A 56,563-nucleotide genomic window follows, 5' to 3' on the forward strand; every position below is an offset into this window, starting at 1 on the left:
GAAGACGCAGCTTCCCGAGATGACGACATCGGTGACGATGCCCTTGGATTTCACGACATCAAGGGCGATGACGCTGCGGCGGCCCATCTCGACGCCCTGTTCGATGGTGATGCGGGCGTTCATATCGGCCTCCGGCGCAAGCGAGACGAGATAGGCACCGAGGGCGGCTGAAGCGCTGCCGGTTGCCGGGTCTTCGGGCACGTTGTCGAGCGGTGCGAACATGCGGGCGCGAAGATGCCACGGATTTTCAGATGTTCTGGCATAGACGAAGAGCGAGAAGTCATGGCCGCTCGTCGTCTGGCGGCCGGCAGCCGCCTGGAAACCGGCAAGGTTCGGGCGGGCGGCGGCCAGCGCTTCAAGCCCGCCCACTTCGGCCACGGCGAAGTTCAGGCCGACCGAGGCAAAGACCGGGGCGTGGGTGGTCTTGACGATGGCGCCGGGCTCGAGCGAGACGCAACGGGCGATGGTTTCTTCGGCAATGGCATCGCCGATCGCCAGCGGCTGCGGCGCGCGGATGGCGGTGGCCGCGATCTTTCCGCCGCTGCGTTTCAGGTCGACTTCGACGATGCCGGCCTTTTCCTCGAAACGCAATTTCTCGCCGACCGGCTTGCCGAAGATCTCCGCCTGCTGGCCGAGCACATAGGCGGTGCCGACATTCGGATGGCCGGCGAAGGGAATTTCCATCGTCGGGGTGAAGATGCGCACGCGGGCGGAATTCTCAGGATTTTCCGGCGGCAGGACGAAGGTGACTTCGGAATAGTTGAACTCGGTGGCGATCCTCTGCATCTCCGCATCGCTCAGGCCCCGCGCATCGGAGATGACGGCAAGCGGATTGCCCTCGAAACGGGTGGAGGTGAAGACATCGACGGTGACGTAGGAGAGGGTGTCCATGGCGGCTCCTGTTGTGGCGGGCTGCTATGGATAATCACGATTTTTCGGCGAGGCGAGCCGGTTTCTTGTCGCCGTGACAATGAGAGCGGTAGGAGCTTTCAGTGCGCGTATTAATTCTCTACTGTTCGTTGGTGACGAGAACATCTCTCCGGACTCCCTCATTCCTGTGCTTGTCACAGGAATCCAGCCACGGCGCGTCTGCGCCGTGAATGAATCATTACTTCAGAGAAAAGAGTCTTTCGCGCCCAAGGACTTGGGCGCACTGGATTCCTGTGACGAGCACAGGAATGAGGGAGGCTAAGGGATTGGACAGGAGCCGCAACCTTACGGTTGCGGCTCCGCCCGAATCCCAAGTTCAAAAATCAGGCCGCCTTTTCCAGGTCCTTCTTCCAGCTGCCCTTGGCGGCGAGGCTGTTCATCTCGGCGCGGTGGGTGAATTCGCGCTGGCCGGCGGCGACGTTCTCAGGCTTGCCGTTCCAGGCCTTGAGCGCGCTGTCCTGCAGGGCGCGGCCGTACGAGAAGGTGACGAGCCAGGGAAGGTTGTGGCCATTGATTGCGGAAAGATGGGCGGTTGCTTCTTCGGTGGTCTGGCCGCCGGAAAGGAAGGCGATGCCGGGAACCGCGGACGGAACGGTCGCCTTCAGCACCTTGACCGTGCGCTCGGCGACTTCGGCGACCGAGGCCTTGCGGGCGTTCTTGCCGTCGATGACCATGTTCGGCTTCAGGATCATGCCTTCGAGGCTGACGCGGGCATCGGCCAGTTCTTCAAAAACGATGCGCAGCGTGGCTTCGGTGACTTCGGCGCAGCGATCGATGTTGTGGTCGCCCGGCTTGCCGTCCATCAGGCATTCCGGCTCGACGATCGGCACGATCTTGGCTTCCTGGCAGAGGGCGGCATAACGGGCAAGCGCCTGAGCGTTGGCGCGGACCGAGCCGCGGGTCGGCAGCGACGACGAGATGGCGATGACGCCGCGCCATTTGGCAAAGCGGGCGCCGGCTTCATAATATTTGGCAAGGCGTTCGCCGAGGCCGTCGAGGCCTTCGGTGATGGTTTCGCCGGGAAATTTGGCCATCGGCTTGGCGCCGGTGTCGACCTTGATGCCGGGAATGGAACCGGCAGCGCGGATGATCTCGACGAAAGGCGTGCCGTCGGCGGCCTTCTGGTAGAGCGTCTCTTCGAACAGGATGACGCCGGAGATATATTTCTTCATCGCCTCGTCGGAGCGGAAGAGCATCTCGCGGTAATCGCGGCGGCTGGTTTCGGTCGATTCGAGATTGATCGTGTCGAAACGCTTCTTGATGGTGGAGGTCGATTCATCGGCAGCAAGCAGTCCTCGGCCGCCCGCAACCATCTGCACAGCAATGTCTTCCAGTCGTTCGCTCATTCGATCTCTCCACAGCGTTAAACATCGGCGTTAAGAATATAGGACGGCGATAACAGAAGTTTATAGAGAGGAAAATGGAAGCCTAAGCCACTGAAACGATTGAAATCAATTCAATCGTTTGAAAAAATGGGATTTTTTCCAGCCCGTGAGCAAAAGACCGCGGAAGGCCCTTCGCCGCCGCGGTCTATCCACATGTAAAACCTGTCAAATCGGGCTGGCGGCGCTGCGCGCCCTGTTCGGCGCGCAAAGGACGCGGCAGCATTTCAAACAGAGGCATCGGCCCAAATATCGGGCCGATGCGCAGGCAGTTACCGGCCGGCGTTGAGGACGGCGACGCCGGGAAGCTCCTTGCCTTCCATCCATTCCAGGAAAGCGCCGCCGGCTGTGGAGACATAGGTGAAATCGTCGGCAACGTCGGCATGGTTCAGCGCCGAGACGGTGTCGCCGCCGCCGGCAACGGAGGTGAGCTTGCCGGCGGCGGTGCGGCCAGCGGCGTATTTCGCGGCAGCGACGGTCGCGGCATCGAAGGGCTCGATCTCGAAGGCGCCAAGCGGGCCGTTCCAGACGAGAGTGGAGGCGCGCTCGATCCAGCCGTTGATGGCCTGGATGGATTTCGGGCCGACGTCGAGCACCATGGCATCGGCCGGAATGGCCTCGATATCGACTGTCTCGTTGGCGGCACCCGCCTTGAATTCGCGGGCAATCACGCCGTCTTCCGGCAGAATGATGGCGCAGCCTGATGTCGCGGCTTCGATCATGATCTGCTTGGCGGTTTCGGCGAGGTCATGCTCGCAGAGCGATTTGCCGACATTGGTGCCGCGGGCGGCAATGAAGGTATTGGCCATGCCACCGCCGATGACCAGTGCATCGACCTTCTTCACGAGGTTCATCAGGAGGTCGATCTTGGTGGAGACCTTGGCGCCGCCGACGATTGCCACAACAGGGCGGGCGGGATCGCCAAGGCCCTTTTCCAGCGCCTCCAACTCGGCCTGCATCGTGCGGCCGGCATAGGCCGGCAGGTGGTGGGCGAGGCCTTCGGTCGAGGCATGGGCGCGGTGGGCGGCGGAGAAGGCGTCGTTGACATAGATGTCGCCGTTGGCGGCGAGCGCCTTGGTGAAGTCGGGATCGTTCTTTTCCTCGCCCTTGTGGAAGCGGGTGTTTTCCAGAAGCAGTATATCGCCGTCATTCATCGCGGCGACGGCGGAGGCTGCAGCCTCGCCGATGCAGTCGGAGGCCGTCGACACGGCATGATCTAGCACTTCCTCGACCGAAGGGGCGATCAGCGACAGCGACAGATCCGGCGAAGGGCCATCTTTCGGCCGGCCGAAATGGGCCAGCAGAATCACCTTGGCGCCCTTCTCGGACAGTTCGAGGATCGTCGGCGCCACACGCTCGATGCGCGTCGTATCGGTGACCTTGCCGTCCTTGACCGGGACGTTGAGATCGACGCGGACGAGAACGCGCTTGCCGCGGATGTCAGTGAGATCGTCGAGGGTTTTGAAGGAAGGCATGGGGAGATCCAGTCTTGGTTGGCGGAAATTGCGCCGACCATAGCAAGGATCATTCGAGACGCAAGGCGTTCAGCGACCGTTTTCGTGTGTGCCGTCGTCGCGTCCGGCGGCTGCTTTCGGAGCGGCTTCGGAGGCTGCGGCTTCTCGCCTCCGGCGTCCCTTCAGCCGGTCGCGGATGCGCTGGATGATGTCCTTGAGGTTAATGAAGATCGGCAGGGTGATTGCCGGTTCGACCGCCTCGAGCGACATGCCGACGGAGGTGACGTGGTCGTGCTCGTCGAGATCGCGGACGATCAGGATGATCGAACCGAGGCGGACGCGGTCGGCATAATCGGCCTTGCCGCCAAGGCGCTGCCGCATCAGTTCGGCGATGGTCAGGCCCTTTTCGGATTCGTTGAGCAGGCCGGGGCCATAGGCGGCGTCGAGATCGGCGGCCGGGCGGGCGGGCGAGAGCGCGAAGGCGCCGAAGAATTCGGCGTCGTCCTCATCCACCGGCGCACGGCTGGCAAAGAGCCGGTCGAGCAGACGGGAGTAGCTCGGCACGATGAAGAGATAGACGAGATCGTGCTCCCGCAGCCGCCCGGCATATTGATAGCGCATCGACTTGCCGTCACGGATGACGAGGGAAGGGGTTGCCCAGCGCGGAATGCGCTCGCCGCGCAGCACCGGGCTATCCTTGATGACGCGGTAGGAAAGCAGTTCGTGGTTGGCTGCACCCGGCAGGTCGACCTCGACCTTGTCGACCGCGCCGATGCGCGGCGGAATGATCAGGCCGAGCTTCTTGGCAACGGGTTTGATCGTCCAGCCCTGCACGAGCAGCGAGACCAGCACGATGATGAAGGCCGTGTTGAAATAGATCTGGCCGTTTTCCAGGCCGCCCAGGATCGGCATGATGGCAAGCAGAATGGAGACGGCGCCGCGCAGGCCGACCCAGGCAACGAAGCCGATCTCCTGCTGCGTGTAGTCGAAGGGGAGCAGCGACAGCCAGATCGCCAAGGGTCGGGCGATGAAGATCAGGAAGAGGGCAAGCAGAATGGCCGGCACGATGATGACGGGAAATTGCGATGGCGTGGCGAGCAGGCCGAGCACCAGGAACATGATGATCTGCGCCAGCCAGGTCATGCCGTCCTGGAAACGCTTGATGGTGCCGATCGCCTGCATCTTGCGGTTTCCGGCGTAAATGCCGGCGACATAGACGGCGAGGAAGCCGCTGCCGCCGACCGCGCCGGTGAAGGAGAAGACCAGCAGGGCGAGCGCCAGCACGAAGATCGGCGTCAGGCCGCGGTCGGTGTCGAGCTTGCTGACGATCAGCACGATCATCATGCCGCCGAGCAGGCCGAGAATGACGCCGAGGCCCATCTGCTGAACGAACATGGCGAGCATGCCGATATTGATGCCGGCGTAACGCTCGCCGCTCGCCAGCACTTCGACAAGGGCGATGCTCAGGAAGATCGCCATCGGATCGTTGGTGCCGGACTCGACCTCCAGCGTCGAGCGCACCTTGTCGCGGATATTGATGCCGCCGATGCGCAGCAGGAAGAAAACTGCTGCGGCATCCGTCGAGGCGACGATCGAGCCGAGCAGCAGGCCTTCCAGCCAGGTGAAATTCAAGAGCCACATGGCGGCGACGGCAAAGAGCGAGGCGGTAATCAGCACGCCGACCGAGGCGAGCGCCAGAGAGGGCACGGCCGCAAGCCGGAAGGCCTGCATCGGCGTGCCGAAGCCGGAATCGAAGAGGATAACGGCCAGCGCAATGGAGCCAAGGATATAGGCGAGGTAATTGTTGCTGAACTCGATGCCGAGGCCGTCGACGCCGGCGGCAAGGCCGATCATCAGGAAAAGCAGCAGGAGGGGCGCGCCGAACCGAAAGGCGAGCAGGCTTGAAAAAGCGGCAAGAAGCACGAGCGCCGTCGAGACCAGCACCACGATATAGAACGCTTCCATGCCCACCCCTTTCCATCGACTGCTTCGCGAGTACGGCCAGGTCAGGCCGCCCCGTCTTCATCCAACCCCTCTTCACGCGCGGCGGCCCATCAGTAAACGGCAAAACGTCAGAGAAGGGTAGGCCTTGCGGCTTAACCTCGTCGCGATGCTGCATCATGCTGCTGAACGGCTGCCGGACGGCCAACCGACACGGAATGCTACGGGAGAAATTCTCTATAAAGAATGTATAAGAAAATCAGGCGAGAGCAGGGCGAAAGGCAGGAAGACCGATTTTTCCTGCGGGTATCTGCAAGCCGCGACAGGATAGGGCGCGCTTCTGCTTTCACGCGGCCCCTTCGTCTTGTCCAATTACGGAAGAAAGGAATTGCAGCCGCGGATCGGCGCTATCCCAACACTGCCTGAAGTATAGTGACGGCGAGAAACGAGAGACCGATGGCCGCGGCAACCCGGATCACCAGCCGATCAGCCTTTGCCAGCACGGCAGGTCGGACGTCCCGCTTGGGATGAAACCGCTGCCGCCGCTTGAGGGTGGTGTGGGACAAGCGTTTTTGCGCCCCTGCCATTGATCGCCTCCGCTTGGATCATTTCAGCCATTGTGCAGCGTTATGCATCTCTCAATCTATCACGTTTGGCCAGCGGATTGCCAACCCGTGATTCTATCCTTGCGGACACATCGCCCCGTCGCTTCGAAGCGGCTTTCAAAGCCGAAAACGATGCAGATTGACTGTCAGTCTTCGGTGTCTTCGCTCTCGTCGGTCAGATCCTCGACCGGAACCAGGAAAACGACGAATTCGTCATCGATGGTTCGTTGCGGATCATCGTCGAATTCATAGGCGTGCTCGACTTCGCTGGCTTCCTCTGCGGTCGCCTTGCGCAGGCTGAGAGCGGCCCTGCGGTCCCACAGCGGCTTGCCCTCGGACTCCAGGATCGTCAGGTCGTCGCGAAAATCTTCCGCCTCGAAGAAATGCGTCGCTTCCTCGTGGTTTTTCGAGCGAAAGCTGGCAATGGCGCGGCCAGCGATCTCAACGGTAAAGTAATCCATCCATCTCTCCCTATCTTCCCCGGCCGGCGATGCGGTTCAGGGCCTAGTGCACCATAGCAGGTTTCGCAGTCGATCTGGCGCGGTGCCTATAACAAAACGGCCCGGTTTCCCGGGCCGCTTGCAATCAGTCGTTCGTCAGGCGCTCAGATGAGCTTGGCGAAAGCCACTGCCGTGTCGGACATGCGGCTGGAGAAGCCCCATTCGTTGTCGTACCAGGACAGGACGCGCACGAAGTTGCCTTCCATGACCTTGGTCTGATCGGTCGCGAAGATCGAGGAGTGGCTGTCGTGGTTGAAGTCACGCGAGACCAGCGGCTCGTCGGTATAGCCGAGGATGCCCTTCAGCTTGCCGTTCGCCGCAGCCTGGATGGCTTCGTTGATTTCGCCGACCGTGGTCGCCTTCTTGGAGACGAACTTGAAGTCGACGACCGAAACGTTCGGGGTCGGAACGCGGATCGAGGTGCCGTCGAGCTTGCCCTTCAGATGCGGCAGAACGAGGCCAACCGCCTTGGCGGCGCCCGTCGAGGTTGGGATCATCGACAGGGCGGCGGCGCGGGCGCGATACAGGTCCTTGTGCATCGTGTCGAGCGTCGGCTGGTCGCCGGTGTAGGAGTGGATGGTCGTCATGAAGCCGTGGTCGATGCCGACGGCGTCGTCGAGGACCTTCACGACCGGCACCAGGCAGTTGGTGGTGCAGGAGGCGTTGGAGATGACCATGTGCTCCTTGGTGAGCTGGTCATGGTTGACGCCGAAGACGACGGTCAGGTCGGCGCCGTCTGCAGGCGCCGAAACGATGACGCGCTTGGCGCCGGCCGTCAGGTGAGCGGCGGCCTTGTCGCGGGCGGTGAAGATGCCGGTGCATTCCATGGCGATGTCGACGCCGAGTTCGCGGTGCGGAAGCGTCGCCGGATCCTTGATCGCGGTGACCTTGATCGGCTTGCCGTTGCCGACGATGATCGTGTCACCCTCGACCTTCACCGTTGCCGGGAAGCGGCCGTGGATCGAGTCGTAGCGCAGCAGGTGGGCGTTGGTTTCGACGGGGCCGAGATCGTTGATGGCGACGACTTCGATGTCGGTGCGGCCGGATTCGACGATAGCGCGCAGGACGTTGCGGCCGATGCGGCCGAAGCCGTTAATGGCAACCTTGACTGTCATGTTCATTCACTCCCGATAGAATAGAGCCCGATAGAAGGGGCCTGGAATTGAGGAGATGGAGAGCGCCTCAAGGCGCCCTCATTAAAGCTTTGCTTCCGCGGCCGCAACGACGGCGTCGGCGGTAATGCCGAAATGCTTGTAAACGTCCTTCACCGGGCCGGAAGCGCCGAAGCCCTTCATGCCGATGAAAGTGCCTTCCGGTCCGATGAAGGCATCCCAGCCTTCGCGGACGGCGGCTTCGACGGCGATCTTGACCGGCGAGTTGCCAAGGATTTCCTTGCGATAGGCGTCCGGCTGCTCGAAGAACAGTTCCGTGCAGGGAACCGACACGACGCGCACCGTGACACCCTTGGCTTCAAGGGCTGCGCGGGCGGCAACGGCGATTTCGACTTCCGAACCGGAGGCGAAGATCGTCACCTTGGCGTCGGCATTGCCGGCCAGCGTATAGGCGCCCTGCTCGCTGAGGTTCTTTTCGCTGTATTCGGTGCGGACCGGGCTGAGGTTCTGACGCGTCAGGGCAAGGCCCGACGGACGGTTGTGCGTCTTGACGGCGATCTGCCAGCATTCCGCCGTTTCCGTGGCGTCGGCCGGACGGAAGACCATCAGGTTCGGGATGGCGCGCAGGCCGGCGAGCTGTTCGACGGGCTGGTGCGTCGGGCCGTCTTCGCCGACGCCGATCGAGTCATGCGTCAGGACGTGAATGACGCGGATGCCCATCAGCGCAGCGAGGCGGATCGGCGGGCGGCAGTAATCCGAGAAGATCAGGAAGCCGCCGCTATAGGGAATGAGGCCGCCATGCAGCGCGATGCCGTTCATGGCCGAGGCCATGCCGTGCTCGCGGATGCCCCAATGCATGTACCGGCCGGCGAAATCCGTCGGCGTGATCGAGTGCATCTGGCTGGTCTTGGTGTTGTTCGACGGCGTCAGGTCGGCGGAGCCGCCGAGCGTTTCCGGCAGGAAGCCGTTGATGACCTCGAGCGCGTCTTCCGAAGCCTTGCGGGTGGCAACGGTCGGCTTGGTCTCGGCAAGCTTCTTCTTGTAGGTGCTGATTGCGGCATCGAAGCCTTCCGGCAGCTCGCCTGCCATGCGGCGGGTGAATTCGGCCCTGGCCGGAGCCTTGGCCACACCCTGTTCCCAGGCGTTGACGAGATCGGCGGAGCGGGCGCCGGCTGCACGCCAGCTGTCCAGGACGTCCGACGGGATGACGAAAGCTTCGGATTCCCAGTTCAGCGCCTTGCGGGTGGCGGCGATTTCCTCGGCGCCGAGCGGATTGCCGTGGACCTTATGGGTGCCCTGCTTGTTCGGGGCGCCGAAGCCGATGATCGTCTTGCAGGCGATGAAGGTCGGCCGGTCGGATTTGTGGGCGGCTTCGATCGCGGCGGCGATGGCAGCCTGATCGTGACCGTCGATCTCGATCGTGTTCCAGTGAACGGCCTTGAAACGGGCGATCTGATCGGTGGAATCCGACAGAGACACGGCGCCGTCGATGGTGATCGAGTTGTTGTCCCAGAACAGAACGAGCTTGTTGAGCTTCAGGTGGCCGGCGAGCGCGATGGCTTCGTGGCTGATGCCCTCCATCAGGCAGCCGTCGCCGCAGATAGCATAGGTATAGTGATCCTGAAGATCGGAACCGAACTCCTCGCGCAGCTTGCGTTCGGCAATCGCCATGCCGACGGAATTGGCAATGCCCTGGCCGAGCGGGCCGGTCGTCGTTTCGATGCCGGTGGCGTGACCATATTCCGGATGGCCGGCGGTCTTCGAGCCGAGCTGGCGGAACTGCTTCAGATCCTCGATCGTCATGTCGGGATAGCCGGTCAGATACAGCAGCGAATAGAGCAGCATCGAGCCGTGGCCGGCCGAGAGCACGAAGCGATCGCGGTTCGGCCAATGCGGCTTCTTCGGATCGAACTTCAGATATTTGGTGAACAGGACCGTCGCCACATCAGCCATGCCCATCGGCATGCCCGGGTGGCCGGAGTTCGCCTTTTCGACGGCGTCCATGGCGAGGAAACGGATCGCATTCGCCATCCGGTCGTGTTGTTCGGGAGAGGTCATGGCTTTTCCGCAAGTTCCGGGTGTCGGGGGGATGGCCTCGAGCCTCCAAGACCATCGAGTGAAAGCGGCAGACACATAGCAGTTGGCGCTGGCAAGTCAATAAATGGGGCGCCAAATCCGGGCAGGTCGCCTCGATTTTTGACATTTGATCGTGCGATTGTACAAAAGACAAATCTTGTGCGGCGAGGATGTCTAAAACGCTCATCCACAGGATAGGCCGGTGGGCAAGTGACAGGATTTATTGACGGGCCGTCGGCGAGCTGCATATCCTTTTTGAAATCGCAGGACCGGCGCGGCGTGCCGATTCGCGGATCCTGCGCGGGAATCGGGAAGGCATGATGCCCACAGGCAAAACCATGGAAGCAGCGCTCAACGAATTGAGACAGGCGATTTCGAGTCTCGAAAACGCCGTCGACATGCGCGTCGAGCGGGAGCGCGAGCAGGGCGAGATCGAGGGCGAGGTGCGGCGCGTGCACGCCGATCGCTCCCGGTTGGCGCAGGAGCTCGATCAGGCCGAATTCCGCGCCAACCGGCTTGAGGAAGTCAACCGCGAGGTATCACGGCGGCTGGTGACGGCCATGGAAACGATCCGCGCGGTTCTGGATCGCTAGAACAGGATGATTTTAGGCCAGGTTGGCTCAAAATCTGAATCCTGTTCTAATTTAAGAGTTGAGCATGATGTCGTCCGAAAACCGCTCACGCTTTTCGGCATCATGCTCTCTTAGAAAGAGTTTGGCATGGCGCAGGTGACGGTAACGATCGACGGCAAGGCCTATCGCATGGCCTGCGAGGAAGGGCAGGAGGATCACCTGACCGATCTCGCCACCCGTTTCGACCGCTATGTCGGCCATCTCAAGGGGCAGTTCGGGGAAATCGGCGATCTCAGGATCACTGTTATGGCCGGTATCATGATCATGGATGAAATTGCCGAGCTGACGCGCCGCGTCGCCGGGCTGGAATCCGAACTCGAGTCCTTGCGCGGCAACCGCGACACGGTGCTTGCGGCCACCGCCCGCACCGAGGAAAATCTGGCGGCGGCGCTCAGCGAGGTTTCAAGCCGCATCCGCGGCATCACCGACAAGCTGAACGGCCGGCCCGCCCCCGAACTCAATTGATCTTCAATTAAATTAGGACGACCCGCCGCCGCCACTGGCGCGTCAGCGCAAACGACCTTATATATCGCGATGCGGTCTGCGCCTCTCGACAGGAACCACAATCCCTGGGGCCATACTCGATCCAAAGGGAGCTGTCCCTGGCCAGGCCCGTGGGCCTGGACACACGGCGCCCACCTACGTTTGTAGGCACCCAGGATCGTAAACATCCATCGGTTGCCGTGGATCGCACCTTCCCTGCCAGCCTCAGCAAGGATACCGGACCGACCGGGGAACGGGCTACCTAATCTACGGGATAGTGGCCTTCGTCAAAGACCTCGTCGTGGTAGCCTTTCGAACCGACGTCCAGCGCCAGCGGGCTGCGCCATTCCCTGTTGTCGCCGAGGCAATCGAGCACGAAGCGGAAATCACATCGCGGCTGCCAGCCGAGTTCCCGCCTTGCGCGGGCGTTGACATAGACACGGTCGAGCGTCGGAAACATCTTCCAGCCGCGTGATGCATAGAGGGCGCCTGCATCGGGGAACAGTCGTTCGACGATTTGAGACGCGTTGCGCCTGATCGCGGTAAGATCGTCCAATGAAAACGGCGTCGTGGCCGAGATGATATAGCGGCCGAAGCCGATTGCCGGCGCCTTCTCGAGTGCCAGCAGATGGGCGCCGACCACATCGGCGATGTCGACGCGGCGGTGAAGAAGCTCGTTGGCCTGTGCATTCTCCGCCGAATAACCGCCGCGAATGTCAGGATCGTCGTCGCTTTCGGGAAAGAAACGCGATGTCCTGAGAATGACGACCGGCAGGCCGGACCTGCGGGCGAAGAGTTCGCAAAGGCCTTCGGCGGCGAGTTTCGTCACGCCGTAAATGTTTCTGGCGACCGGGAGCACGTCCTCGGTCACCCAGGCCGCCGGTTCGCCGGCGGCCGGCGTCAATGCCGCACCGAAGGTGCTGGTGGTGCTGGTGAAGACGAAGCTCGCAACGCCCGCGGCGACCGCCTCTTCGAGCAGGTTCAGCGTGCCGCCGGCATTGGTGTCGAGGAAATCGCGATTGCCGTGGGTCGCCACATGCGGCTTGTGCAGTGTGGCGGCATGCACGACATGGCGGATGCCCGACATCGCCTGCCGGAGGAAAGCGCGGTCAGCGATCGAGCCGACCATGTCGGTGAAGGCCGACGGTTTGATATCGATGCCGTACGCAGGCCGGCCTTGCGTTCGCAGGTTGCGCATCAGCGCCTCGCCGAGATGGCCGGCGCTTCCCGTCACCAGTATCGTCATCGCACCGCCTCCTGGGTGTTTCTGAGGAGGCTATGAAGGCCGGGCTTTCCAGGCAACGCATAAATTATGCATAGGGGTGCAGGAAAACTGTAGGCCCGATCATTGTTCCGGCGAGCCTTCGAGATTGCTTTTCAACCGGTCAAGGATCGATAGAGCGTGCCCGGCATAGGCGCTGATCCAGCGGTCATGGATGTGCTTGATCGGCAGGCTGTTCAGGTGGTTCCAGCGTTCGCGGCCTTCCTTCCTGGCGATGACAAGATCGGCTTCCTCCAGCACCTTCAGATGCTGCATCACCGTGCAGCGGTCCATCTGCGGAAACATCTCGCAAAGCGTCCCCGTGGTGCGGGGGGCGTCCTTGAGCAGGTCGAGGATTTCGCGGCGGCGGTGATGCGCCAGCGCCTTGAAAACGGGGTCGTCGGTCGATTCGCTTGACATGTTATGTTTTTATAACATAATGGCATCGAGTGCAATGGAAGCAGGCACTATGGAGAAAAGGAGAAGCGCCATGTCTCTCGGAATCCGCGTTTCCGGCCGTATCGGCCGCCCCGTCGCAGAGGTGTTCGACGCGGTGGTCAACCCGAAAAAGCTCAGCAGCTATTTCACCACCATCGGCGGGGCGAGCGCGCCGCTCGTCAAGGGTACGACGGTGACCTGGTGGAAGGACGCCCAGGTGGAGGTGGTCGAACTCGTGCCGGAAAGCCGCATCGTGCTCAGCTGGGATGGCGGCACCGGCGACGACAAGACAACCTATAAGACGTCGGTCGAGATGAATTTCAAGCCGCTGGAGGATGGCGGCACCTTGGTGACCATCGCCGAGACCGGCTGGCGCGAGGACGAAGCCGGCCGGCGCGGCACCTACCTCAACTGCGAGGGCTGGACGCAGATGCTCTGCTGCATGAAGGCTTTCGTCGAATACGGCATCAATCTGCGCGAGGGCATGTTCCTCAGCGAAATGAAGGGAGAGCCGGCCAGCGCGCCGGATGCCTGACCGATGATCGGTCCCAAGGCGGTCGGCGGCGCAATCGTCGCATTCGCCATTGGGGCCGAGACTTCGCTTGCCTGTCACACTGCGGGTGCTAATTTCCGGATTCGATACTTCATCTCGATTTCCAGGAGATTTCATTATGCAGCTTGGCATGGTTGGTTTGGGCCGCATGGGCAATTACATGGTTCAGCGGTTGATGCGGGGCGGTCACGAATGCGTCGTCTACGATGCGAGGCCCGAAAGCGTTGCCGAACTCGCAGGCCTCGGTGCGACCGGCAGTGCTTCGCTCGAAGAGTTCGTCTCGAAGCTCACGCATCCGCGGGCGATCTGGCTGATGCTGCCGGCGGCGATCGTCGACAAGGTGTTGGCGAGCCTTTTGCCGCTGCTTGAGAATGGCGACATCGTCATCGACGGCGGCAATTCCTATTATCACGACGATATCCGCCGCGGCGCCGAACTCATCACCAAGGGCATCCACTATGTCGATGTCGGCACCAGCGGCGGCGTCTTCGGCCTGGAGCGCGGTTATTGCCTGATGATCGGCGGCGAGAAGGGCGTCGTCCAGCACCTTTCGCCGATTTTCGCGACGCTGGCGCCCGGTGCCGGCACGACGGAGGTCTCGCCGAACCGCACGGCCGAAGCGGCCGCGGCTAGCACCGCCGAGCAGGGCTATCTGCATTGCGGCCCGCATGGCGCCGGCCATTTCGTCAAGATGGTGCATAACGGCATCGAATACGGCCTGATGGCCGCCTATGCCGAAGGCATCAACATCCTGAAGCACGCCAATATCGGCGCCGCCTCGCATGAGGCCGACGCGGAAACCGCGCCGCTCGCCCACCCCGAACATTTCCAATACGACTTCAATCTGCAGGATGTCGCCGAAGTCTGGCGTCGCGGCAGCGTCATCACCTCCTGGCTGCTCGATCTCACCGCCGATGCGCTGCATGCCGATCCGGCGCTGTCGAAATATGCCGGCCGCGTCTCCGACAGCGGCGAAGGCCGCTGGACGATCATGGCGGCAATCGACGAAAGCGTGCCGACGCCGGTGCTGAGTGCGGCGCTCTACGGCCGCTTCTCCTCGCGCGACAACGACGAATTCGCCAACAAGGTGCTGTCGGCAATGCGTGCGGGCTTCGGCGGCCACGTGGAAAAGCCGGCTCCGAAATCCTGAAGGCCGGAGGCTTTCGACGCCTTCCAGACAAGGAGGCGCCTCAGCCTTTCCTAGCCATCGGTATGGTTTCCCTACGGCTTGCTGGCGGCAGCGGTCGCGAGTATCCATTGCTGAAAAGGGAAATGTCGGGGCTGCTTCGTCCAAGCGGCCGGCACTCCATTGGAGGCGGTCATGGCGCGTGGCAGGGCAGGGGGCTTGAAGGCCGTCATATCGGGTGTGCTGGCTTTCATTGCGCTTTTGGGGGCGGTTTCACCGGGCTTTGCCCAGACATCGCCCATCCAGGCGCCAGTCGCGGCGACCCCGCCGGCCCAGGTGCGTGAGATGATGCAGCTCATGCAGACGCCGGAGGTCAAGCAGTGGATGTCGACGCAGATGGCGGCGACGCCTGCGGGAAATGCGGCGGCTGAAAACCAGATGTCGGTCCTGTCGGGCCTGCTGCAGCACGCCCGCCGGCACGTCTCGATGGTCTCCGATGCGGCGATGACGCTGCCCTTTCAGATCGGCAATGCGTCCTCGCTGTTCCTCGGTGAAATCGCCGCGAACGGCTGGCCGCGCATGGCGGCGCAGTTCCTGGCCATCTTCCTGCTCGGCGCGATTGTCGAGAGCCTTGCCCGTTATGCCTTCCGCCGCCGCCGTCGTCGACTGGCCGAGATGGCCGGCATGCATCTGGCGCCGCGTGTCATCCCGGCGCTGATTTTCGCGGCGGCAACGATGCTTGCGCTTCTCAGCCTCAGCTGGCCGCCTCTCAGCCAGAGCATCGCGATCGTCTGCGTCGTCGCGCTCATCGTCCAACGCTTCACGATCTGCCTCGGCGGTGTGCTGGTCGATCTCATCGGGCTGGCGCGGGCCGAGGAAGAGCGGCAAGGCATTACCGCTCCCATCATGCCGGGGCGCGCCGTTGCGCTGTTCTGGTACCGCCGCTGTGCGACCTTCGTCATCTATTTCATGCTCGGCTGGGCAGTGATCCAGTCGATGGAACCACTCGGCTATTCTCCGAGTGCGCGGCTCCTCGTCGGCTACATCCTCGGTATCGGCCTGCTGCTGATTGCGATCGAAGCGGTCTGGTCGCGGCCGCTCAAGGATGAGAAGCGCGGTCACGGGATCTCCTGGGCGCTCACCGTTTATTTCCTGTTGCTCTGGAGCCTTTGGGTCGCAGGCTTCAACTGGCTGCTCTGGCTCGGCATCTATGTGCTGCTGCTGCCGCGCGTGCTTGCCGTCTCGACGATTGCGGTGAAATCGCTGCAGCAGACCGAGGCGAGCTTCCTGGCGACGCGCCGCATTGCCGCCGTGCTGCTCGACCGCGGGGTGCGGGCGTTGATCATCGCCGTTGCCGCTATCTGGCTCGGGCACATGCTCGGCGTCGGCGCCGATACCATGGCGGCCGGCGACACCATGGTCGACAAGATCGCACGCGGCGTCATCGGCGGCATCGTCATCCTGCTTGCCGCCGATCTGCTCTGGCATGTGATCAAGGCCTATATCGACGGCAAGCTGCTCGATTCATCCGTGGATGGCGGGGCAACGGATGAGGAGAAGGCCAAACGCGCACGGATACAGACGCTGCTGCCGATCTTCCGCAATATCCTTGCCGTCGTCATCGCCGTCATTGCCGTATTGATGGTGCTCTCCGGGCTCGGCATCGAGATCGGGCCGCTGATCGCCGGCGCCGGCGTCGTCGGCGTGGCGGTCGGTTTCGGTGCGCAGACGATCGTCAAGGACGTCATCAGCGGCATGTTCTATCTCTGGGACGATGCCTTCCGCATCGGCGAATATATCGAAAGCGGCAGCCACAAAGGCGTGGTCGAAGCTTTCAGCCTGCGCTCGGTGAAGCTCAGGCATCATCGGGGGCCGCTGACGACGGTGCCGTTCGGCGAACTCGGCGCGGTGAAGAACCTCAACCGCGACTGGACGATCGACAAGATCAGCCTCAACGTCAAATACGACACCGATCTCGTCAAGGCGAAGAAGGTGATCAAGCAGATCGGCCAGACGCTGCTCGAAAATCCGGAATTCGGCCCGCATATCATCGAGACGCTGAAGATGAAGGGTGTCGAGCAGTTCGGCGAATTCGCGATCGAAATCCGGCTGTCGATGATGACCAAGCCCGGCGAGCAATTCGTCATCCGCCGCAATGCGCTGGCGATGATCCGCAATGCCTTCAAGGAAAACGGGATCGAATTCGCGGTGCCGACGGTGCAGGTGGCGGGTGATCGCGACGCGGAGGTGGAGGCTGCCGTGGCGCGCTACGCCGCCCATGCGCGGGCGAATGGCGAGCCGGCGGCATGAAGCCCGCCTGGCAAATCTCCTGCATGGCGGGGCAAGTCCCTTTATAAGCTTACGAAAATGCAATGCGGCGTTATGTCCGCCTGCGCAAATTCGCCCCAATTGCGGGTGATGGAGGCCCAGGCGGCGGGGCAGGGTAGCGGCGGCATGGCTTCATGGAGCTTATATGCCTCTCATGTTACGTCTTTCAAAAATGATTCCCGCCGAGCTGGCAATTGCAGCAGGATAAGAGATGTCGGGTCACGACAATTTGAAAGAGATGGAAGACGCGGACGAATTTTCCTTTCGCGGTTTATTCAGACGTTACAGGACACCGCTGGTGGCAGCGGCGACACTCGTGGTCTTCTGTCTCGTCGGCTATGCGATCATGCAGCTCACCAACGAGGTGCGCTATGACGACGTCGTCGATGCGCTGGCGGCGACCAGGCCGAGCGCCATCCTGCTCGCGCTGTTCTTCACCGCACTCAGCTTCCTCTCGCTGGTCTTCTACGATCTCAACGCCATCGACTATATCGGCAAGAAACTGCCCTTTCCGCATGTGGCGCTGACGGCGTTCAGCGCCTATGCGGTCGGCAATACCGCCGGCTTCGGGGCGCTGTCGGGCGGCGCGATCCGCTATCGCGCCTATACGCGTCTCGGGCTTTCGCCTGAAGATATCGGCCGCATCATCGCCTTCGTCACGCTCTCCTTCGGTCTCGGCCTGGCGGGCGTCGGAGCGATCGCCCTCATCATCATTGCCGATGAGATCGGCCCGTTGATCGGCGTCAGCGCATTGCTGCTGCGGTTGATCGCCGGTTCGATCGTCGCCATTCTGGGCGCAGTGATGATCATCGGCCGTGACGGGCGTGTGCTCGATCTCGGCCCTGTCGCAATCCGCCTGCCGGATTCGCGCACCTGGTCGCGGCAGTTCCTCGTCACCGCCTTCGATATCGCCGCCTCGGCGTCCGTGCTTTACGTGCTCTTGCCGCAGACGGCGATCGGCTGGCCGGTCTTTCTCGCCGTCTATGCGATCGCCGTCGGTCTCGGCGTGCTCAGCCACGTTCCGGCCGGGCTCGGCGTGTTCGAGACCGTGATCATCGCCTCGCTCGGCAGCGCGGTGAACATCGATGCCGTGCTCGGATCGCTGGTGCTCTATCGGCTTATCTATCATGTGCTGCCGCTGCTGATCGCCGTGCTCGCGGTCTCGGCGACGGAGCTGCGCCGTTTCGTCGATCATCCGGCCGCCTCCAGCGTCCGGCGGATCGGCGGAAGGCTGATGCCGCAGCTGCTGTCGGCCTTAGCGCTGCTGCTCGGCGTCATGCTGATCTTTTCGAGCGTCACGCCGACACCGGACCAGAACCTCGAATTCCTCTCCAACTATCTGCCGCTGCCGATGGTGGAAGGGGCGCATTTCCTGTCCAGCCTATTGGGGCTCGCGCTCGTCGTTGCGGCGCGCGGCCTCGGCCAGCGGCTCGACGGCGCCTGGTGGGTGGCGGTATTCTCGGCCCTTGCCGCACTGACCTTGTCGCTTTTGAAAGCGATCGCGCTCGTCGAAGCCGCCTTTCTTGCCTTCCTCATCTTCGGGCTCTTCGTCAGCCGGCGGCTCTTTACCCGCCATGCCTCGCTGCTCAACCAGGCGCTGACGGCGTCCTGGCTGATGGCGATCGCCGTCATCGTCGTCGGCGCCGTCGTCATCCTGCTCTTCGTCTACCGCGATGTCGAATACAGCAACCAGCTCTGGTGGCAGTTCGAATTCACTGCCGAAGCGCCGCGGGGCTTACGCGCCGTGCTCGGCATCACCATCATCTCGTCGGCAATCGCCGTCTTCAGCCTGCTGCGGCCGGCGGCCTTCCGGCCGGAACCGGCGACGGAGGAAGCGCTGGTGCGGGCCGTCGAGATCGTCGGCAGGCAGGGCAATGCCGACGCCAATCTGGTGCGCATGGGCGACAAGAGCATCATGTTCTCGGAAAAGGGCGACGCTTTCATCATGTATGGCCGGCAGGGCCGGTCCTGGATCGCGCTGTTCGACCCGGTCGGCGAACACCGCGCCGTGCAGGAGCTGGTCTGGCGCTTCGTCGAAGCGGCGCGCGCCGCCGGCTGCCGGGCCGTGTTCTATCAGATCTCGCCGTCGCTGCTTTCCCATTGCGCCGATGCCGGCCTTCGCGCCTTCAAGCTCGGCGAACTGGCGGTGACCGATCTTCGAACCTTCGAGATGAAGGGCGGCAAATGGGCGAACCTTCGCCAGACCGCGAGCCGCGCCCAGCGCGACGGGCTGGAATTTGCCGTCGTCGAACCCGAGGCCGTGCCCTCTATTATCGATGACCTCTCCGCCGTTTCCACGGCCTGGCTCGAGCATCACAACGCCAAGGAAAAGGGCTTTTCGCTTGGCGCCTTCGATCCCGGCTACGTCTCTTCCCAGCCGGTCGGGATCTTGAAAAAGGACGGCAGGATCGTCGCCTTCGCCAATATCCTCGTCACCGAATCCAGGCAGGAGGGCACGATCGATCTCATGCGCTTTTCGCCGGACGCGCCGAAGGGCTCGATGGACTTTCTCTTCGTGCAGATCATGGAATATCTGCGCGGCCAGGGTTTCACCCACTTCAATCTCGGCATGGCGCCTCTCTCCGGCATGTCGAAACGCGAGGCGGCGCCCGTCTGGGACCGCATCGGCAGCACCGTCTTCGAACACGGCGAGCGCTTCTATAACTTCAAAGGCCTTCGGGCATTCAAATCAAAGTTTCATCCGCACTGGCAACCGCGCTATCTTGCGGTCTCCGGAGGGGGCAATCCGATGATCGCGTTGATGGACGCGACATTTCTGATCGGGGGCGGATTGAAAGGGGTAGTGAGAAAATGATCAGGACAATCCTTCTTGCCACGGCATGCGCCTGCATGCTCGCGGCCGCGTCGGCTGATGCCGCCGAGGAGACGACGCAGAGCTTCGAAACCGGCCTTATCCCATCGCCGCACATCTTCCTGCCGGAAGGAGAGGTGAAGGGCACGGTGATGCTGATCTCGGATGCCGCCGGCTGGGGCGACTATGAGAAGGGGGAGGCCGACAGGCTGGTCGCCGAAGGCGCCGTCGTCATCGGCGTCGACTTTCCCTCTTATGTGAAGGCGCTCAGCCAATACGACGTCAGCCTCAACGACGGCTGCGTCTACATGGTTTCGGACATCGAATCGCTGAGCCAGCAGGTGCAGCGTGCGACCGGCAACAACGCCTATCACCTGCCGATCGTCGCCGGCATCGGCGAGGGTGGAGCCCTGGCACTGGCGATCGCCGCGCAGACGCCGGATGCGACGATCGGCCAGACCCTTGCCGTCGATCCGAAGGCCGGCATTCCGCTGACCAAGGAACTTTGCACGCCGGCATCGAAGAAGGCGGTTGGCGACCGCATGATCTACGGGCTCAGCGACGGTGCTCTGCCGGACCCCGTCATATCGGTCTTCACTCCCAACGCCGATAAAGATGGCAGGGCGCATGCCGAAGCGCTGAAGAAGATCCATGACGCGATCGAGATCCGCGATTCCACCGACGATGCGCAGACGGTATTTGCCGATACGCTCGACGACCTCGTCACCGCCTCCGGCGCCTTCGGCAATCCGCTCGGCCTGCCGCTGGCGATCCTCGAGGCGACGCCCGCCCTCGATACGATGGCGGTGATCTATTCCGGCGACGGCGGCTGGCGCGACATCGACAAGGAGGTCGGCGGTACGCTGCAGAAGGAAGGCATTCCGGTCGTCGGTGTCGATTCGCTTCATTATTTCTGGTCGGAGCGCAAGCCGGAGGAGACCGCCGCCGATCTTTCGAAGATCATCGATTTCTACCGCAAGCAGTGGAAGGTGAAACATGTGCTGCTCGTCGGTTATTCCTTCGGCGCCGACGTCGTGCCCGCCACCTATCAGCTCCTCAAACCAGCCGAAAAGTCGGCGGTGGCGCAATTGTCGCTGCTGTCGCTCTCGCACCAAGTCGACTACGTCATCTCCGTTCTCGGCTGGCTCGGCCAGAAGACGGAAGGGGCTGGAGGCGATCCCGTCGCCGATCTGAAGGACATCGATCCGAAGCTCGTGCAATGCATCTACGGCAAGGACGACGATGACGATGTCGCCTGTCCGGCGGTGAAGGATAGCGGTGCCGAGGTCGTCGAACTGCCCGGCGACCATCACTTCGACGAGAATTACGATCTTCTCACCAGGACGATCATCGACGGGCTGAAAAAGCGACTGAATTAACGCATCAGGGTTTCTTCGCTCCAGCCGAGCCCGGCAAGTTCGCGCCCGCGAAACCGCGCATCGTCGGCGACGATGAATTCGTCGAGCTGCGGTGGAGCGACGCTGGTGCCGGCGAGCATCGCATGCACCTGGCCGCGATGATGGGTCTGGTGCTGGAAGAGGTGGGCGAGCACGTCGTCCATTCGCTCCTCCTGGATGCGGTCGCCGCGATGGAGGCGGACGGTCGATGCCAGCTTTTCCGGCGTCAGGGCCTCGCAAAGTGCGACCAGGCGCTGATCGACCTTCGCCTGCGCTTGCGCCAGCGATGTGATGTCGTCGAAGGGTTCTTCTATCTCGAAGGCCTGGTAGCCGAGCGTGCCGCCTTCCAGTCCGTCGACGTAGAACCAGTCGACCGTGATGATGTGGTTCAAGGTTTCCTTGATCGAGGGGAAGAAGCTCGTGCGCGGCGCTTCGAATTCGCCCGGCCTCAATGCCGCGCAGGCCTGAAGCAGACGGTGGTTGGCAAGAGCGTTGTTATAGGCGAGCTTGCGGAATGACCTGATGGGATCGAAGGTCGGCATCGGCGCATCTCCTGTTCACACAGCTGGAATGTTTGCGTCAGTCCTCGTCATCGAGATTGCCGTCGCGCCAGACGAGATGACGGGGCGCTGCGGGCAGGTTCTCGATTTCATCAGCGATGAAATAGGGCGGGATGTCGAGCGCGGTCAGGGCCTGGCGCGTCGCAAGCACCCATTTGAATTCGAGATGGTTGTCACCGTCTTCGACGCGATGGATGATTTCGTGCGGCTGAAAGGGGAATTCCGGCGGGATTTCCATCAGATAATAGAAGCCGAGCTCATGCCAGTCGCGCTCTTCGTAGCGGAAAAAGTTCTCGACGATCCAGAGCAGGCGGGAGACGGTGACTTCGACACCGAGTTCTTCCACCATTTCCCGTTTCAGCGTTTCCTCCGACGTCTCGCCGATTTCCGCCCTGCCGCCGGGAAAAGTCCAGAAGGGTTCATGCACGGCGCGATGGACGAGCACATGGCCATCGCGAAAGCCGAGGCCGGCGATGCGATAGTTGAAACGCTCAGCCCCCGCGGTCAGGCGGATGAGGGTACGCTTACTCATGTCATTCTATCCGAGATCGATCACGACGATTTCCGGCGGCACGCCGAAGCGCACCGGCGCGATGGAACAGCCGAGGCCGCCGGAGACGATGATATTGCGCCCCTCTTCGACGATATGGCCATAGGCATAGCGATTTCCGTAGCGCGAAGGGACGATCGGCGAACGGCCGAGCAAACGGATCTGTCCGCCATGCGTGTGGCCCGACAGCGTCAGCGAGACCCGCTCGGGCACGCGCGGAAAGATATCGGGCTCATGGGCGAGCAGGATCACGGGCGCATCGTCGGTTACCTCAGCCAGCGTGCCCTCGAGGTCGTCGAGGCCGAGCATGCGCGTGCGCCCCCATTTCCTGCCGGGCAGCAGCGCCAGCTGGTCTTCGAGGCCCGCGAGCCAGAAGCCGCGGCCATCCTTTTCGAGCCGGACGGCGCGGTTGCCGTAGACCGGAATGCCGACATCGGCAAGCGCCCGGTGCCCAAATGTTTCCATCCCGCCGTTCTTCTGGGCGGTTCTGTCTTCCCACCAATCGTGGTTGCCCATGATCGCATGGACGCCGAGAGGGGCCTGCAGGGTGGCGAGCGCCTTCGACCATTGGCTCGAATGCACATATTGAGTCACCATGTTCATGCCGGCGGCATAATCGCCGAGCAGGACGGTGATATCGCCTTCGAGTTCGTTGGCCCTGTGGCAGATCGCGGCAATGCGGCCTGCCGACATCCAGGGTTCGCAGGCATGGATATCGGCGAGCGCGACGATGCGGAGCTTGAGCCCTGGCGTCCATCCCGGCGGCGTCAGCCGGTAGCGGGCGATGCCGAGCCGTGCCAGCGGTTCATAGGCGAAAGCGTAACCACCCAGCGACATGACGCCTGCGATACCGCCGCCAAGAACCTTGAAAAATCCGCGGCGGGTGATCACTCAGTCGTCCTCCTGGAACAGCCGGAACTGCGCAGTCTCCATTTCCTTGGGCGGTTGCATTCCGAGATGTTTCCACGCGATTGCGGTCAGAACACGGCCGCGCGGCGTGCGCTGAATGAAACCCTGCTGGATCATGTAGGGCTCGATGATGTCTTCGATCGCGTCGCGCGGCTCGGAAAGGCCGGCTGCGATGGTTTCGATGCCGACCGGGCCGCCGCCGAAATTGACGGCGATCATGTTGAGGTAACGTTTGTCGAGCTGGTCGAAGCCGACATTGTCGACGAGCAAGCGGGTCAGCGCCTCGTCGGCGATCTCGCGGGTGACGGCCTCGGCCCTCGCCACCTCAGCGAAGTCGCGCACGCGCCGCAGCAGCCGGCCGGCGATGCGCGGGGTGCCGCGGGCGCGTCTGGCGATCTCGCGGGCGCCCTCTTCGGTCATCGGCAGGTTCATCAGCCGAGCGCCGCGGCGCACGATCAGCTCCAGCTCCTCGACGGTATAGAAGCTCAGGCGCACCGGGATGCCGAAGCGGTCGCGCAGCGGCGTCGTCAGCAGGCCGAGGCGGGTGGTGGCCGCCACCAGCGTGAATTTCGACAGATCGATTTTCACCGAGCGCGCGGCTGGGCCTTCGCCGATGATCAGGTCGAGCTGGAAGTCCTCCATGGCCGGATAAAGGATTTCCTCGACGGCCGGGTTGAGGCGATGGATTTCGTCGATGAAGAGCACGTCGCGCTCTTCGAGATTGGTGAGCAGGGCGGCGAGATCGCCGGCCTTGGCGATGACAGGACCGGATGTCGAGCGGAAGTTGACGCCAAGCTCCTTCGCCATGATCTGCGCCAGCGTCGTCTTGCCGAGACCGGGCGGGCCGACGAAGAGCACATGGTCCAGCGCCTCGCCGCGGTTCTTCGCCGCCTCGATGAAGACTTTCAGATTGGCGCGCGCTTCCGCCTGACCGGTGAATTCGTCCAGCGATTGCGGGCGCAGGGTGATGTCGAGATCTTCGCCCCGCTTTTCCGGCGATATCAGGCGGGCGGGTTCGCTCATGCTCTCATTCCGTTTTGAAACCTGTCACAGCAATACACCAAAAATCGGCTGCCTCGACATCCAATCATCGGTTTTCCCGGCTTCACCGCGCTAGTTCTTTCAAGCCCAACCTGATCAGTTTGGCGCTGTCTGCGCCATCGCCGGCCGTCTTCATCGCCGCGGCGACGGCATTCGCCGCCTGATCTCTGCTGTAGCCGAGATTGGTTAGCGCGGAAACCGCGTCGGCCACGGGTGCGGCGGCGACGCCTTCGCCGAGTTCCTGCTTGAGGCCGATATTGATCGCTTCCCCGGCAAAGGCCGGCGCCCGGTTCTTGAGTTCGGTGACGAGACGCATGGCCACTTTCGGGCCGACGCCCGGCGCGCGGGAGACGGCGGCGCGGTCCTGCAGGGCGATCGCATTGGCGAGTTCGCCCGGCGTGAGCGTCGAGAGCACGGCGAGCGCCACCTTGGCGCCGACGCCCTGGACGCTCTGGAGCAGATTGAACCATTCCCGCTCCAAGGCGGTCATGAAGCCGAACAGCTTCAACTGGTCCTCGCGCACATAGGTTTCGATGAACAGCACGCAAGCCTCACCGGCCGAGCCAAGCTTGGACAGGGTGCGGGCCGAGCAATGGGCAACGTAGCAAACGCCGTGCACATCGACGAGCACATAGTCTTCGCCGATCTCGTCTATGGTGCCTTTCAGCTTGCCGATCATGGGGCGCGGTCTCTCAAGGGTGGGTTTCGGGCGTGATAAGTTCAACTGAGGGAAAATAAGATCGGTATCCGCTGGGGTCGCGGGTCAAAATCTTGTAGCCCCTTATCGCCGCATGGGCGCCGATGAAGAAGTTAGGCAATATCTGTTCGCGTCCGCCGCCGGCGTGACGGTAAAGCCGGAAGACTTGAGCCGCGGCGAAGGCAGCCGGCCAAGGCAGGTTCTCGCGGCGAAATTCATCCTGCGGAAGCAGTTGGTCGACTTCATCCATATCGTCGTAGCGAACGGAAAACTCGGAATAGATGATCGGATTTATGAGGACTGGTCCATCTTTGAAGACGTCGAGCATTTTCCGACGCGACCAACCGTGCCAGTCCGAACCAGCCACAGCCAGGTCGACGAGTATGTTTGTATCGACAAGCGTCGCCATCAGCGATCACGGGTCATCGACATGAGGTCTTCGGCATCAATCGCCTGATCGCCGGTGCCTTCGAGCCGACGGATCGTCTGCAGGAAACGGTCCAGCCGGCCCCGATCCTCGATCTCCTGCTTGCCGTTCTTCGGCGAGAGAACGAGCTTGCCGTTCTCGATCGAGAAGATGACCTCGCTGTTGGCCTCGATGCCCGCAAGCTCTCTAAGATCGCGAGGAATGGTGACCTGGCCTTTGGACGTGACGCGCATCTTGCTGCTCCTTCGAAGTAAGAATTATCCTTACTGTTGGAACAAGTCAAGAACAGATTAGCCGGCCAGCGCTTCCCGCATCCGGTTGCTGCCGCGATTGTGGGCATGGCAAATGGCGATCGCCAGGGCGTCGGCAGCGTCATCGCCTTTGAATTCGACCTTCGGCATCAGGATCTTCAACATCATGTGGATCTGGTGCTTTTCGCCGTGGCCGACGCCGATGACAGCCTTCTTCACGGCGTTCGGAGCATATTCGGAGACCCGCAGACCGGCGCGCGCCGGCACTAGCATGGCGATGCCGCGGGCCTGGCCAAGCTTCAGGGTCGCCACCGCATCCTTGTTGACAAAGGTCTGTTCGACGGCGGCTTCATCCGGCTTGTAAGTGTGGACGACCTCCGCCAGGCCGTCATGCAGCTGGCAGAGGCGAGAGGCAAGGTCCATGTCACCGTCGGAGGTCACGGTTCCGGAGGCGACAAAGCGCAGGGAATTGCCAAGTGTGTCGATGATTCCCCAGCCGGTGCGGCGAAGGCCGGGATCGATGCCGACGATGCGAATCGTATTTTGCATGCTTCAACCTATAGCGACTGCGAAATAACTGCCACCGATATGTGAACGAAACAAAAACATTCTCGGTTTTAAGCCGGTCCATTTACCGCGAATTAAAACAGATGCTTGAATTCTAGTGTCCAATACGAAGGGGGTCTCGTGTCGCAAGGAGATAGGCCCCCGATGTCTGTTTAAAAGATCGGTCGATCAGGCATGCGCTGCGTGCCAACGCCGGCAGGCGTGTTCAGAGGGGTTCGTCGTACATGGCACAGAGATTTCAATCCCTGTCCTTTAAGGTCATCGTCACATTCATTCTGCTGACGGTGCTGTCGATTGCAGTGATCGACGTGCTTGCCTATTTCGCCAGCAGCCGGATCTCCGACGAGCAGGCGCTGAAAGCCAAGGAGAGCGTGCTAATCTTTCGCGGCGACATGCTTCAGGATCAGCTGACGCAGCTTGAAAACCAGGCAACCTCGATTGCGCGCATCGAAGCGCTGCAGATGTCGATCACCAGCCTGAAAAGCGGTTGGAAGACGATCGAGAAGACCTCCGGCGATGCCCGTGCCGAGTTGAAGAAGATTTTCATCTCCGGCAATCCCAACCCGGCGGATCAGCGCGAGAAACTGATGAAGCCGGAAGGGCCGAGCGGCTTTTATTATTCGAACCACGAGAAGACGCAGGGCGAAGTCGCCCGCGACCTCGCAGATACCGCCTTCAGCGATCTGCTGATCGCCGATCTTGACGGCACCGTCCTCTATTCCTACAAGAAGCAAGACGACTTCGCCGAGAATCTGAAGACGGACGCGTGGAAGCCAACCGGCGCCGGTATCGCTTTCGCCAAGGCAATCGAGAATACTGCCAAAGCGACCGATGACGCCGCACCGACAGGTTTTTCCGGCCTTCGCGTCGATGCCGCCAGCGGCAACTCGGCGATCTTCTATGCCGTGCCGATCGTCAAGCTCGGGGCGGCCAAGGGCATCATCCTGTTCAAGGTGCGCGACGACATCGTCACCGGCATCCTTGCCAAAGGCATCGTCCAGGGCAGCACGGCGCGGGCGGCGATCGTCTCCGCCGATGGTTCCGCGATCGGTCTCGACGCGAGCGGCAAGCTTGCGACGCTCGATGCCGCTCCCTTCGGCTTCATCAAGGACGCGCTTGCCAGTTCGGCGATGACGGTTGCCGATTTCAGCCGAGCGGATGGGGCGGCCCGCGCCTATGTCCGCGGAATTGACTATCGCGGCGACCGTTTCCTTGTCGTTGAGAGCGTGCTGCTCAGTGAGCTCAATGCCGGTTCGATCGAGATCGCCACTTTGCTGACCATGATCGGCATCGGCGTGCTCGTCGTCATGGCAGTCGCCACCGGCCTCGTCACCAATTTCCTGTTCTCGCCGCTGGCGCGGCTTGCCGGTGTGACCCGCGACGTCGCCGACGGCAAGCTTGACAGCGAGATCGGCAGCCTGAACCGCAAGGATGAGATCGGCACGATGGCGAACGCGCTCGCCCGCTTCCGGCAGTCGCTGATCGAAGGCCGCGAACTGGAAGCCGCCAGCGAAGAGACACGCCTTCAGGCCGAGCAGGACCGCCAGCAGAACCTTGCCGAGCGCGAGGCCGAGGCGAAGACGCTGCAGCAGGTGGTGGAGGCGATCGATGAGGGCCTGCATCATCTGGCGAGCGGGGATCTCGCCTATCAGATCGATCGGCGCTTCCCGAACGAGCTCGAAAGCCTGCGCATCAATTTCAACGAGGCACTCGCGACGCTGAGCGAAACCATGACGGCCATCGGCGGCAACTCGATGGCGGTGCGGGCCAGCTCCGAGGAGATGCGCACCGGCGCCGACGAGCTTGCCGGGCGCACCGAGCGCCAGGCCGGCTCGATCACCGAGACGGCGAATGCAATCAGCGCCATCACCCAGTCCGTCCGCCGCCAGATCGAGCGGGCCGAACAGGCCGAGCGCATCGCCCGCGACGCCAAGAAGGAGACCACCGGCTCCGGCCAGATCATGCGCGAGACGATCGCGGCGATGGAGGCGATCCAGACCTCCTCACGCCAGATCAACACGATCATCTCCGTCATCGACGACATCGCCTTCCAGACCAACCTTCTGGCGCTCAATGCCGGTGTCGAGGCGGCGCGCGCCGGTGAATCGGGCAAGGGTTTTGCTGTCGTCGCCATGGAAGTGCGCGAGCTCGCCCAGCGTTCGTCGAGTGCGGCCAAGGAGATCTCCAGCCTGCTGCAGAAATCGACGCATGAGGTCGAAAGCGGCGTGTCGCTTGTGGAAAGGGCAGGTGTAGCGCTGACCGGCATCGGCGCGCATGTCGAGGCGATCAACGGGCAGATCCACGAGATCATGGAATCGACCCGCGAGGAGGCCAATACGCTGCGGGAGATCAACAGCGCCGTCGCCGAACTCGACGCGATGACGCAGCAGAACGCCTCGATGGTCGAGGAGACGACGGAAGCGATCCACCGGCTGGCGACGGAAGCCCTGGAAATGGACCGCCAGCTCGGCAATTTCACGCTGCCGCCTGGCCACCACACGCCGAGCGCCGAGGTCCATGTGCTGCGCCGTCACCGGTAGTCATCGTTTCCAGTGCTGCAAAAAAGGGTCGTGCTCCAGCGGCCCTTTTGATTGCGCGCATGGTTTGGAATGGCGCGGGCGCGAACCTACATAGGCTGCATCTTTCACTTGCCCGGCAGGTTTCCATGGTTCCCTTCTCCATACTCGACCTTTCCCCCGTTGCCGATGGCAGCACCGTGCGCCAGTCTCTTGAGAGTTCGGCGCGGATGGCTCGCAAGGCCGAGGAATTCGGCTACAAGCGCTTCTGGCTTGCCGAGCATCACGGCATGCCGGGCATTGCCAGTGCGGCCACATCAGTCGTCATCGGTCATGTCGGGGCGGCGACCAAGAGTATCCGCATCGGCTCCGGCGGTATCATGCTGCCCAATCATTCGCCGCTCGTCATCGCCGAGCAGTTCGGCACGCTGGAGGCGCTCTTCCCCGGCCGTGTCGATCTCGGTCTTGGGCGCGCGCCGGGAACGGATATGCGCACGGCACAGGCGCTGCGCCGCAATCTCGAGGCCGGCGCCAACAGCTTCCCGAACGACGTGGTCGAACTGCAGCAGCTCCTCGGCACGCCGGTCGAGAACCAAGCGATCCTCGCTGTTCCCGGCAATTCATCGCATATCCCGATCTGGCTGCTCGGCTCCAGCCTCTACAGCGCCCAGCTTGCCGCCATGCTCGGGCTTCCCTATGCCTTCGCCTCGCATTTCGCGCCCGACATGCTGCTCGATGCGATTGCGATCTACCGTGACCGCTTCCAACCCTCGGCGACGCTCGACAAGCCCTATGTGATGGTCGGCGTCATGGGCGCGGTGGCCGATACGGACGAGGAGGCACGCTACCATTTCACCTCCGCCGAGCAGCAATTCGTCAACCTGCGCCGCAATGTCCGCGGCCCGTTCCCTCGGCCGTTGGCCGATATGGAAAACTTCTGGTCGCCGATGGAGAAGATGAACGTCGAGCATACGCTGCGTTACGCCGTGGTCGGGTCGCCGAAGACGGCGGAGGCGAAACTGACGGAGTTTCTCAAGGAAACGCAGGCCGACGAGGTGATCATCTCGATGCCGATCCATGATATCGAGACGCGGCTGAGATCGGTGGAACTCTTTGCGGGCTTGGGAAGCTTCATGCGCGCCGCGGCATAGATCCGCAAAGGCGCAGCTCGGCACAAAAAACCCGGCGTCACGGCCGGGTTTTCTATGGGCGATCGATTGAGGAGAATCAGGCCGAGAGCTTGGCCAGTACTTCTTCCGAGACCTCGAAGTTGGAATAGACGTTCTGCACGTCGTCATCGTCTTCCAGGCTGTCGATGAGCTTCATCAGCGACTGGGCCTTTTCTTCGTCCACCGGCACGTTGTTCTGGGCGCGCCAGACGGCCTTGACGGTTTCGGCTTCGCCGAGGCTTGCTTCCAGCGCTTTCGCCACTTCGCCGAGGGCTTCGAAACCGCAGGTGATGTAGTGGCCTTCCTCGTCGGTCTCGACATCGTCGGCGCCGGCTTCGATCGCGGCTTCCATCATCTTGTCGGCGTCACCGACCGAAAGCTTGTAGGTGATTTCGCCGACATGGTCGAAGGAGAAGGAGACCGAACCGGTTTCGCCAAGCGCTCCGCCGGCCTTGGTGAAGATCGAGCGGACGTTGGAGGCGGTGCGGTTGCGGTTGTCGGTCAGGGCTTCGACGATGATCGCCGTACCGCCGGGACCGTAGCCCTCGTAGCGGACTTCGTCATAGTTTTCGCCGTCGGCGCCGGCTGCCTTCTTGATGGCGCGATCGATATTGTCCTTCGGCATGGACTGGGCCTTGGCGTTCTGGATCGCCAGGCGAAGACGGGCGTTCATCATCGGGTCGGGCAGGCCGGCCTTGGCGGCTACGGTGATTTCGCGCGCAAGCTTGGAGAACATTTTCGACCGCACGGCATCCTGACGGCCCTTGCGGTGCATGATGTTTTTAAACTGTGAATGGCCAGCCATGGCACCCCTGTTCACGTCTCATTGTTCGGAATGGGCCGCCTTATAGGAGCGAAACGACAGCCGTTCAAGGAAAAAGCAGTTTGGAACAAAGGCCAGGGGATGACGTTTCAACAACTCCATCCAACGGAAAGGAACGGTCATGGCAAGTCTCAGCGATGCGCAGGAACAGCCAGCACGTCAGCTCTGGGATCAGGTCAACGATGTCCATGCCGGCATGCTCGGAGTTTCCGGGCTGGATATGCACATGCAGCCGATGGCGCCGCATGCCGATCCCACCACCAACACGATCTGGTTCTACACCAAGACCGATGCCGACATCGTGCGCGCCATCAAGCCGGGCAGCCGCGCGCATTTCTGCGTCATCGGCAAGGATCACGACTATCATGCCTGCCTCGCCGGTGTGATCGACGTGCGTCCCGACCCTGCCAAGATCGAGGAATATTGGAGTTCGATCGTCGCGGCCTGGTATGACGGCGGCAAGAAGGATCCCAAGCTCACCATGCTTGCCTTGCATGTCGACGATGCCGAGATCTGGGTTTCGACGGGCAACACGCTGAAATTCGGCTGGGAGATCGCCAAGGCCAATCTCGATGACGACAAGATGCCTGATGTCGGCATCAAACGTCACCTGCAGTTCGCTTGAGGCGTCGCGGCTCGGAGCAGACTGCCGGCCCTTCTACTGCACACCCTTCAGCACATAGATCAGCGGCTTTTTCGGCAGCGTGCGCATGGAGACGGTGATACTGTCATCGGGCGCATTGGCGACGTCGAAATCCTTGCCGAACATCGAGACGAAGGCTTCGACCGGCGGGCCGCGCCGGTGCATCGGCAAAATCAACGATGAGCGCAGCCGCTTGATGACGCGGCTCATGCTGTCGGCGCCCATCGTCAGGCCGCCATCGACAGGAACCATGACGACGTCGAGGCGGCCGATCTCGATATAATGAGCATCCGTCAGTTCGTAGTGCAGGTGGCCGAGATGGCCGATGCAGAGGCCGGCAATCTCGAAAATGAAGATCGAATTGCCGTTCTCCTGCGAACCGCCGAGGCCGTAGCTGAAGCGGATATCTGTCGGGACATTGCGGATATAGGCATCGCCGACGACGAGATCGACATCGGCCTTTTCGCCCGGAACGTCGCTCCATCCATGCAGCACATGCTTGATCTCAGGATCGGGCGTCAGCGTATAGTGGGTCGGGTGCGCCTTGTTCATGGTCACGACATCGGGCATCGTCGCCGGCCTGTACCAGCCGTTATAGTCTGTCGCGATGACGATGCCGCCGGGGGTGTCGATCTCGAAAGTGGAATGGCCGAGGAAGGTGAACTTGACCTCTTCGCCCTCGGAGACGGCAGGCGCCAACGGCGCGGCGCCGGAAAAGCTGGCGAAGGTTACCTTCGGGATAGTCTCAGCGATCGCCTGGCACTGGCTGACGGGCGTTCGCTGTTCCTGCGCTCCGGCAGGACCAGCCGCGGCGAAGGCCGCAAGGCATGCGATAGCGAGGACGAGATATTGCGGCTTCATGCCAGCCCTCCGGCGCTCTACCACTTTGAATTGGCGGCGGGAGGATGCGGCATGAGGTCGCAGCGGTCCAGACTGGGGATGCTCACGATCGCGTGTTGGGCGCGCCTTGCGCCGGCTAGACTAGCGCCAGAACTCCGGCACCGTCTCGGCCAGCCGCGGTCCGAGCCGGAGCGGCGCGATCTTTTCGGCCAAGCCCGTGCTGTCTGAAATCTCCACACCGACGCCGCAGATCGTCGCCGGGCCGCTGGCTGCTTCCATGCGGCCCTTCGGCATCTTGGAGATGAAGCGGTTGAGCGGCTCTTCCTTATCCATGCCGAGGGAGGAGTCGTAGTCGCCGCACATGCCTGCATCCGACATATAGGCGGTGCCGCCGTTCAGGATCTGTGCGTCGGCCGTCGGCACATGCGTGTGGGTGCCGACGACGAAACTGGCGCGGCCGTCGACGAAATGGCCGAAGCACTGCTTCTCGCTGGTCGCTTCCGCATGGAAATCGAAGATGATCGCATCGGCCTGCTCCTTCAGCGGGCAGGCGTCGAGGATCACCTCCGCCGATTTGAAGGGATCGTCGAGTTCCGGGTGCATGAAGACCCGGCCCATGACGTTGGCCACGAGCACGCGCGCGCCATTCCTGGCATAAAACAGTCCGGAGCCGCGGCCAGGCGTGCCTTGTGGATAGTTGGCCGGCCGCAGGAATTGATCGTGCCGCCCGGCAAAAGCCACGGCTTCCTTCTGGTCCCAGACGTGATTGCCCGTCGTCACCACATCGGCGCCGGCATTGATCGTTTCCAGAAAGATGTCCTCGGTGATGCCGAAGCCGCCGGCGGCATTCTCGCCGTTGACGACGACGAAATCGAGCTTGAGGTCGGAGATCAGGCCGGGAAGGCGGTCCCAAACCGCCGTACGTCCCGTCTTGCCGACCATGTCACCCAGAAAAAGCAGCCGCATTCCCTATCCAATCCAAGAGGCAAAAAAGCGAAGGCCGCTTTCTGTCAGGATGGCATCCAGGCTAATGTCATGCGGCTCGTCCGGCACATGTGCCACTTCCTGGCAGTCGAATGCAATGCCGATCAGCTTCGGATGCAGGCCTTTTTGCCTCAGCCGGCTGATGGCGCGGTCGTAATGGCCGGCGCCGTAGCCGATGCGGTGGCCGCGGGCATCGAAGGCTGAAAGCGGTACCAGCATAATTTCCGGATCGAGAATGGCGGCATCGGCGCCAGGGCCGAGCGTGCCGAAACCGGTATCGACAAGCGGCGCCCCCTCCGCCAGCTCGCGAAAGACGATGGTCTGCCGGTCGAGGATTGCCGGCACGCAGAGCCGCGCACCGCGCACGGCAAAGCGTGCCATCAGCGGCCTGAGATCAGCTTCCGAACGGATCGGCAGGAAGCCGGAGACAATCGTGCCCAGCGCAAAACCAACCGCCTCGCCGGCATGATCGGCCATCGCAAGGCTTTTGGCGGCGCGCTTCTCCGGCGAAATGGCGTCGCGCGCCGACAGTCGTTCATTGCGCAGCTGCGTTTTCAGTTCTTTCACGCTCATTCGATCCGCCCGATAGGGAAAGGTTCGAGCGAGCATAGACGGCTGGGTGTCCGATGCAAATGCCCGATGCGACAGCGCTGCGCCCGTTTCACGGCTTGTCGGGGGATGCGGCCTAAGGTCAGACGATGATGCTGGTCGGTATTGCCGAGGTGCCGATGGAGAAATCTGCCATATCGGAAACGGTGTTCGTCCCGGCCTGCCGGTTCTGCTGGCGCAGGTCGTGCATCGCCTTTTCGAGCAATTGCTTGAGTTCGGGCACCACCGCCTTGAACTCTTCCATCGTGTCTCGATTATCGGCCGAGATGCCCGAGAATTTTGGCGCGTCCTCGGCAGTGCTCTGATAGGCCTCGCGGGCCTGGGCGGCGTCGACCGGTTCCTGCGATCCGGTCGCTTCGGCCGCAGTTATTCCGGAGGCATCCGTCAGTGCAGCTTCAGTCTCGCTCGCCGCGGCGGCCGCTGCATCCGTGGTTGCGTCCACCGAAGCGACGGCGGCCGGGCTGCCGGTCGCGACAGCCGATGCGAATTCGGAGGCGGCCGTGCCGACCTTGCGCGCCAGTTCGGCGGCCAGACGGGCGACCACCTCGGGCGGCATGTTGGAGCTGCGCAGCATCTCCAGCTGCTGCTTTGCCTCTTCCAGCCTGCGTTGCGCCTTCGTCTTGGCTTCGTCCTCGGAATTCGCCGAGGTCTGGCGCATCTGCTGCAGCGTCTTGGTGCTGCGCTGCAGCTTCAGCACACCCTGATCGGTCTCGTTTCCGGCAGCGGATATGGCTGCCGCCGAAGACGTGCCGCGCAGGAGGATGGAGGCAGACGTGGTTGCGACCTGCATGGACAATCCCCGATAATTCGGGTCCCCGATTGCAATTGGGCGCATCCTGCCATGTCAGACTTGCGTGGACCTGTGTTCCCGAGGTGTCGGGAGCGCCGCGGCGAGCCGCTGCATCGTCTCCTCGAACAGTGCGGCCCCGCCCGGCATCCAGCCGAGCGCGCGGATTTTCGCCGTGCTCATGGGATTGAGCGCCATCCTGTCGGTGGGGGGCGGCAGCACGTGCCGACAGCCGGTCTCGCGTCGGATGGCTGAAAGGATGTCGCGCGTGTCGACCGATATGTCCGAGACGTTGAAGACCTCGCCGGAGATGCGGGTGCTTTCCGTCTCCAGCATCAGCCGTACCGCACGCCCGAGGTCGTGGCCGTGAACTTCCGTCCCCACACGCGAAACCACCGGCCGGCCGGCGAGGTAATCGGCGATGAGGCCGTCCCACTTGTTCGGCGAGCGATCGCCGTAGATGCCGGTCGCCCTCAGGCTTACGCCGGCAAAACCTGGAGTGGAGAGGTGGGCAAGCGCGCGTTCTGCATCCAGCTTGACCTGGCCGTAGAGCGTTTCCGGCTTGGCCAGCATCGTTTCCGCGAGCTCGGTTCCGTCGGGATGTTCGCCATAGGCGGCGCGGCTGGAGAGGAAGATGCAGCGGCGCGTGCCGGCGCGTTTGGCGGCGTCGAAAAGGCGGACGGTGCCGTCGAGGTTCAACCTGTGGAAACTCTTTGGATCGTCGCCTTCGCCGCCGCGATATTTGCCCGGAACATGGTTGAAGGCGGCGTGGACGAAGAAATAGGCGTCGTCGAAAATGTCGATCTGATCCTTATTGGGATCGAGCGAAAGTGCCGCGAACTCAACCGGGCGGGAGAAGAGGCGAGGTGGCGGCGCACGGCGCCCGCCGACGATCACCTGATAACCGGCGCTCAAAAGTTCCTCGACGACATAGCGGCCGACGAGACCCGTTCCGCCGGATACCAGTACCTTCATGCTGCTCCTTCCGGATTGGCCAGCGCCGCAATCTCGGGCACATCGCTGTTGTCGTGGAAACGGTGCCACAAATCGATCAAAGGTTGTAGCCGCGCTGCCTTGGGATGATTCTTTTCCCACGGTTTTTCATACTGGTAGTGCAGGATGGAAATGCTCTTCCAGTCCCAAAGCGCCGGCATGGTGAACCATACATATTGCAGCATGTTGAAATAAACCGGCAGGCCGTGCCAATCCGGGAAGAAGGTCTCGAGAAAGGTCTGATCGGTGCGCCGCCAGAAGACGTCCGGCCTGTCGAGGCTTTCAAGCATGTTCCGGAATGTGTCATGCGACGGCGTGGCGACGAAGACGCCGGAATTCATGCGGCGGAAGTCGGCAAGGCTTTCGTAGACATTGGGCGCGGCTGAGAATTCCGGATAGAGGAAAAGCCTGTCGACGTTCTTCAGCACCAGGGCGTCTGCGTCGATAAAGACGCAGCGCTCGTATTCGACGAGCTGCCACAGCCTGAGCTTGCAGAAATTGTCGAGCGGCGAATGGAAATCCGGCTTGCGGCCTTTGGTGAAGGGGGCAGCCGAATGGAGCCGGCTGCGGGCGTGGCGCTCGTTGAAGGCGGCAGACAGCGGCAGGTGCTCGACTTCGATCAGCCGGCAGCCGAGGGCCTTGAGCGGGGCGAGGGCGGCGGCATCGACGCCGCCGGTATGGAGGACGACGATGTCTGCGGTGGTGCCGGTGCGCCTCAGGGAGTGGGCGAGGGCGGTGGCGCCCATGGCGTAGTCGGCGTTGGTGACGAGGGTGACGTAGGCGAATACGGACGAGCGGTTCATCGGGTTCGACTGCCTCGATATGTCTTGCTCCAGCGGAGGAGAGACGGCAAGGCGTTGCTGCATGTCTCTTCTCCCCAGCGGGGAGAAGGTGCCGGCAGGCGGATGAGGGGGCGAGCGCCGATAGGAGCGAGTGCGCTGAGCGCAAGCGAAGGGCAATGAAGGGCGTGCCGTGTGGCCCCCTCATCCGACCCTCCGGGCCACCTTCTCCCCGCTGGGGAGAAGAGGGGGCAAGCCGCGGCCTTTCTAGTCTTCGTCATCGCTCAGCACTCATGACACCGACTTCAGCCGCTTGCCTTCCGGATCGTGGTTGATCGTCGCGGCGATGTCCCTGGTCCAGGCGGAGACGGCCGGGACGCGCGAGCGGTCGACGCGATAGGCGAATTTTTTCGCGACGTCGACGATCTCGCCGAGCAGGCCTGTTTCCAGCGTGATCGGTTCGAGGCCGAGATTGCGGAATTTCTCGTTCTGAACGATCAGCTCGTTCTCTGCGGCTTCCTTGCGCGGGTTGGGCAGCCAGGCGATGTCGGCGCCGCTGATGCCCGCGATCATCTGGGCGAGGTCGCGCACCCGGTGGGTTTCCGTCATCTGGTTGAAGATTTCGACGCGGGCGCCGCAGGCCGGCGGATTCCTCAATGCCAGCTCGATGCAGCGTACAGAATCCTGGATATGGATGAAGGCGCGGGTCTGGCCGCCGGTGCCGTGCACCGTCAGCGGATAGCCGATCGCCGCCTGGATGAGGAAGCGGTTCAGGACCGTGCCGTAATCGCCATCGTAATCGAAACGGTTGATCAACTGCGCATGGCGGCGCGTCTGCTCGGTATGTGTGCCCCAGACGATGCCCTGGTGCAGGTCGGTGATCCTCAATCCGTCGTTCTTGGCGTAGAACTGGAAGAGGAGCTGATCCAGGCACTTGGTCATGTGGTAGATCGAGCCGGGATTGGAGGGATAGAGGATCTCCTGGCTGACCGTCTCGCCGCCCGCCGTTTCGATGCCGACCGGCAGGTAGCCTTCGGGGATCGCCGCGCCCACCGTCGAATAGCCGTAGACGCCCATGGTGCCGAGATGGATGAGATGGGCGTCGAGATTGAGCTCGGTCAGTGCGTTCAGCAGGTTGTGCGTGGCGCTGACATTGTTGTTAACAGTGTAATTCTTGTGGCGGTCGCTCTTCATCGAATAGGGCGCGGCCCGCTGTTCGGCGAAGTGGACGACGGCATCCGGGCGGTGTTCGGAAAGCCAGTTCTTCAGCAGCTCGTAATCCCTGGCGAGATCGATCAGATTGAAGTGGATGCGGCGCCCGGTTTCGGCATGCCAGATGCGGGTGCGCTCCTGGATCGAATCCATCGGTGTCAGCGACTGAACGCCAAGTTCCGTGTCGATCCAGCGGCGTGAGAGATTGTCGAGGATATGAATGTCATGCCCGGCATCGGAGAGATGCAGCGACGTCGGCCAGCCAATGAAACCGTCTCCGCCCATAACCGCAATTTTCATTACATCGTCTCCTGATCTGTCGCTCGATATCGGGGATAGTTAGGAATTATGACAATCATTCAATGCCTACCGGCCGGGCATTCAATGCTTGCCTGTGGGCAAGCGTTGCGCCAAAGAGGGCACCGCAGTTTGGAGAAAATTATGACCGAGCGCCCTTTTTCCATTTCGGGAGAGCTGACCGAGGCCGGGCACCGCCTCGTCCAGCGTGTCTATTATGAAGATACGGACTTCTCCGGCCTGGTCTACCATGCCCGCTACTTGCATTTCCTCGAGCGCGGCCGCACCGATTATCTGCGCTGCCTCGGCGTCGAGCAGCGCGAACTCGTCAGCGCCGACGAGGAGGGCCTCGTCTTCGTCGTCCACCGCATGGAGATCGACTTCAAGAGCCCGGCGCGCATGGACGACGTGCTGACGATCCTGACCCACACGGAAAAAGCCGGCGGCGCCAAGATGGTGCTCAATCAGCAGATCCGCTCGGGCGAGACGCTGCTGATATCAGCCAAGGTGATCATCGCCGTCATCAATGCCAGGGGGCGGCCGAGGCGGTTGCCGGAAACGCTGGCAGCGAAATTCCTGGAAGGCAGCACGCCGCTATAGCCGCGAATCGCCCGGAATTCAGGCTTGTCAAAACTTGAACTTTATGTGAAGGAATTCCCGCGCCGCAGGATGAGCGCTCTTTCGGCAGCCGGATCTTGCTCCGGTCAAGTAAACCATGGAACGAAATCTTCCAGACACAGGCTTACTGTCATAGTCCGGCACTAACGATCTATTAACCATAATAGTGTCTTACTAGGAAAGTCGGAGTTTGTGCGGTGCACGCCTTCCTTTGACCAAATTTGACGGCAAGAAGGCGGAAGATGAGCTTGGAAGCTTGACCAGGGCTTTGGGCGGCGGCCGCCGGACACTTCTTGCGAGATCACTTTGTGCCGCCCGGTCCAGCACCGGGCGTTTGGATTCGGGGATTTTGGATCAATGGAACAAGTAGGATTGGCAGCAGCAACGACGGACGTCAGCCTCTGGTCGCTTTTCATGCAGGCCGGCATCGTCGTCAAGCTCGTCATGCTCGGGCTCATCGCAGCCTCGGTGTGGACCTGGGCGATCGTCATCGACAAATATCTGGCCTATGGCCGCGCACGGCGCCAGTTCGACAAGTTCGAGCAGGTCTTCTGGTCGGGCCAGTCGTTGGAAGAACTCTACCGCTCGCTGTCGGACCGCAACAATACGGGGCTGGCGGCGATCTTTGTGGCGGCCATGCGCGAGTGGAAAAAATCCTTCGAGCGCGGCGCCCGTTCGCCGATCGGCCTGCAGATGCGTATCGACCGGGCGATGGATGTGACGCTGTCACGCGAATCGGAATTTCTCGGCGCCCGCCTCGGATCGCTGGCGACGATCGGTTCGGCCGGTCCGTTCATCGGCCTCTTCGGCACGGTCGTCGGCATCATGACTTCGTTTCAGGCGATCGCCGGTTCGAAGTCGACCAACCTTGCGGTCGTCGCGCCCGGTATCGCCGAAGCGCTGCTTGCCACCGCAATCGGCCTTGTCGCCGCTATTCCGGCGGTTATCGCCTACAACAAGTTCTCTGCCGATGCCGGCAAGCTCTCGGGCCGCATGGAAGGTTTCGCGGATGAATTCTCCGCCATACTTTCGCGCCAGATCGACGAGAAGCTGCAGCCGCGCGCTGCAGCTCAGTAACCAGCGGAGTATACTGACATGGGTATGGCTGTTGGAGGCAATGGCGGCGGGGGCGGCGGACGCCGCCGTCGCGGCGGTCGGAACAAGGCCGTGATTTCCGAAATCAACGTGACGCCGCTCGTCGACGTCATGCTCGTGCTTTTGATCATCTTCATGGTCGCCGCACCGATGATGACCGTCGGCGTGCCGATCGACCTGCCGGAAACGCAGGCCAAGGCGCTGAATTCCGAGACGCAGCCGATCACCATCTCCGTCAAGAACGACGGCGAGGTGTTCCTGCAGGAAACGCCGATCCCGGCCGCCGAGATCGCCGCCAAGCTCGAGGCGATCGCCACCACCGGCTACAACGAACGGATCTTCGTGCGCGGCGATGCGACAGCGCCCTACGGCGTCATCGCCGACGTCATGGCTCGTATTCAGGGCGCAGGCTTCAAGAATATCGGTCTCGTGACGCAGCAGAAGAAGGACCAATAGCGTTCAAGATGAAGACCAGCGTCGTCACATCTGCTGTTCTGCACTGCCTGGTGCTTACCTGGGCGATGGTGTCGCTTAGCGCGCCTGAATCCTTCAAGGTGGAGGATTTCGAGGCGATGCCGGTCGATCTCGTGCCGGTGGAATCGATCACCCAGATGCAGCAGGGTGACAAGAAGGCTCCGAAGAAGGAGACATCAGCGCCGGTGCCGACGACACGTCCGCCGATCGCGCAGCCGGCAGAGAACGCCGGCGACAACAATGTCGACCTGAAGACGCCGCCAGTCCCGAACGCCAAGCCGAGCAATAGCGAGGCTGCCGCGGCGAATTCGAGCGAAAAGCCGCAGCCGAAGACCGATCCCAAGCCGAATGACGTCAAGGACATCGTCAAGGAGGAAACGGAAGTCGAGCAGCCGAAGGAAGTCGCTTCCATTCCGCCGCCGAAGCCCGTCGAGGTGACGCCGCCGAAGCCCGAGGAAAAACCGCCGGAAGAGCAGGCCAAGCCCGATGAACCGCCGAAGCCCGATGCCGAGGCGCTGCCGGACAATGTGCCGACCCCGGTCGCCAAACCGCAGGTGAAACCGCCGGAACCGCAGAAGCCTGCCGAAAAGCCGCCGGAAAAGACCCCGGACCAGCCGAAGACCGCCGACACGCCGACCGACAAGAAGAAGGCCGACAAGAAGCAGGAAACGGCGAAATCCGCTTCATCGATGAAGAGCGACTTCAATGCCGACGAGATATCGGCGCTGCTGAACAAGACTGATCCTTCCGCCGGCGGCGCCAAGCGATCGACGCAGGAGGCATCTCTAGGGGCGAAGAAGAGCAACGGCGGCTCGAAGCTGTCTTTGAGCGAGATGGATGCGCTGAAGAGCGCCATCGCAGGGAACTGGTCGGTCGTTCCCGGCATGGAGGGTATGGGCGACGTTCGCATCAAGGTGCATATGAATCTTGATCAGGACGGCAATATCGTCGGCGAGCCGCAAGTCGAGGCGGTTGGCGGTGATAATGAGTCCACCCGCCGGGCCCTCGCCGGCGGCGCCTATCGCGCGATCATGAAATCGGCCCCCTTTTCGTCGCTTCCGAAAGACAAATACGATGCCTGGAGCGAAGTCGTCGTCAACTTCGATCCAAGCGATCTCGGAATTTAAATGCTGAAAGGCTTTTACTCCATGAACAAATGTTCCTTTATCCGCGCGATTGCGGTCGCTGCTGGTCTCATGACCATAGCCACGTTCGCAACGCCGGCAAATGCGCTCGTTGAAATCAACATCAATAAGGGTAACGTCCAACCGCTGCCGATCGCGGTGACCGACTTCCAGGGCGACATGGGCGCGCAGGTCTCGCAAGTCATCGCCGCCGACCTGCAGCGCTCTGGCCTCTTCGCGCCCATCAACAAAACCGCTTTCATCGAGAAGATTTCCAATCCTGACGCTTCGCCGCGCTTCGAGGACTGGAAGGTCATCAATGCCCAGGCACTGGTCACCGGTAGGGTTACCAAGGAAGCCGATGGCCGCCTTCGCGCCGAATTCCGCCTGTGGGATACTTTTGCCGGCCAGCAGATGACCGGTCAGCAGTTCTATACGCAGCCGGAGAACTGGCGCCGTGTGGCTCACATCATCGCCGATGCGATCTACAAGCAGATCACCGGTGAGGAAGGCTATTTCGACACCCGTGTCGTCTTCGTCTCCGAATCCGGCACCAAGCAGCAGCGCAAGCGCCAGCTCGCGATCATGGATCAGGACGGCTTCAACGTGCGCATGCTGACGGATGGTAGCGATCTCGTGCTGACGCCGCGCTTCTCGCCGAGCCGGCAGGAAGTCACCTACATGTCCTTTGCCAACCAGCAGCCGCGGGTCTACCTGCTGCAGCTCGAAACCGGGCAGCGCGAGGTGGTCGGCAATTTTCCTGGTATGACTTTCTCGCCGCGCTTTTCTCCTGATGGCCAGAAGGTGATCATGAGCCTGCAGCAGGAGGGCAACTCCAACATCTATACGATGGACCTGCGCTCGCGCACGACGACGCGGCTGACCTCGACGGCGGCGATCGACACCTCGCCCTCCTATTCGCCTGATGGTGCCCGCATCAGCTTCGAAAGCGACCGGGGCGGAAAGCCGCAGATCTACGTGATGAATGCCGATGGTTCCGGCCAAACCCGCATTTCCTTCGGCGACGGTTCCTATTCGACGCCGGTCTGGTCGCCGCGCGGCGATCTCATCGCCTTTACCAAGCAGGCCGGCGGCAAGTTCTCGATCGGCGTGATGAAACCCGACGGTTCCGGCGAGCGCATCCTGACGACCGGCTTCCACAATGAAGGCCCGACCTGGGCGCCGAACGGCCGCGTGCTGATGTTCTTCCGCCAGGCTGCAGGCTCAGGCGGGCCGCAGCTCTATTCGATCGATCTGACCGGCTATAATGAACAACTCGTCAAGACGCCGAGCTACGGTTCCGACCCGGCCTGGTCGCCGCTTATGGAGTAGCGGGTGCGGCAATGCCTTCATGTCGCCTCAGAATCATGAAAACCGGGCGACTACGGGACAAATCAGTAAATTGTTAACCATAAACTTTGAGGGGCGGTTAACCGAGTGCGGTTACTGTCCGGAAACCCTGATGAACTCGCAAGGAGACCGGCCATGAGCCGAATTCATACCCCGGCTATGAGCCGCATGCAGAATTTCGCCCGCAACCCCGTCATGATCGCGCTGGTCGCCGGTCTTGCACTTGCAAGCTGCGGTACCAAGAAGAACGGCGGCATGCCGAACAGCGCCGGCGATATGGGCCTCGGCGGCGGTGCGGCAACGCCGGGCTCGGCCCAGGACTTCACGGTCAATGTCGGCGACCGCATCTTCTTCGACACCGACTCCTCGTCGATCCGCGCCGATGCCTCGCAGACGCTCGACCGTCAGGCGCAGTGGCTCGCCCGCTACCCGAACTACCAGATCACTGTCGAAGGCCATGCCGACGAGCGCGGCACGCGCGAGTACAACCTGGCACTCGGCGCTCGCCGTGCGGCTGCCGCCAAGGATTACCTCGCCTCGCGCGGCGTCCCGGCGCAGCGCCTGAAGACGATCTCCTACGGCAAGGAACGTCCGGTCGCCGTCTGCGACGATATTTCCTGCTGGTCGCAGAACCGCCGTGCGGTCACGGTTCTCGGCGGCGCCGGCATGTAATCTGCCGATTTCGTTGGCTTTCGGAAAGGCGGTCCTCTCGGGGGCCGCCTTTCTTTTTGACCACACTTTGGCCAGACTCCGTTGCTTTTTGACAGCAATTGGAAAAATCTCCTGTTCGTGCCATCGAGGTGCGAAGAATCACTGGGACAGGACGATACATATGAAGAAACTTGTCGTGGCAGGCATGCTGTGCCTCGCGGCTGTAACCGGGAGCGAACGGGCGGCCTATTCCGCTTCGTTCTTTGGGCTGCATCTCGGCGGCCGATCCGCGGAAAACCAGTCGGCGCCGCCTGTTGTCAAAGTGCAGAGCGGCGACGCCGAGGTTCGCGTGCAGCAGCTCGAAGAGCAACTGCGGCAGCTGAACGGCCGGATCGAGGAGATGAGCTTCCAGCTGCTGCAGATGCAGGAGACGATCCGCAAGCAGCAGGAAGACAATGAATTCCGCTTCCAGCAGTTGGAAAAGACGGGCGCCAGCGGCGGCGGCGCCAAAGCTCCTGTCAAAAAGAGCGAGACCGATACCGCTCCGGCAGCTTCCGGCGGCGATGACGTTGCCAGGGTGATCCAAGCACCGCAGGGGGCCGAAACGGCTCCCTCCACCAACGTGCCTGGCAATAGCGGCCTCGGCCAGCCGCCGAAGGAGCTCGGCTCGATCGATTTCGATCAGAACGGCAATCCGGTCGGCGGAACCGTCGATGAAAATGCGGGAATGGGTTCCGGCCCTATCCCCGATGCCACTCCCGGCGCGCCGCAGCAGACTGCCTCGCTCGGCGGCGAGGCGGACCAGTACAAGGCGGCCTATGGTCACGTCTTATCCGGCGACTACAGCACGGCCGAACAGGAATTCACCCAGTACATCACCCGCTACCCGAGCAGCGCGCGGGCGGCGGACGCCAATTTCTGGCTCGGCGAAGCGCTCTATTCGCAGGGCAAGTACAACGAGGCGGCCAAGACCTTCCTCAATGCGCATCAGAAATACGGCACATCCGAAAAGGCGCCCGAGATGCTGTTGAAACTCGGCATGTCGCTTGCGGCGCTCGACAATACCGAGACGGCCTGTGCAACACTGCGCGAAGTCTCGAAGCGCTATCCGAAGGCTTCGCGTGCCGTCATAAGCAAGGTTGCGAGCGAACAGAAGCGCCTCGCCTGCTAAGGTCTTCCGGCATGTTTCCGGAAGCCCGATCGCCGCGAGAGGCGATCCTCCAGTTTCTCACCTCGCTTCAAAGCCCCGCACGCATTCTCGTCGCGATATCGGGCGGCAGCGATTCCACCGGCCTGCTTCTCCTTCTCGATGAAGCCGTGAAGGCCGCGCCCCATCTCAAAATCTCCCTATGCGCTGCGACCGTCGACCACGCGTTGCGCACCGGCTCCGCAGACGAGGCGCGAGAAGTCGCAGCCCTCTGTACGCCGCTCGGCATTGCCCACACCATCATGACCTGGCAGGGCGACAAGCCGAAAACCGGCATCATGGCCGCGGCCCGCGAGGCGCGTTACAGCCTGCTCGCCGAAGCGGCGGAAGCGTTTGGCGCCGATCTCATCGCCACCGGCCATACTCTCGACGATCAGCGCGAAACATTGCAGATGCGCGGCGTGCGAACGGAGCAGCTGTCATCAGGTATCGCCGATGCGGTGCTGTTCGACCGGCGGTTCTGGATTTTGCGGCCGCTTCTCTTTTCCAGCCGGGCAGATATCCGCGCTTTTCTCAAAGATCAGCGTGTTTCGTGGATCGACGACCCCAGCAATGAGGACGTAAAATACGAGCGGGTGCGGGTGCGCCGGCAGCTATCGACCGATCCTGCGATGGAGACGGATATTCGCGCGGCCTGGGAAGCACGGCTGGCTGTGTCGTCCGCAGCAGCCGAATGGCTTGACCGCCATTTCAGGCTTCATGGCGGTCTGCTTGGCCAGGTATCTGTCGATGGGTTGCGGCAGGATCGCGCAGTTCTGGACTATGCGCTCGGCCGCCTGACGGCGGTCTTCGGCGGGCAGGCATTCGCGCCGGGGAGGGCGCAGATGGAGCGCCTTCTCTCATTTGTCACCGGCGGGGAACCGGGGCGGATGACTGTCGGTCGAGTGGTGTTCGATCTGAGGCGTGACGGGCTCTATCTCTCGCGCGAGAGCCGGGGAATATTGCCGCTGGTGTTGCGACCGGGAGAGGCGGGGGTGTGGGATGGGCGGTTTGAAGCCGCAAACGGCTCCGGAGCGACCGTAAGGATAGAGGCGCAGGCCACCCGCTCCTCCCTCATTCCTGTGTCCTCAGGGCTTCGCCTGAGGGATGTCACAGGAATCCAGCCACCGCGCGTCGGCGCGGTGAATGACTCGACAAAACAGGACGAATCTCCCGCGCCCAAGGACTTGGGCGCGCTGGATTCCTGTGACGAGCACAGGAATGAGGGGGAGTGGAGCAGGGGCCTGCCCAAGTCCGCTTCGAAGCGTGCCGTCGCCTCAGCGCCGGCTTTTTCCGTCGATGGACACCCTCTATCTCTGGAATCCGCCGCAGCGATCCATCTCACACCCTATTTCGCACCCTTCGACCGCTTTTTGACACGATTTGATTTCATCTTTGCCAACAGGCTTTCGGCGGTTTTCGCGACGGCGCCCTATGCGAGGCCGCCTTTAAGAAGTATTGACGGAAAAACCATCTGACCTGGGGGATCGCCTTGGCAATCGCACGGCGCAACCCTATGTTAGAAACGAATAAGACGGTCGCCATGAGGCGGCTGTTCCAGTGCTGGGGAGTTCAATGAACCCTAACTTACGTAACTTCGCCTTGTGGGCGATCATAGCGCTTCTGCTGATCGCCCTTTTCAGTATGTTTCAGACGGCGCCGGCGCAGACGGGCTCCCGCGAAATCCCTTATTCGCAGTTCCTGCGTGAGGTCGATGCGGGCCGCGTGAAGGATGTCGTGGTCACCGGCAATCGGCTGAGCGGAACCTATCTGGAGAACAATAATAACTTCCAGACCTATTCGCCCGTCATCGACGACAGCTTGCTCGACCGTCTGCAGGCCAAAAACGTTGCTGTCACTGCGCGTCCGGAGACCGATGGGTCCTCCGGCTTTCTGAGCTACCTCGGAACGCTGCTGCCGATGCTGCTCATCCTCGGTGTCTGGCTGTTTTTCATGCGGCAGATGCAGGGTGGCTCGCGCGGCGCGATGGGCTTCGGCAAGTCGAAGGCCAAGCTGCTCACCGAAGCGCATGGCCGCGTGACCTTCGAAGACGTCGCCGGTGTCGACGAGGCCAAACAGGATCTCGAAGAAATCGTCGAATTCCTGCGGGATCCGCAGAAGTTCCAGCGTCTCGGCGGCAAGATCCCGCGCGGCGTGCTGCTCGTCGGCCCTCCGGGCACCGGCAAGACGCTGCTTGCCCGCTCGGTCGCCGGCGAAGCCAACGTTCCCTTCTTCACCATATCAGGTTCCGACTTCGTCGAAATGTTCGTCGGCGTCGGCGCTAGCCGCGTGCGCGATATGTTCGAGCAGGCGAAGAAGAATGCGCCCTGCATCATCTTCATCGACGAAATCGATGCCGTCGGCCGTCATCGCGGCGCCGGTCTCGGCGGCGGCAATGACGAACGCGAGCAGACGCTGAACCAGCTGCTGGTCGAGATGGATGGCTTCGAGGCGAATGAGGGCGTGATCCTGATTGCCGCCACCAACCGTCCCGACGTTCTCGACCCGGCGCTGCTGCGTCCCGGCCGTTTCGACCGTCAGGTCGTGGTGCCGAACCCCGATATCGTCGGCCGCGAGCGCATCCTCAAGGTGCATGCCCGCAACGTTCCGCTGGCGCCGAATGTCGATCTCAAGGTTCTTGCCCGCGGCACGCCCGGTTTCTCCGGCGCCGATCTGATGAACCTCGTCAACGAAGCCGCCCTGATGGCCGCCCGCCGCAACAAGCGCGTCGTCACCATGCAGGAATTCGAAGACGCCAAAGACAAGATCATGATGGGCGCCGAGCGCCGCTCCTCGGCCATGACCGAGGCGGAAAAGAAGCTCACCGCTTACCATGAAGCCGGTCACGCCATCACCGCGCTCAATGTCGCCGTCGCCGATCCGTTGCACAAGGCGACGATCATTCCGCGCGGCCGTGCGCTCGGCATGGTCATGCAGCTTCCCGAGGGCGATCGCTACTCGATGAGCTACAAGTGGATGGTGTCGCGCCTCTGCATCATGATGGGCGGCCGTGTCGCTGAAGAACTCACCTTCGGCAAGGAGAACATCACCTCCGGTGCCTCCTCCGACATCGAGCAGGCGACCAAGCTTGCCCGTGCCATGGTCACGCAATGGGGCTTCTCCGACCAGCTCGGTCAGGTCGCCTATGGCGAGAACCAGCAGGAAGTCTTCCTCGGCCACTCGGTTTCGCAGTCGAAGAATGTTTCGGAAGCAACCGCGCAGAAGATCGACAATGAAGTGCGCCGCCTGATCGACGAAGCCTATACCCAGGCCCGCACGATCCTGACCGACAAGCACGACGAATTCGTCGCGCTTGCCGAAGGCCTGCTCGAATACGAGACGCTGACCGGCGAAGAGATCAAGGCGCTGATCCGCGGCGAGAAGCCGTCGCGCGATCTCGGCGATGATTCGCCGCCAAGCCGCGGTTCGGCCGTTCCGAAGGCCGGCGCGCGGCCTGCCGCCAAGGGCGACGAACCCGAAGCCGGCCTCGAACCGCAGCCGCATTGAGCGGCTGAGACCATCTTGAACAAGGCCGGGTTTCCCCAGCAGGAGATCCGGCCTTTTCTATTGGTAACGGGATATAATCATTTTTCTTGCTAATTTACGTGCCGATCGCCGCATTTTGTGGCATTCCGCTGAATTGAGGCAAGCGTGAATCACGCTCCTGGATTGACGACATTCCACGGAAGCCGGATTCGCTTGGAACGGTGCGCTGCCTTGAATGGCGCGCGAAAAGCGCAGGAGAGCAGATGAAGAGACGCTATTTCGGTACGGACGGTATTCGCGGCCAATCCAACGTCTTCCCGATGACGCCGGATCTCGCCATGCGGGTCGGCATTGCCGCCGGCACGATCTTCCGCCGCGGCAACCACCGCCACCGCGTCGTCATCGGCAAGGATACGCGCCTTTCCGGTTATATGCTTGAGAACGCCATGGTCGCAGGCTTCACCGCGGCTGGTCTGGATGCCTTTATTCTCGGCCCGATTCCGACGCCTGCCGTCGCGATGCTGACGCGCTCGCTGCGCTGCGATATCGGCGTGATGATCTCGGCGTCGCACAATCCTTACGAGGATAACGGCATCAAGCTCTTCGGCCCTGATGGTTACAAGCTTTCCGACGACCTCGAAGCCGAGATCGAGGATCTGCTCGAAAAGGACCTGAACGCCCAGCTTGCCAAATCCGACGATATCGGCCGCGCCAAACGCGTCGATGGCGTGCATGACCGCTATATCGAACATGCCAAGCGCACGCTGCCGCGCGACGTGACGCTGCAGGGTCTGAGGATCGCGATCGACTGCGCCAATGGTGCCGCCTACAAAGTGGCGCCTGCCGTGCTCTGGGAGCTCGGTGCCGAAGTCGTCACCATCGGCAACGAGCCGAACGGCACCAACATTAATTTGAATTGCGGCTCCACGAGCCCGGTTGCGCTGCAGAAGAAGGTCGACGAAGTGCGCGCCGATATCGGCATCGCGCTCGATGGCGATGCCGACCGAGTCATCATCGTCGATGAAAACGGCTCGATCGTCGACGGTGACCAGTTGATGGCCGTCATCGCCGAGAGCTGGGCCGAGAACCAGCAGCTGCGCGGCAATGGCATCGTCGCCACCGTGATGTCCAATCTCGGCCTCGAGCGCTTCCTCGACGAGCGCGGCATGGCGCTTGCCCGCACGCGGGTCGGCGACCGTTACGTCGTCGAGCATATGCGCCAGCACAATTACAATGTCGGCGGCGAACAGTCGGGCCACATCGTGCTCTCGGACTACGGCACGACTGGCGACGGTCTGGTCGCAGCGCTGCAGATCCTGGCCGCGGTCAAGCGGACCGGCCGGACCGTCAGCGAGGTCTGCCGCCGCTTCGAGCCGGTGCCGCAGCTCCTGCGCAACGTGCGTATCAGCGGCGGCAAGCCGCTGGAGGATATCCAGGTGCAGAAGGCGATCGCCGATGCCGAAGCCGAGCTCGCCAAGAACGGCCGCCTCGTCATCCGCCCCTCGGGCACCGAGCCGCTGATCCGCGTCATGGCCGAGGGCGACGACCGCGCTCAAATCGAGCGTATCGTCAACGAGCTGATCGGCACGATCTCGAACGTGCGGACTGCCGCCTGATTCTTTGAGGCCACATCTGGCTCGACGGCAAGCCCGGCGACATGGTTTGGGGATGGGCGACGTCCTCTCTCCGCCCTCATCCTGAGGCGCCCCGCAGGGGCCTCGAAGGACGAGGTCGGCCACCGGGGCGCTATCCTACAATTCGGATGGCTGTGAGCGCAGCCAACCGCTTCGTCCTTCGAGGCCCCTGCGGGGCACCTCTGAAGGCTGATCGGTCTGCTTTGCTCGTGACGCTTTGCTCTACGGCAGAAAATCTAGCGCAAGTATCCAACCGCCCACCTCACCAAGTCAGTTTATGCGGGGACTGGCATTGTCTGGTTTCGCTAGCGGACGGCGTCCCTGACACGAGCGTCTGCGCTGTGAATGGGGTTCTTCCGCCCGCCCCACCCTCCGTCCTGCTCGGCCTTGAGCCGAGCATCCACACCGCGTCCCCAGTTGTTGCCGTATGGATCCCAGGCTCAAGGCCTGGGAAGACGGAGAGTGTGGTTAGCGTGCTCGCCAAACCCGCCGTCAGCGTGCAGAGACACACCACAGCGGTGCTTCGTTAGGCCGGCACTTACTACGCCCCCGCCAATTTATCACCACCGGTGATGATCATAGGCCCGTGTCACGGCCGGACGAAGATTACGGGAAAAGCTGGAGCGTTAACCAGCCAAATCGTCTCGTCAGGTCGTCCCTTCAAAGACTTACCGTGGAAATCCATGTTTCCTCTACCTGCAGCTTCAAGATCTACGGTAAATAATCGTGGTTAAGCAGCTTTTAACGTTTCCCATTCATTATCCATCCGAAGCGTATCAGTTTGGCAGCGACTTGAAGCCTGCCGACCCAACGGATTTTGGAGTGGGATCCATGAAAAGAAGCTTGTCCGGCATCTTTGCCGCATTGTTGATCGCGACAAACGCCTATTCCGCGGACCTCGCCCCTGCCGAGCCTATTCCGGAGCAGCCGCCCGAAGTGGCGGTCAGCGAAGCGACCGGCTGGTACCTGCGCGGCGATGTCGGTTATGCCTTCACCGATCTGCGCGGCGCCCGCTATTTCCAGGGCAGCAATGCCACCGAGGTCGATTTCGACGACGCTGACCTCGACGACGCATGGACGATCGGCGGCGGTGTCGGTTATCAGATCAACAGCTATCTGCGCACCGATCTGACCTTTGATTATCTGACGCAGGCGGATTTCAAGGGCTCGACGGTCGGACAGTGCGGCTTCCCGCTGGTGGATTGCACCTCGAGCGACCGCTCTTCGCTGACAGCCTATACGCTGCTCGCCAACGCTTACGTCGACCTCGGCACCTATGGCTACGTCACGCCTTATGTCGGCGCCGGTATCGGTGGTTCCTACGTCAAGTGGAAGAACCTGCGCAACGTCGCCTGCGCCGATGACGGCAGCTTCTGCGACGATCAGGTCACTCATGGCGGCAAAGGCAACTGGCGCTTTACTTACGCCCTCATGGCCGGCGCCTCGGTCGACGTGACCTGCAACTTCAAGGCCGATGTCGGCTACCGCTACCTGCATATCGATGGCGGCAACATGTTCGGCTATGCCGAAAATGGCGGTCCGGGCCGCGACAAGGGCCTCAGCGCCCATGAAGTCCGCGTCGGTGGCCGCTACCTCTTCGGCGGATGCGCCCAGGCGAGCTACGAACCGCCGCCGGAAATTCCGCTGCAGCCGGCGGTCTACAAGTAAGCTCAATTCGCGCCCATCAGAAACGCCGCCCGCCCGGGCGGCTTTTTGCTGCGTCAAGCGTGCCTGCGTCAAAATATCCTCTCTCTGCGACACTTCGATCTTGACTAAGGCGCCTGCTATCCATACACACGGCGGCGGGACACCCTTCCCCAACGAAGGGCTTTCTATCTGAGAGGATAGCATCATGGCAAAGACCGCAAAGCCGGACATCCGTCCGAATAATACTCATTTTTCTTCTGGCCCCTGCTCGAAGCGCCCCGGTTGGTCGCTCGAGGCTCTTTCTGACGCGGCCCTTGGCCGTTCGCACCGTGCGAAGGTCGGCAAGACCAAGCTGAAGCAGGCCATCGACCTTACCCGTGAAATTCTTGACGTGCCGGCGGATTACCGCATCGGCATCGTTCCGGCGTCCGATACCGGCGCCGTCGAAATGGCGCTCTGGTCGCTGCTCGGCGAACGCGGCGTCGACATGCTCGCCTGGGAAAGCTTCGGCGCCGGCTGGGTCACCGATGTCGTCAAGCAGCTGAAGCTCAAGGACGTCCGCAAGCTCGAAGCCGGTTACGGCGAGCTTCCCGATCTCTCCGCCGTCGATTTCGACCGCGATGTGGTCTTCACCTGGAACGGCACCACGTCAGGCGTGCGCGTGCCGAACGCCGATTTCATTCCGGCCGACCGCAAGGGCCTGACGATCTGCGATGCCACTTCGGCGGCTTTCGCCCAGGAACTCGATTTCGCCAAGCTCGATGTCGTCACTTTCTCCTGGCAGAAGGTTCTGGGCGGCGAGGGCGCCCACGGCGTCATCATTCTTTCGCCGCGCGCCGTTGAGCGCCTCACCACCTATACGCCGGCCTGGCCGCTGCCGAAGATCTTCCGCATGACCTCGGGCGGCAAGCTGACGGAAGGCATCTTCCAGGGCGAGACGATCAACACGCCGTCGATGCTCTGCGTCGAGGACTACATCGATGCGCTTGTCTGGGCCAAGGGCCTCGGCGGTCTCAAGGCGCTGATCGCGCGCGCCGATGCCAATGCCAAGGTCATCCACGATTTCGTCGCCGCCAACGACTGGATCGCCAATCTCGCCGTCAAGGCGGAAACGGCCTCCAACACCTCCGTCTGCCTGAAGATCGTCGACAAAGACATCACGGCGCTCGACGACGACGGCCAGGCGGCTTTCGCCAAGGGCCTGGTCGGCCTCCTGGAAAAGGAAGGCGTCGCCTATGACGTCGGACACTATCGCGACGCGCCGTCCGGCTTGCGTATCTGGGCCGGCGCCACGATCGAGGCATCCGACATGCAGAAGCTGATGCCCTGGCTTTCCTGGGCCTTCGAAACACAGAAGGCGCAACTCGCTCAGGCAGCCGCTTGACGTGATCGCATCCGGCTCCGCCACAGGGCGGAGCCCGCATCTCCATTCATTCATCGCTGAACACTTTTGAAGGAGGCCACAATGGCACCTCGCGTTCTCGTATCCGACGAATTGTCGGAAACCGCCGTCCAGATCTTCCGCGACCGCGGCGTCGAAGTCGATTTCGAACCGCAGCTCGGCAAGGACAAGGACCGTCTGCTCGACGTCATCGGCAAATATGATGGTCTGGCCATCCGCTCCGCCACCAAGGTGACGGAAAAGATCATCCAGGGGGCGACGAACCTCAAGGTCGTCGGCCGCGCCGGTATCGGCGTCGACAATGTCGATATTCCGGCCGCTTCGCGCCGCGGCATCATCGTCATGAACACGCCTTTCGGCAATTCGATCACCACGGCCGAACACGCGATCGCGCTGATGTTCGCCGTTGCCCGCCAGCTTCCGGCAGCCGATACCTCGACGCAGGCCGGCAAATGGGAGAAGTCGAAATTCATGGGTGTCGAGATCACCGGCAAGACGCTCGGCGTCATCGGCGCCGGCAATATCGGCTCGATCGTCTGCGCCCGCGCCATCGGCTTGAAGATGCATGTCGTCGCCTATGACCCGTTCCTGTCCAAGGAGCGCGCCGAGGAGATGGGCGTCACCAAGGTCGAGCTGGACGAGCTTTTCGCCCGTGCCGATTTCATCACGCTGCATGTGCCGATGACCGACAAGACGCGCGGCATCCTCAACAAGGAAGCGCTGGCAAAGACCAAGCCCGGCGTGCGCATCATCAATTGCGCCCGCGGCGGCCTGGTCGATGAAGCAGCGCTGGCCGAAGCCATCAAGTCCGGCCATGTCGCGGGTGCTGCCTTCGACGTGTTCGAGGTCGAGCCGGCCAAGGAAAGCCCGCTCTTCGGCCTGCCGAACGTCGTCTGCACGCCGCATCTCGGGGCTTCGACGACCGAGGCGCAGGAAAACGTTGCTCTCCAGGTCGCCGAGCAGATGGCGGACTACCTCGTCAAGGGTGCGGTCTCCAACGCCATCAACATGCCGTCGATCACCGCGGAAGAAGCACCGATCCTGAAGCCCTTCATCCGCCTCGCCGACGTTCTCGGCGCTTTCGTCGGCCAGGTCACCGAGGAGCCGATCAAGGAAATCGAGATCCTCTATGACGGCATTACCGCCAACATGAACACGCGGGCGCTGACGAGCGCGGTGCTCGCCGGCCTCATCCGCCCGCAGGTCGCCGACGTCAACATGGTTTCGGCGCCGATCATGGTCAAGGAAAAGGGCGTCGTGCTTTCCGAGGTCAAGCGCGACAAGACAGGTGTCTTCGACGGCTATATCAAGCTGACGGTGACGACCGAGAGCATGACGCGTTCGGTCGCTGGCACGGTGTTTTCGGATGGCAAGCCGCGCTTCATCCAGATCAAGGGCATCAACCTCGATGCCGATGTCGGCTCGCACATGATCTACATCACCAATACCGACGTCCCTGGAATGATCGGCTTCATCGGCACGACGCTTGGTACCGCTGGCGTCAACATCGCCAACTTTCAGCTTGGCCGCGACAAGCAGGGCGGCGACGCCATCGCTCTGCTCTATGTCGACGGCGACGTGGATGAAGCCGTGCTTGGGGAACTGACTGCTCACCAGGCGATCCGCCAAGCGAAGCTACTGACCTTCAATATCGACTAATGCAGGTCGCCGGGAAGTGTGCAGCACTTCCCGGATAACGACATGCATAAAACAAAGAGCCAAAGAGCGTCGCATGAATCAAGTTAACTGCGACGCGCTTTAAGTTTGTTCCTCCCAAGGAAAACACAGGAAACCCGGTGCTGGAAGCGGCGCCGGGTTTTTGCTGCATCAGGAATGGAAAAATCTCAGTGGTGCTTGCGTCGGCGGACGATCCGGCCGAGGCGGGCGGCGTCATCCTGCGCCTTGGTGCGATGAAGAAAAGCGAGCCGGCTGCCGTCTAGACCCTGGAAAAACTCGTCCCAGGAAATTTCCTCCATCGGTTTCGAGGAGAAATCGACGCCGACGGTTTCGCTATCCCGGGCGTCCTTGATGCGGGCGGGATGGCCGCCGCGCTCCTCGATCCAGTGTCTGATCCTGTTGTAATCCGCTGTCGTTCCGAACCTGGCCATGAAACCCTCCGCAGAAATTCGATTGCGACATTCATCACCCGCAACGCATGATGGAGTGAAATGTTCCATCGCGTGTAAATTATTTTATCGAATGATTTTCGGTTGAGCCGGTCCTGCTCAAGCATTCGTTATTTTGAGAACTGCAGCCGAACCGGCATAATTCCCATGGGCTGGAAAGGAGAATGTCTATGAAACGCTATTCATTCTCGATAATCGGACTGGCGCTCTTGACCGCCATCATCGCCAATCCGGGCATCGCATTCGCCTGCAACAAGCTGATCGGCACCTGAGCCGCACCCCCCGCTTCCAAGGCGTGGCTTCGGCTGCGCCTTGCTTTGCACGGGGAATCCCAAATCCGCTATCCGAGACCGCCTCTTGCGTCCCGATACAATCCTTTCTATATCGGTTTCTCATCGAGAAGGCGGCCGATCCCGCCTGATATCGGCAAATCCGCCGCAATTGCAGCGCAAGGGCGGATCGAGACCCAAGCAGAATTTGGCACCACCGTTGAACACACTGGATTTTGACAAGCAGCCGGAAGAGACCCGTGTCGTCGTCGCCATGTCGGGCGGCGTCGATTCATCCGTCGTCGCCGGCCTTCTCAAACAGCAGGGTTACGACGTGCTCGGCATCACGCTGCAGCTTTACGACCATGGCGCCGCCGTTCACCGCGCCGGTTCCTGCTGCGCCGGCCAGGATATCGACGATGCGCGCCGCGTCTGCGAAACGCTCGGCATCCCGCATTATGTGCTCGATTACGAAAAGCGCTTTCGCGAGACAGTGATCAATCCCTTCGCCGAAAGCTATGTCGCCGGCGAAACGCCGATTCCCTGCGTTTCCTGCAACCAGACCGTCAAATTCGCCGATCTGCTGGCGACCGCCAAGGAGCTCGGCGCCGATGCGCTGGCGACCGGCCATTATATCCGCTCGCGGCCGAACCCGTCGCCGGAGCATCCCGGCCGCCGCGCGCTTTACCGCCCGGCCGATGCCGACCGTGACCAGAGCTATTTCCTGTTCGCCACGACGCAGGAGCAGATCGACTACCTGCGCTTTCCGCTCGGCGGCCTGCCGAAGGCCGAGACCCGCAGGCTCGCCGAAGAGATGGGTCTGGTCGTCGCCAAGAAGGCCGACAGCCAGGACATCTGCTTCGTGCCGCAGGGCAAATATTCCGACATTATCACCAAGCTGAAGCCGAATGCGGCGCTTGCCGGTGAGATCGTCCATCTCGACGGCCGGGTGCTTGGAACCCATGAGGGCATCCTGCACTTCACCATCGGCCAGCGCCGCGGCATCGGCATCGCCACCGGCGAGCCGCTCTACGTCGTCTTTCTCGACGCTCGCTCGCGCCGCGTCATCGTCGGACCGAAGGAGGCGCTGGAAACCCACCGCGTCTATCTGCGCGACGTCAATTGGCTGGGCGACGAGACGCTTGCGCAAGCTGCCTCCGGCAACGGTTTTGCCTGCTACGCCAAAGTCCGCTCGACACGGGCGCCGGCGCCTGCCGTGCTGCATGTCGATGCAACGGGCACCTATGTCGACCTGACGGTCGGTGAGGCTGGCATCGCCCCCGGCCAGGCCTGCGCGCTTTATTCCGCACCCGGCGACGACGCCCGCGTCTTCGGCGGCGGCTTCATCGAGCGCTCCGAGCGCGAACCTTCGGCCGAGGCCTCGCTCAAGGCCCTTTTGGCCGGCCCCGTCGCTGCCTGAAACCGGTAGGACAGGGCGGCCGGCAAAGCCCACCGTTTTTCTCCATCATGCGCTTGACACAAAGCCGAAGCGCACCTTATAAGCCGCTCATCCCACGAGCCCGCAGCGCTTCGCGAGCAGGTATCGTTTGACCAGTGGCGGAGTAGCTCAGTAGGTCAGAGCAGAGGAATCATAATCCTTGTGTCGGGGGTTCAAATCCCTCCTCCGCTACCACTTTCAAATCATTGGATAATTCGCGAAATTTGAGGCTCGAAATGAGAGCCTCCTTTGATGCCCGTGGTAACACACTGGTAGCAGCGGCCGAACGGGTAGCGGCTGGCCGGCAAAGTCGGTCAGCTTCCGATCTGCGGGATTTCCGCTGGCGCCGAAGGCACGACTATTGCGTCAGAAGCACCAT

51 protein-coding genes, 1 tRNA gene and 1 other RNA gene (1 of these 53 running past the window's edge) are annotated in these 56,563 nt (G+C 62.0%); 26 read left to right on the forward strand and 27 right to left on the reverse strand.

Annotated elements, in window-relative coordinates:
• From QMO80_RS16910 to tkt, 8 genes are all read right to left on the reverse strand, one after another.
• Window positions 1–891: the 5' portion of a PhzF family phenazine biosynthesis protein gene (locus tag QMO80_RS16910; RefSeq protein ID WP_283197565.1), read on the reverse strand. 33 nt of this gene lie to the left of the window's left edge; only the first 891 of its 924 coding nucleotides appear in the window; the start codon lies at window positions 889–891; the stop codon falls past the left edge of the window.
• 362 nt (window positions 892–1,253) lie between these two features.
• A complete protein-coding gene (locus tag QMO80_RS16915; protein ID WP_283197566.1) occupies window positions 1,254–2,276 on the reverse strand; it encodes a class I fructose-bisphosphate aldolase in 1,023 nt (340 codons plus the stop codon).
• Between the two features lie 308 nt (window positions 2,277–2,584).
• Window positions 2,585–3,787, reverse strand: a complete 1,203-nt coding sequence (gene pgk, locus QMO80_RS16920; protein ID WP_283197567.1) for a phosphoglycerate kinase — start codon at window positions 3,785–3,787, stop codon at window positions 2,585–2,587.
• 69 nt (window positions 3,788–3,856) lie between these two features.
• Window positions 3,857–5,731, reverse strand: a complete 1,875-nt coding sequence (locus tag QMO80_RS16925; RefSeq protein ID WP_283197568.1) for a potassium/proton antiporter — start codon at window positions 5,729–5,731, stop codon at window positions 3,857–3,859.
• Between the two features lie 383 nt (window positions 5,732–6,114).
• The gene (locus tag QMO80_RS16930; protein WP_283197569.1) at window positions 6,115–6,294 is read right to left on the reverse strand and encodes a hypothetical protein; all 180 of its coding nucleotides are present in this window, start codon (window positions 6,292–6,294) and stop codon (window positions 6,115–6,117) included.
• A gap of 164 nt (window positions 6,295–6,458) precedes the next feature.
• Complete coding sequence (locus tag QMO80_RS16935) at window positions 6,459–6,773, reverse strand: hypothetical protein (RefSeq protein WP_283197570.1); 315 nt, start codon at window positions 6,771–6,773, stop codon at window positions 6,459–6,461.
• A 143-nt stretch (window positions 6,774–6,916) separates the two neighbouring features.
• Window positions 6,917–7,927 (reverse strand): type I glyceraldehyde-3-phosphate dehydrogenase, encoded by a 1,011-nt coding sequence (gap, locus tag QMO80_RS16940; RefSeq protein ID WP_283197571.1) that lies wholly within the window; start codon window positions 7,925–7,927, stop codon window positions 6,917–6,919.
• Between the two features lie 81 nt (window positions 7,928–8,008).
• Window positions 8,009–9,982, reverse strand: a complete 1,974-nt coding sequence (gene tkt / locus QMO80_RS16945) for a transketolase (protein ID WP_283197572.1) — start codon at window positions 9,980–9,982, stop codon at window positions 8,009–8,011.
• Window positions 9,983–10,317: 335 nt separating this feature from the next.
• On the opposite strand from tkt, the gene QMO80_RS16950 reads away from it, so the two are divergent.
• The 3 genes from QMO80_RS16950 to ssrS all read left to right on the forward strand — a co-directional run bounded on the left by QMO80_RS16950 (window position 10,318) and on the right by ssrS (window position 11,326).
• A complete protein-coding gene (locus tag QMO80_RS16950; protein WP_037094330.1) occupies window positions 10,318–10,593 on the forward strand; it encodes a DUF4164 domain-containing protein in 276 nt (91 codons plus the stop codon).
• Window positions 10,594–10,719: 126 nt separating this feature from the next.
• On the forward strand, window positions 10,720–11,097 hold the full coding sequence (locus QMO80_RS16955; RefSeq protein ID WP_283197573.1) for a cell division protein ZapA: 378 nt from the start codon (window positions 10,720–10,722) through the stop codon (window positions 11,095–11,097).
• A 70-nt stretch (window positions 11,098–11,167) separates the two neighbouring features.
• Window positions 11,168–11,326: non-coding RNA, 6S RNA (ssrS, locus tag QMO80_RS16960), on the forward strand.
• 51 nt (window positions 11,327–11,377) lie between these two features.
• Here the strand turns inward: ssrS and QMO80_RS16965 are convergent.
• Both QMO80_RS16965 and QMO80_RS16970 read right to left on the reverse strand, forming a co-directional pair.
• Window positions 11,378–12,361: an NAD(P)-dependent oxidoreductase gene (locus QMO80_RS16965; RefSeq protein WP_283197574.1), complete on the reverse strand. Its 984-nt coding sequence runs from the start codon at window positions 12,359–12,361 to the stop codon at window positions 11,378–11,380.
• Between the two features lie 99 nt (window positions 12,362–12,460).
• Window positions 12,461–12,796, reverse strand: coding sequence for a helix-turn-helix transcriptional regulator (locus QMO80_RS16970; RefSeq protein ID WP_283197575.1), 336 nt, complete (start codon window positions 12,794–12,796; stop codon window positions 12,461–12,463).
• 70 nt (window positions 12,797–12,866) lie between these two features.
• Here QMO80_RS16970 and QMO80_RS16975 point away from each other — a divergent pair, with 70 nt between their 5' ends.
• The 5 genes from QMO80_RS16975 to QMO80_RS16995 all read left to right on the forward strand — a co-directional run bounded on the left by QMO80_RS16975 (window position 12,867) and on the right by QMO80_RS16995 (window position 21,012).
• Window positions 12,867–13,349 (forward strand): SRPBCC domain-containing protein, encoded by a 483-nt coding sequence (locus QMO80_RS16975; RefSeq protein WP_283197576.1) that lies wholly within the window; start codon window positions 12,867–12,869, stop codon window positions 13,347–13,349.
• 136 nt (window positions 13,350–13,485) lie between these two features.
• A complete protein-coding gene (gnd, locus tag QMO80_RS16980) occupies window positions 13,486–14,517 on the forward strand; it encodes a phosphogluconate dehydrogenase (NAD(+)-dependent, decarboxylating) (RefSeq protein WP_283197577.1) in 1,032 nt (343 codons plus the stop codon).
• 171 nt (window positions 14,518–14,688) lie between these two features.
• Complete coding sequence (locus QMO80_RS16985) at window positions 14,689–16,803, forward strand: mechanosensitive ion channel family protein (protein ID WP_283197578.1); 2,115 nt, start codon at window positions 14,689–14,691, stop codon at window positions 16,801–16,803.
• A 229-nt stretch (window positions 16,804–17,032) separates the two neighbouring features.
• The gene (gene mprF, locus QMO80_RS16990) at window positions 17,033–19,636 is read left to right on the forward strand and encodes a bifunctional lysylphosphatidylglycerol flippase/synthetase MprF (protein WP_283197579.1); all 2,604 of its coding nucleotides are present in this window, start codon (window positions 17,033–17,035) and stop codon (window positions 19,634–19,636) included.
• Window positions 19,633–21,012 carry a virulence factor family protein gene (locus QMO80_RS16995; protein ID WP_283197580.1) on the forward strand — a complete coding sequence of 460 codons (1,380 nt, stop codon included), beginning with the start codon at window positions 19,633–19,635 and terminating at the stop codon, window positions 21,010–21,012. The genes mprF and QMO80_RS16995 overlap by 4 nt, the downstream gene beginning before the upstream one ends.
• On the opposite strand, the gene QMO80_RS17000 is transcribed toward QMO80_RS16995, so the two are convergent.
• From QMO80_RS17000 to ruvC, 8 genes are all read right to left on the reverse strand, one after another.
• The gene (locus tag QMO80_RS17000) at window positions 21,009–21,572 is read right to left on the reverse strand and encodes a DinB family protein (protein ID WP_283197581.1); all 564 of its coding nucleotides are present in this window, start codon (window positions 21,570–21,572) and stop codon (window positions 21,009–21,011) included. The two genes, QMO80_RS16995 and QMO80_RS17000, sit on opposite strands and share 4 nt — an antisense overlap.
• A gap of 37 nt (window positions 21,573–21,609) precedes the next feature.
• Complete coding sequence (locus QMO80_RS17005) at window positions 21,610–22,122, reverse strand: NUDIX hydrolase (protein ID WP_283197582.1); 513 nt, start codon at window positions 22,120–22,122, stop codon at window positions 21,610–21,612.
• A 6-nt stretch (window positions 22,123–22,128) separates the two neighbouring features.
• Window positions 22,129–23,031: a metallophosphoesterase gene (locus QMO80_RS17010; protein WP_283197583.1), complete on the reverse strand. Its 903-nt coding sequence runs from the start codon at window positions 23,029–23,031 to the stop codon at window positions 22,129–22,131.
• On the reverse strand, window positions 23,032–24,072 hold the full coding sequence (ruvB, locus tag QMO80_RS17015) for a Holliday junction branch migration DNA helicase RuvB (RefSeq protein ID WP_283197584.1): 1,041 nt from the start codon (window positions 24,070–24,072) through the stop codon (window positions 23,032–23,034).
• Window positions 24,073–24,154: 82 nt separating this feature from the next.
• Window positions 24,155–24,769 carry a Holliday junction branch migration protein RuvA gene (gene ruvA, locus QMO80_RS17020; protein ID WP_064840621.1) on the reverse strand — a complete coding sequence of 205 codons (615 nt, stop codon included), beginning with the start codon at window positions 24,767–24,769 and terminating at the stop codon, window positions 24,155–24,157.
• A gap of 13 nt (window positions 24,770–24,782) precedes the next feature.
• On the reverse strand, window positions 24,783–25,196 hold the full coding sequence (locus QMO80_RS17025) for a type II toxin-antitoxin system VapC family toxin (protein ID WP_283197585.1): 414 nt from the start codon (window positions 25,194–25,196) through the stop codon (window positions 24,783–24,785).
• Window positions 25,196–25,447: an AbrB/MazE/SpoVT family DNA-binding domain-containing protein gene (locus tag QMO80_RS17030; protein WP_003566365.1), complete on the reverse strand. Its 252-nt coding sequence runs from the start codon at window positions 25,445–25,447 to the stop codon at window positions 25,196–25,198. Before QMO80_RS17030 ends, QMO80_RS17025 begins: the two co-directional genes overlap by 1 nt.
• Window positions 25,448–25,504: 57 nt before the next feature.
• Complete coding sequence (ruvC, locus tag QMO80_RS17035) at window positions 25,505–26,014, reverse strand: crossover junction endodeoxyribonuclease RuvC (protein WP_003590322.1); 510 nt, start codon at window positions 26,012–26,014, stop codon at window positions 25,505–25,507.
• A gap of 242 nt (window positions 26,015–26,256) precedes the next feature.
• On the opposite strand from ruvC, the gene QMO80_RS17040 reads away from it, so the two are divergent.
• Both QMO80_RS17040 and QMO80_RS17045 read left to right on the forward strand, forming a co-directional pair.
• Window positions 26,257–28,572, forward strand: coding sequence for a methyl-accepting chemotaxis protein (locus tag QMO80_RS17040; protein ID WP_283197586.1), 2,316 nt, complete (start codon window positions 26,257–26,259; stop codon window positions 28,570–28,572).
• Between the two features lie 125 nt (window positions 28,573–28,697).
• Window positions 28,698–29,699, forward strand: coding sequence for an LLM class flavin-dependent oxidoreductase (locus tag QMO80_RS17045; RefSeq protein ID WP_283197587.1), 1,002 nt, complete (start codon window positions 28,698–28,700; stop codon window positions 29,697–29,699).
• A gap of 76 nt (window positions 29,700–29,775) precedes the next feature.
• Here QMO80_RS17045 and QMO80_RS17050 read toward each other — a convergent pair whose 3' ends face one another.
• On the reverse strand, window positions 29,776–30,522 hold the full coding sequence (locus tag QMO80_RS17050) for a YebC/PmpR family DNA-binding transcriptional regulator (protein WP_049734610.1): 747 nt from the start codon (window positions 30,520–30,522) through the stop codon (window positions 29,776–29,778).
• Window positions 30,523–30,661: 139 nt separating this feature from the next.
• Here QMO80_RS17050 and QMO80_RS17055 point away from each other — a divergent pair, with 139 nt between their 5' ends.
• Window positions 30,662–31,165, forward strand: coding sequence for a pyridoxamine 5'-phosphate oxidase family protein (locus tag QMO80_RS17055; RefSeq protein ID WP_283197588.1), 504 nt, complete (start codon window positions 30,662–30,664; stop codon window positions 31,163–31,165).
• 33 nt (window positions 31,166–31,198) lie between these two features.
• Here QMO80_RS17055 and QMO80_RS17060 read toward each other — a convergent pair whose 3' ends face one another.
• The 7 genes from QMO80_RS17060 to QMO80_RS17090 form a co-directional block, all read right to left on the reverse strand.
• Complete coding sequence (locus tag QMO80_RS17060) at window positions 31,199–32,044, reverse strand: MBL fold metallo-hydrolase (protein WP_283197589.1); 846 nt, start codon at window positions 32,042–32,044, stop codon at window positions 31,199–31,201.
• Between the two features lie 120 nt (window positions 32,045–32,164).
• A complete protein-coding gene (locus tag QMO80_RS17065; protein ID WP_088937659.1) occupies window positions 32,165–32,989 on the reverse strand; it encodes a TIGR00282 family metallophosphoesterase in 825 nt (274 codons plus the stop codon).
• Window positions 32,990–32,992: 3 nt separating this feature from the next.
• Window positions 32,993–33,580: a 5-formyltetrahydrofolate cyclo-ligase gene (locus QMO80_RS17070; protein ID WP_283197590.1), complete on the reverse strand. Its 588-nt coding sequence runs from the start codon at window positions 33,578–33,580 to the stop codon at window positions 32,993–32,995.
• Between the two features lie 118 nt (window positions 33,581–33,698).
• Window positions 33,699–34,406 carry a hypothetical protein gene (locus QMO80_RS17075; RefSeq protein ID WP_283197591.1) on the reverse strand — a complete coding sequence of 236 codons (708 nt, stop codon included), beginning with the start codon at window positions 34,404–34,406 and terminating at the stop codon, window positions 33,699–33,701.
• A gap of 54 nt (window positions 34,407–34,460) precedes the next feature.
• Window positions 34,461–35,378, reverse strand: coding sequence for an NAD(P)-dependent oxidoreductase (locus QMO80_RS17080; protein WP_283197592.1), 918 nt, complete (start codon window positions 35,376–35,378; stop codon window positions 34,461–34,463).
• Window positions 35,375–36,199: a glycosyltransferase gene (locus QMO80_RS17085; RefSeq protein WP_283200209.1), complete on the reverse strand. Its 825-nt coding sequence runs from the start codon at window positions 36,197–36,199 to the stop codon at window positions 35,375–35,377. Before QMO80_RS17085 ends, QMO80_RS17080 begins: the two co-directional genes overlap by 4 nt.
• 267 nt (window positions 36,200–36,466) lie before the next feature.
• The gene (locus QMO80_RS17090; RefSeq protein ID WP_283197593.1) at window positions 36,467–37,687 is read right to left on the reverse strand and encodes an NAD-dependent epimerase/dehydratase family protein; all 1,221 of its coding nucleotides are present in this window, start codon (window positions 37,685–37,687) and stop codon (window positions 36,467–36,469) included.
• A 141-nt stretch (window positions 37,688–37,828) separates the two neighbouring features.
• Here QMO80_RS17090 and ybgC point away from each other — a divergent pair, with 141 nt between their 5' ends.
• The 13 genes from ybgC to serA all read left to right on the forward strand — a co-directional run bounded on the left by ybgC (window position 37,829) and on the right by serA (window position 54,010).
• Window positions 37,829–38,284 carry a tol-pal system-associated acyl-CoA thioesterase gene (ybgC, locus tag QMO80_RS17095; protein ID WP_064840607.1) on the forward strand — a complete coding sequence of 152 codons (456 nt, stop codon included), beginning with the start codon at window positions 37,829–37,831 and terminating at the stop codon, window positions 38,282–38,284.
• A 375-nt stretch (window positions 38,285–38,659) separates the two neighbouring features.
• A complete protein-coding gene (tolQ, locus tag QMO80_RS17100; protein ID WP_283197594.1) occupies window positions 38,660–39,379 on the forward strand; it encodes a protein TolQ in 720 nt (239 codons plus the stop codon).
• A gap of 18 nt (window positions 39,380–39,397) precedes the next feature.
• A complete protein-coding gene (gene tolR, locus QMO80_RS17105) occupies window positions 39,398–39,853 on the forward strand; it encodes a protein TolR (RefSeq protein ID WP_003566333.1) in 456 nt (151 codons plus the stop codon).
• 8 nt (window positions 39,854–39,861) lie between these two features.
• Window positions 39,862–40,998, forward strand: a complete 1,137-nt coding sequence (locus QMO80_RS17110) for a hypothetical protein (protein ID WP_283197595.1) — start codon at window positions 39,862–39,864, stop codon at window positions 40,996–40,998.
• 21 nt (window positions 40,999–41,019) lie between these two features.
• Window positions 41,020–42,327, forward strand: a complete 1,308-nt coding sequence (gene tolB, locus QMO80_RS17115; RefSeq protein ID WP_283197596.1) for a Tol-Pal system beta propeller repeat protein TolB — start codon at window positions 41,020–41,022, stop codon at window positions 42,325–42,327.
• Between the two features lie 153 nt (window positions 42,328–42,480).
• Window positions 42,481–43,017 (forward strand): peptidoglycan-associated lipoprotein Pal, encoded by a 537-nt coding sequence (gene pal / locus QMO80_RS17120; RefSeq protein ID WP_283197597.1) that lies wholly within the window; start codon window positions 42,481–42,483, stop codon window positions 43,015–43,017.
• Window positions 43,018–43,177: 160 nt separating this feature from the next.
• Window positions 43,178–44,167, forward strand: coding sequence for a tol-pal system protein YbgF (gene ybgF / locus QMO80_RS17125; protein WP_283197598.1), 990 nt, complete (start codon window positions 43,178–43,180; stop codon window positions 44,165–44,167).
• Between the two features lie 11 nt (window positions 44,168–44,178).
• Window positions 44,179–45,660 (forward strand): tRNA lysidine(34) synthetase TilS, encoded by a 1,482-nt coding sequence (tilS, locus tag QMO80_RS17130; protein WP_283197599.1) that lies wholly within the window; start codon window positions 44,179–44,181, stop codon window positions 45,658–45,660.
• Window positions 45,661–45,757: 97 nt separating this feature from the next.
• Window positions 45,758–47,689 carry an ATP-dependent zinc metalloprotease FtsH gene (gene ftsH, locus QMO80_RS17135; protein WP_003590353.1) on the forward strand — a complete coding sequence of 644 codons (1,932 nt, stop codon included), beginning with the start codon at window positions 45,758–45,760 and terminating at the stop codon, window positions 47,687–47,689.
• A 242-nt stretch (window positions 47,690–47,931) separates the two neighbouring features.
• Window positions 47,932–49,284: a phosphoglucosamine mutase gene (gene glmM / locus QMO80_RS17140; RefSeq protein WP_283197600.1), complete on the forward strand. Its 1,353-nt coding sequence runs from the start codon at window positions 47,932–47,934 to the stop codon at window positions 49,282–49,284.
• An 849-nt stretch (window positions 49,285–50,133) separates the two neighbouring features.
• Window positions 50,134–50,970, forward strand: a complete 837-nt coding sequence (locus QMO80_RS17145) for an outer membrane protein (RefSeq protein ID WP_088937669.1) — start codon at window positions 50,134–50,136, stop codon at window positions 50,968–50,970.
• A gap of 184 nt (window positions 50,971–51,154) precedes the next feature.
• On the forward strand, window positions 51,155–52,333 hold the full coding sequence (locus QMO80_RS17150) for a phosphoserine transaminase (protein WP_283197601.1): 1,179 nt from the start codon (window positions 51,155–51,157) through the stop codon (window positions 52,331–52,333).
• Between the two features lie 81 nt (window positions 52,334–52,414).
• On the forward strand, window positions 52,415–54,010 hold the full coding sequence (serA, locus tag QMO80_RS17155; RefSeq protein ID WP_003590360.1) for a phosphoglycerate dehydrogenase: 1,596 nt from the start codon (window positions 52,415–52,417) through the stop codon (window positions 54,008–54,010).
• Window positions 54,011–54,195: 185 nt separating this feature from the next.
• On the opposite strand, the gene QMO80_RS17160 is transcribed toward serA, so the two are convergent.
• Window positions 54,196–54,459 (reverse strand): hypothetical protein, encoded by a 264-nt coding sequence (locus QMO80_RS17160; RefSeq protein WP_283197602.1) that lies wholly within the window; start codon window positions 54,457–54,459, stop codon window positions 54,196–54,198.
• A gap of 507 nt (window positions 54,460–54,966) precedes the next feature.
• On the opposite strand from QMO80_RS17160, the gene mnmA reads away from it, so the two are divergent.
• Both mnmA and QMO80_RS17170 read left to right on the forward strand, forming a co-directional pair.
• Entirely contained in the window at window positions 54,967–56,166 is a 1,200-nt protein-coding gene (gene mnmA, locus QMO80_RS17165) for a tRNA 2-thiouridine(34) synthase MnmA (protein ID WP_283197603.1), read from the forward strand.
• A gap of 136 nt (window positions 56,167–56,302) precedes the next feature.
• Window positions 56,303–56,379 (forward strand) — tRNA-Met (locus QMO80_RS17170).
• Window positions 56,380–56,563 lie beyond the last annotated feature (184 nt).

The organism is Rhizobium sp. BT03, assembly GCF_030053155.1.
Taxonomy (GTDB): Bacteria; Pseudomonadota; Alphaproteobacteria; order Rhizobiales; family Rhizobiaceae; genus Rhizobium.

What these genes read in the sequence shown, in the direction of transcription:
- QMO80_RS16915 (WP_283197566.1), bottom strand. Translation starts at nt 2,276, where the DNA reads ATGAGCGAACGACTGGAAGACATTGCTGTGCAGATGGTTGCGGGCGGC.
- pgk (WP_283197567.1), bottom strand. Translation starts at nt 3,787, where the DNA reads ATGCCTTCCTTCAAAACCCTCGACGATCTCACTGACATCCGCGGCAAG.
- QMO80_RS16925 (WP_283197568.1), bottom strand. Translation starts at nt 5,731, where the DNA reads ATGGAAGCGTTCTATATCGTGGTGCTGGTCTCGACGGCGCTCGTGCTT.
- QMO80_RS16930 (WP_283197569.1), bottom strand. Translation starts at nt 6,294, where the DNA reads ATGGCAGGGGCGCAAAAACGCTTGTCCCACACCACCCTCAAGCGGCGG.
- QMO80_RS16935 (WP_283197570.1), bottom strand. Translation starts at nt 6,773, where the DNA reads ATGGATTACTTTACCGTTGAGATCGCTGGCCGCGCCATTGCCAGCTTT.
- gap (WP_283197571.1), bottom strand. Translation starts at nt 7,927, where the DNA reads ATGACAGTCAAGGTTGCCATTAACGGCTTCGGCCGCATCGGCCGCAAC.
- tkt (WP_283197572.1), bottom strand. Translation starts at nt 9,982, where the DNA reads ATGACCTCTCCCGAACAACACGACCGGATGGCGAATGCGATCCGTTTC.
- QMO80_RS16950 (WP_037094330.1), top strand. Translation starts at nt 10,318, where the DNA reads ATGATGCCCACAGGCAAAACCATGGAAGCAGCGCTCAACGAATTGAGA.
- QMO80_RS16955 (WP_283197573.1), top strand. Translation starts at nt 10,720, where the DNA reads ATGGCGCAGGTGACGGTAACGATCGACGGCAAGGCCTATCGCATGGCC.
- QMO80_RS16965 (WP_283197574.1), bottom strand. Translation starts at nt 12,361, where the DNA reads ATGACGATACTGGTGACGGGAAGCGCCGGCCATCTCGGCGAGGCGCTG.
- QMO80_RS16970 (WP_283197575.1), bottom strand. Translation starts at nt 12,796, where the DNA reads ATGTCAAGCGAATCGACCGACGACCCCGTTTTCAAGGCGCTGGCGCAT.
- QMO80_RS16975 (WP_283197576.1), top strand. Translation starts at nt 12,867, where the DNA reads ATGTCTCTCGGAATCCGCGTTTCCGGCCGTATCGGCCGCCCCGTCGCA.
- gnd (WP_283197577.1), top strand. Translation starts at nt 13,486, where the DNA reads ATGCAGCTTGGCATGGTTGGTTTGGGCCGCATGGGCAATTACATGGTT.
- QMO80_RS16985 (WP_283197578.1), top strand. Translation starts at nt 14,689, where the DNA reads ATGGCGCGTGGCAGGGCAGGGGGCTTGAAGGCCGTCATATCGGGTGTG.
- mprF (WP_283197579.1), top strand. Translation starts at nt 17,033, where the DNA reads ATGTCGGGTCACGACAATTTGAAAGAGATGGAAGACGCGGACGAATTT.
- QMO80_RS16995 (WP_283197580.1), top strand. Translation starts at nt 19,633, where the DNA reads ATGATCAGGACAATCCTTCTTGCCACGGCATGCGCCTGCATGCTCGCG.
- QMO80_RS17000 (WP_283197581.1), bottom strand. Translation starts at nt 21,572, where the DNA reads ATGCCGACCTTCGATCCCATCAGGTCATTCCGCAAGCTCGCCTATAAC.
- QMO80_RS17005 (WP_283197582.1), bottom strand. Translation starts at nt 22,122, where the DNA reads ATGAGTAAGCGTACCCTCATCCGCCTGACCGCGGGGGCTGAGCGTTTC.
- ruvB (WP_283197584.1), bottom strand. Translation starts at nt 24,072, where the DNA reads ATGAGCGAACCCGCCCGCCTGATATCGCCGGAAAAGCGGGGCGAAGAT.
- ruvA (WP_064840621.1), bottom strand. Translation starts at nt 24,769, where the DNA reads ATGATCGGCAAGCTGAAAGGCACCATAGACGAGATCGGCGAAGACTAT.
- QMO80_RS17025 (WP_283197585.1), bottom strand. Translation starts at nt 25,196, where the DNA reads ATGGCGACGCTTGTCGATACAAACATACTCGTCGACCTGGCTGTGGCT.
- QMO80_RS17030 (WP_003566365.1), bottom strand. Translation starts at nt 25,447, where the DNA reads ATGCGCGTCACGTCCAAAGGCCAGGTCACCATTCCTCGCGATCTTAGA.
- ruvC (WP_003590322.1), bottom strand. Translation starts at nt 26,014, where the DNA reads ATGCAAAATACGATTCGCATCGTCGGCATCGATCCCGGCCTTCGCCGC.
- QMO80_RS17040 (WP_283197586.1), top strand. Translation starts at nt 26,257, where the DNA reads ATGGCACAGAGATTTCAATCCCTGTCCTTTAAGGTCATCGTCACATTC.
- QMO80_RS17045 (WP_283197587.1), top strand. Translation starts at nt 28,698, where the DNA reads ATGGTTCCCTTCTCCATACTCGACCTTTCCCCCGTTGCCGATGGCAGC.
- QMO80_RS17050 (WP_049734610.1), bottom strand. Translation starts at nt 30,522, where the DNA reads ATGGCTGGCCATTCACAGTTTAAAAACATCATGCACCGCAAGGGCCGT.
- QMO80_RS17055 (WP_283197588.1), top strand. Translation starts at nt 30,662, where the DNA reads ATGGCAAGTCTCAGCGATGCGCAGGAACAGCCAGCACGTCAGCTCTGG.
- QMO80_RS17060 (WP_283197589.1), bottom strand. Translation starts at nt 32,044, where the DNA reads ATGAAGCCGCAATATCTCGTCCTCGCTATCGCATGCCTTGCGGCCTTC.
- QMO80_RS17065 (WP_088937659.1), bottom strand. Translation starts at nt 32,989, where the DNA reads ATGCGGCTGCTTTTTCTGGGTGACATGGTCGGCAAGACGGGACGTACG.
- QMO80_RS17070 (WP_283197590.1), bottom strand. Translation starts at nt 33,580, where the DNA reads ATGAGCGTGAAAGAACTGAAAACGCAGCTGCGCAATGAACGACTGTCG.
- QMO80_RS17075 (WP_283197591.1), bottom strand. Translation starts at nt 34,406, where the DNA reads ATGCAGGTCGCAACCACGTCTGCCTCCATCCTCCTGCGCGGCACGTCT.
- QMO80_RS17080 (WP_283197592.1), bottom strand. Translation starts at nt 35,378, where the DNA reads ATGAAGGTACTGGTATCCGGCGGAACGGGTCTCGTCGGCCGCTATGTC.
- QMO80_RS17085 (WP_283200209.1), bottom strand. Translation starts at nt 36,199, where the DNA reads ATGAACCGCTCGTCCGTATTCGCCTACGTCACCCTCGTCACCAACGCC.
- QMO80_RS17090 (WP_283197593.1), bottom strand. Translation starts at nt 37,687, where the DNA reads ATGAAAATTGCGGTTATGGGCGGAGACGGTTTCATTGGCTGGCCGACG.
- ybgC (WP_064840607.1), top strand. Translation starts at nt 37,829, where the DNA reads ATGACCGAGCGCCCTTTTTCCATTTCGGGAGAGCTGACCGAGGCCGGG.
- tolQ (WP_283197594.1), top strand. Translation starts at nt 38,660, where the DNA reads ATGGAACAAGTAGGATTGGCAGCAGCAACGACGGACGTCAGCCTCTGG.
- tolR (WP_003566333.1), top strand. Translation starts at nt 39,398, where the DNA reads ATGGGTATGGCTGTTGGAGGCAATGGCGGCGGGGGCGGCGGACGCCGC.
- QMO80_RS17110 (WP_283197595.1), top strand. Translation starts at nt 39,862, where the DNA reads ATGAAGACCAGCGTCGTCACATCTGCTGTTCTGCACTGCCTGGTGCTT.
- tolB (WP_283197596.1), top strand. Translation starts at nt 41,020, where the DNA reads ATGAACAAATGTTCCTTTATCCGCGCGATTGCGGTCGCTGCTGGTCTC.
- pal (WP_283197597.1), top strand. Translation starts at nt 42,481, where the DNA reads ATGAGCCGAATTCATACCCCGGCTATGAGCCGCATGCAGAATTTCGCC.
- ybgF (WP_283197598.1), top strand. Translation starts at nt 43,178, where the DNA reads ATGAAGAAACTTGTCGTGGCAGGCATGCTGTGCCTCGCGGCTGTAACC.
- tilS (WP_283197599.1), top strand. Translation starts at nt 44,179, where the DNA reads ATGTTTCCGGAAGCCCGATCGCCGCGAGAGGCGATCCTCCAGTTTCTC.
- ftsH (WP_003590353.1), top strand. Translation starts at nt 45,758, where the DNA reads ATGAACCCTAACTTACGTAACTTCGCCTTGTGGGCGATCATAGCGCTT.
- glmM (WP_283197600.1), top strand. Translation starts at nt 47,932, where the DNA reads ATGAAGAGACGCTATTTCGGTACGGACGGTATTCGCGGCCAATCCAAC.
- QMO80_RS17145 (WP_088937669.1), top strand. Translation starts at nt 50,134, where the DNA reads ATGAAAAGAAGCTTGTCCGGCATCTTTGCCGCATTGTTGATCGCGACA.
- QMO80_RS17150 (WP_283197601.1), top strand. Translation starts at nt 51,155, where the DNA reads ATGGCAAAGACCGCAAAGCCGGACATCCGTCCGAATAATACTCATTTT.
- serA (WP_003590360.1), top strand. Translation starts at nt 52,415, where the DNA reads ATGGCACCTCGCGTTCTCGTATCCGACGAATTGTCGGAAACCGCCGTC.
- QMO80_RS17160 (WP_283197602.1), bottom strand. Translation starts at nt 54,459, where the DNA reads ATGGCCAGGTTCGGAACGACAGCGGATTACAACAGGATCAGACACTGG.